The sequence below is a fragment of the Nonomuraea candida genome (genome assembly GCF_000725485.1).
GTDB lineage: Bacteria > Actinomycetota > Actinomycetes > Streptosporangiales > Streptosporangiaceae > Nonomuraea > Nonomuraea candida.
The window spans coordinates 1-56,995 of the sequence record NZ_JOAG01000012.1 but is presented as its reverse complement, the minus strand read 5'-3'; the positions used below and the strand labels follow the sequence as shown (position 1 = coordinate 56,995).

Below are 56,995 nucleotides of genomic sequence, written 5' to 3'. Positions count from 1 at the left end.
GGGCGGCGGGTGGGGCGTTCGCCGTGGTGCCGGTGCCCAGCGCGCGGCGGAGTGTGCGGGGCCGGGGGCACGATCACGTCGGCAGGCTGGCGGAGCTGGTGGCCGGGCGGCTGCGGGCGTCCGGGCTGGCGGGCGCGACGGTGTGGGCGGCGCTGGGTCAAGCCCGGCGGATCACCGACCAGGCGGGCCTGAGCTGCACAGAGAGGGGCTCCAACGTGGCGGGGTCGCTGAGGGTCGTGGCGGCCGCGAAAGGCCCTCCAGTGGCCTTTGCGCTGCTCGTGGACGACATCGTCACGACCGGCGCCACCCTCGCGGAGGCCGCCAGGGCGCTGCGCGCGGAGGGGGTGGCGGCGCCTCTGGCCGTGACGGCAGGCGCGACACGCCGAAGATCTTGAAATCCGTTTGGTGACGGTGAGTAAAGAAAGATCCAAATCGTGACTCTAACCTGGAGGTCACATGTCACTTCCTCTGCTACGGCGGGACCGCTGCTCAGCGGACGGGACCCCCGCCCTCATAAGGGTTGCCGATCGGTTAAACGGGGCATCGGAAGGCGCTTTCCGGCCTGCTGCACATCACGGACGGTGATCCTTTGGGCGACCCGCAAGCTGACATTCGTGCAGGATGCGGATAGCGTTCCTACATGGCACCCGTTCGGGTCCGTGGTTGCGCAGGGTCGGGGTCCCCGGCTCTGCTAGCCGATGCCAGCCGCAGGCAAAACGGTCCACGTAAGGCGACTCTTTGTCGACCGATCACGGTGCGGCTTAGGGGTAAGTCCTGCCTTCCCGGGGGTCCAGATGTCCCCCGTCAGGAGAGAAGGGCAGTAGTGGCAACAGAGCTGCGAAACCCTCAGCAGGCGGATGTGGGGTCGAAGACCAGGTCGGCCGGGCGGGTGCCTTCCGAGTTCCCGGTGACGCCGAGTCGGAAGAGGGTAACGGTGACAGAAGGGCAGCCAGAAGACCCCGTCCGACGTGCACTTTGTCGGGCGCTCTTGCTCAGTCGTTAGACCGAAGGGGGGCTGTTGCATGGACATCATCGTCAAGGGCCGGCACACAGGAGTGAGTGATCGGTTCCGCGACCACGTGACGACCAAGCTGGCCAGGATCGAACGTCTGGACAACAAACTCATCCGAGTCGATGTGGAGGTGTCGAAGGAACGCAATCCGCGCCTCGCAGGACAGCGGGAGCGCGTCGAGCTCACCATTCACTCGCGAGGGCCGGCCATCCGCGCCGAGGCCTCGGCCGACGACCGATTCGCAGCTCTCGACCTGGCCCTCGACAAGCTGGAAGGCCGCCTCAGGCGGCTGTCCGACCGGCGCAAGGTCCATCACGGCAACCACTGCCCGCCCTCGGTGGCGGAGATCACCGCAACCCTTCCCGACGCGGCCGACCTCGCGCCGCGCACGCAGCCGGCCGTCCCCGAACAGGCCGAACCCGACGAGGACGAGCTGCAGCAGAAGAGCGACCAGCTCTACGACGACATCGTCCCGATCGAGATGGACGGCGACGGGCCGCTCATCGTCCGGGAGAAGTTCCACCGAGCGGAACCCATGACCATCGACCAGGCCCTGCTCGAGATGGAGCTGGTCGGGCACGACTTCTACCTGTTCCGTGACAAGGAGAGCGGCCAGCCGTGCGTCGTCTACAACCGGCGCGGCTACAACTACGGCGTGCTACGGCTCGTAGAGCCCTGATCGCGCGCTAAAAGATCTTCTCGACCACCCCGAGAGCCGCCGGTACGTGCCATCATGGCGGTTCGACGGCTCTGGCCCCCCGACGAGGAGGAGACGTGAGCGAGCTCAGTCAGGCAGAGATGAGCGAGCGAAGCGAGGCAACGGCAGGCGCGAGGCGGATCGTCGCGAGGCGGATCAAGGAGGCCTTGTGACCGAGTCTGGCGAGGCCCGCGCTCAGGCGAGCGAGCCGATCCGCGTGCTGATCGTCGACGATCACGAGCTGATCAGGAGGAGCCTGGCGCTGGCGCTGGCTGCCGAGCCCGACATCGAGGTGGTCGGTGAGGCGAGCGACGGGCAGGAGGCGGTCGAACTGGCCGATCGCCTCATGCCCGACGTCGCGCTCATGGACGTGCGCATGCCCCGGCAGGACGGGATCGAGGCGACGAAGGGCATCAAGGCCTCCGTGCCCAGCACCCGCATCATCATGCTGACGGTGAGCGACGAGGAAGAGGACCTCTTCGAGGCCATCAAGGCGGGAGCCACCGGCTACCTGCTCAAGGACGTGCAGATCAATGACGTCCCCGCGGCGGTGCGCGGCGTGCACGAAGGCCAGTCGCTGATCAACCCGGCGATGGCGGCCAAGCTCATCAGCGAGTTCGCCAACATGAGCCGCAAGGAGGCCGAACGCCCGCCCCAGCTCCCCGTCCCCCGTCTGACCGACCGGGAGATGGAGGTCCTGCGGCTGGTCGCCAAGGGCATGAACAACCGGGAGATCGCCAAGCAGCTGTTCATCTCCGAGAACACCGTGAAGAACCACGTCCGCAACATCCTCGACAAGCTGCAGCTGCACTCGCGGATGGAGGCCGTGGTCTACGCCGTGCGGGAGCGCATGCTGGAGATCACCTGAGCCACCCGGCACCCCAGCCCCCGACGCGGCGCTCGGAGAGCCTCACGAGCCGGGAGCTCTGACGGTCCGAGCCCCGGAAGACCGGAGCGCGGACCCGTGATGCCCTGAGAGCCGCGGGCCCGAGTGCCCGGGCCCGTGGTGAAACCCTGAGAGCCCTGAGAGCCGCGGGCCCGAGAGGCGAGGTCCGTGAAGCTCTGAGAGCCGCGGGCCCGAGAGCCCGGGGCTCACGAGGCCCGGGAGCGCCTCATGCAGGGGCGGAGCGCGGGGCGTTCAGGATGGGGAGCAGCTCCGGTGGGTCGGCGCGGTCGACGCGTACGGAGTCGCAGCCCACCCATTCGGCCGCCGACCACAGCGCGTCGCTCAGCGCGTCGGCCCATTTGGCGGGGGAGAGCCCGGGCTCCAGGCTGAGCTGCCTGGCCACCAGCGTGGAGCCCTCGCGGGCCGGGTCGACGCGCCCGATCAGCCGCCCCCCGGCCAGCACCGGCATCGTGAAGTAGCCGTGCACGCGCTTGTGCTTGGGGACGTAGAGCTCCAGCGTGTACGTGAAGCCGAACACCCGCTCCGTGCGCCCCCGGTGCCAGATGAGCGAGTCGAACGGCGACACCAGCGTCGTGCGGTGGCGCCCGCGCGGCTCCGACTCCAGGGCCGCCGGGTCGGCCCACGCGTTGGCCTGGCCCTTCCTGCCCGCCCAGCCCGAGACGGTGACGGGCACCAGGCCCGCCGCGCCGCTGAGCAGGACCTCGTCGAGGATGGCGGCGTAGTGGCCCTTCAGGCGCAGGAAGTCGATGAGGTCGGTGCGGTTGGCCACGCCGAGGGAACGGCCCGCGATGGCCGCCAGGCGCACGACGCACTCCTCGTCGGACAGGTCGTCGGCCAGCAGGTCGGCGGGGACCACGCGCTCGGCCAGGTCGTAGACGCGGCGCCAGCCGACGCGGCGGCTGCAGACCAGCTCGCCGATGTCGAGCAGCCACTCCAGGCCGATCTTGGAATCGGACCAGTCCCACCAGGGGCCGCCGTTCTTGGCGCCGCCCACGTCGGACGTCGTCAGCGGGCCCGACTCGCGGACCTGGTCGAGCAGCTTCTCCACGCCGTCGGGCACCTCGTGCCAGCGGTAGCGCCGGTTGCGGAAGGCCCGGCGGCGGAACGAGTAGAGCGGCCAGTGCTCGATGGGCAGGATGCAGGCGGCGTGGCACCAGTATTCGAAGCTCTGGGCGGGGTCGTGCCAGTAGGCGCGCTCGATCTTGGCACGGCCCACCGCGCCCAGGCGGGCGTAGGCGACCAGCTCGTGGGAGCGGGCCAGCACCGAGATCGTGTCGAGCTGCACGGCGCCCAGCCTGCGCAGCATCGCGTGCACCCCGCCCTTGCGCGCGTCGGCGCCGATGAACCCCTGTGAACGCAGGATGACCCGGCGCGCCTCGTCGGCCGTCAGGTCGGTCGCACCGGTCATGCCCGAGACTCCATATGGCGATGCATGCGAGCAATCTAGTCGCGGGGACCGACAAAACGGGACGCGCGGGCGGACGCAGGGAAAGGGAGGCGATGAGGCGGAGTCGCGATGGCGGCCGGCCCCGGGGGTGCAAGGGGGCCGGGGTGGAATCGCGATGGGCGGCGGTCCCGAGGAAGCAAGGGAACCGGCGGTGGAATCGCGTCAGCGGCGGCCGCGGGGTGGAACGGGGTGGGGCTGGAATGGCGGGGGGGGGGGGGGCCCCGGGGGGGGGGGCCGCGGGGGGGGGGGGGGGGGCGGGGGGGGGAAAGGGGGGGGGGCTGGAGGGGCGGCGGCGGGCGGCCCGGGGGGGGGCCCCCCGCCGGTGAGGCCAGAGTCAGCGGTGATCTTCAGCGCGCATGCCGACACGCGGCGCGTCGATCACGACGTCCGTGAAGATGTCGAAGACGAGGGCGAGGACACCGCCGACGACGAAGACCCCGGCGCCGATCCAGACGAGCGTCCAGTTGGCAGCCGTCAGCCCGAAGCCGGCCACGATGGTTCCCACCAGCATCACCGTCACCGCGAGCCACGAAGAGGCCCGCCCGCCGTGGCTGCCGAGATTCTCCGTATGCTCTGACTTCTTCCCCTCAACCATGGCTAATCCTTCCTTTGCCGGTTATCGCGCTATCGGTGCGAGCCGGCTCTCAACCGGCATACCCTCTGCCTTGACCCATTCTCCCAGACAGGTTCTGCGCCCTCGTCGTCACGGTGGCTGTGTCTGGTTGCGGAACCGCCTACGATGGCAAGCGGGGAAGTTTGTCTCGGCCTCTCCTCCTGGCGGCGCCGCCGGGGAAGACCTGCGAGGAGCTTTACATAAAGTGGCAGCCATTCTCGACAAGATCCTACGTGCCGGCGAAGGCAAGATCCTGCGCAAGCTCAGGCGGATCGCAGACCAGGTCAACTCCATCGAGGACGACTTCACGAGCCTGTCCGACGCGGAGTTGCGTGCGCTGACGGAGGAGTTCAAGCAGCGCCATGCCGACGGCGAATCCCTCGACGATCTGCTTCCCGAGGCGTTCGCGACCGTGCGCGAGGCGGCCCGCCGCGTGCTCGGCCAGCGGCCCTACGACGTGCAGATCATGGGCGGCGCCAACCTTCATCTGGGCAACATCTCCGAGATGAAGACCGGTGAGGGCAAGACGCTGACCTGCACCCTGCCGTCCTACCTCAACGCGATCGCGGGCAAGGGCGTCCACGTCATCACGGTCAACGACTACCTGGCCAAGCGTGACGCCGAGACCATGGGGCGGGTGCACCGCTTCCTCGGCCTCGAGGTCGGCTGCATCGTGTCGGGCCAGCAGCCCGACGAGCGCCGCAAGCAGTACGAAGCCGACATCACCTACGGCACCAACAACGAGTTCGGCTTCGACTACCTGCGCGACAACATGGCGTGGTCGCTCGACGAGTGCGTGCAGCGCGGTCACTTCTTCGCCATCGTCGACGAGGTCGACTCGATCCTCATCGACGAGGCCCGCACGCCGCTGATCATCTCCGGCCCCGGCGAGCAGTCGGGCAAGTGGTACACCGAGTTCGCCAAGATCGTGCCCCGCCTGCGCAGGGGCGTCGAGGCGAAGAACCCGGGCGAGGAGAGCACCGGCGACTACATCGTCGACGAGAAGAAGCGCACGGTCGGCATCCTGGAGTCCGGCGTCGAGAAGGTCGAGGACTGGCTCGGCATCGACAACCTCTACAAGCCCGAGCACACCCACCTCGTCGGCTTCCTGAACAACGCGCTCAAGGCCAAGGAGCTGTTCAAGAAGGACAAGGACTACATCGTCGCCGACGGCGAGGTCCTGATCGTCGACGAGTTCACCGGCCGCATCCTGCACGGCCGCCGCTACAACGAGGGCATGCACCAGGCCATCGAGGCCAAAGAGGGCGTGAAGATCAAGGACGAGAACCAGACTCTCGCCACGGTCACCCTGCAGAACTACTTCCGCCTCTACAAGAAGCTGGCCGGCATGACCGGCACGGCGACCACCGAGGCCAACGAGTTCCACCAGACCTACAAGCTCGGCGTCGTCCCGATCCCGACCAACCGGCCGATGATCCGCAAGGACCAGCCCGACGTGGTCTACAAGACCGAGGACGCCAAGTTCGACGCGGTGGTCGAGGACATCAAGCAGCGCTACGAGGCCGGCCAGCCGGTGCTCGTCGGCACCACCTCGGTGGAGAAGTCGGAGCGGCTGTCCAAGGCGCTCAAGCGGCGCGGCGTGCCGCACGAGGTGCTCAACGCGAAGAACCACGCGCGTGAGGCGTCGATCATCGCCGAGGCCGGCCGCAAGGGCGCCGTCACCGTCGCCACCAACATGGCCGGTCGAGGCACCGACATCATGCTCGGCGGCAACTCCGAGTTCCGCGCCGACCTGGAGCTGCGCCAGCGCGGCCTCGACCCGGTCGAGACGCCGGAGGAATACGAGAAGGCCTACCCCGAGGCGCTGGAGAAGGCCAGGGCCGCGGTCAAGGCCGAGCACGACGAGGTCACCGAGCTGGGCGGCCTCTACGTCCTGGGCACCGAGCGGCACGAGTCGCGCCGCATCGACAATCAGCTGCGCGGTCGTTCCGGCCGTCAGGGCGACCCCGGCGAGTCGCGCTTCTACCTGTCGCTCGGCGACGACCTGATGCGCCTGTTCAACTCGGCCAGGGTCGAGATGATCATGACCAGGCTGCAGATCCCCGACGACCAGCCGATCGAGTCCGGCATCGTCTCCAAGGCCATCGCCTCCGCCCAGCACCAGGTCGAGCAGCAGAACTTCGAGATCCGCAAGGAAGTTCTGAAGTACGACGAGGTCATGGACCGCCAGCGCAAGGTCATCTACGCCGAGCGCCTGCGCGTCCTGGAGGGCGCCGACCTGCACGAGCAGGTGCGCGGCTTCATCGGCGAGGTGATCGACGGCTACGTCCAGGGCGCCACCTCCGAGGGCTTCGCCGAGGAGTGGGACCTCGAGAAGCTGTGGAAGGCGTTCGGGGAGCTCTACCCGATCTCCATCACGATCGACAACCTCGTCGAGGAGGCCGGCGGCCGCGAGGAACTGAGCGCCGAGCTGATCAGCGAGAAGGTCAAGGCCGACGCGCTGGCCGCCTACGACCGGCGCGAGGAGGAGTTCGGCGCGGAGACCATGCGCGACCTGGAGCGTCGCGTGATCCTCTCGGTGCTCGACCGCAAGTGGCGCGAGCACCTCTACGAGATGGACTACCTGCGCGAGGGCATCGGCATGCGGGCCTACGCGCAGAAGGACCCGAAGATCGAATACGCCCGCGAGGGCTTCGAGATGTTCACCGCGATGCTCGAGGGCATCAAGGAGGACTCCGTCGGCTTCCTGTTCAACCTCGAGGTGGAGGTGCAGGAAAATCCGATCGTCGCGGAAGAGGACGCCGCGATCGCGGAGACGCGCTCGATCATCGCGCGCGGCCTGCGCGGCCCCGAGCGTCCCGCCGAGCTCGAATACTCCGCTCCCGGTGAGCAGGGCGAGGTCGAGCACGTGAAGGTCCGCACCACCCAGGCGGAGCGGGCGGCATACGGCAACGTCGAGCGCAACGCGCCCTGCCCGTGTGGCTCGGGCAAGAAGTACAAGCGCTGCCACGGAGACCCGAAGAACGCCGCCTGATCGTTCCCACGCTCCCCGAGACCCCCACCTCCCGTTCCATGGAGGTGGGGGTCTTTCATGTGGTGTGCGGGTTCGTCAGGCCGTTTCGAAATCGGTGCACAACCATTGCACGCCGCGCCGTTCGACGCGTACGGCCAGGACGTGGTTGCGGTCGCCGCAGTGCACGAGGGCGCACATCTCTATGACGCCGTCCCGGGGCTCCTTTCCGTGCACGCTGCCGGCGAACGGGGCGCTGCCGGCCGGGAGCATGCGGCCCGCGCGCACCAGGTCGCGGTAGGCGTGGTCGGTGAGCCGGTCGGCCAGCGTCTCCGGCGGCCGGCGGCCGGCGAGCACCTCGGCCAGGGCCTGGGCCAGGCGCCGTAGGGTGCGTTCGTCCGGTGTCGTGCCCGGTGGACCCCACACCATGCGGTGCGGGTCCAGGGCCAGGGCGCCCTGGGTCCGCGGGGTCCGGGGCTCCTCGCCGGGACGCGGCTCGGGGGCGGGGGTCAGGCCGATGCGGGTCGCCGGGGACATGTGCTCCTCCGATTCTTGGCATGCGATAAAGAGTCGCTATAACGAGTTTTCGGCCCGGCCCAGGAATACAGAACGCGCCAACTTCCACGGTGGGCGGCAGAGTTTGTCCTTTTTCGCGGAAAAGGCTGTCGAAAGCTGGATTCCCTGGGGCGGGAGTGACGTGGTGTTCCGGCCGCGAATGGCGCGCGTCACGGAAACCCCAAACCCTGGGGGACGGCGGATTCGCCGGGTCCGCCGGGTCCTACGCGGGGGTGGGTTCGCGGCCGGGGGTGGGGAGGTCGAGGCGGCGGATCAGGATCGTGAAGAGGGCGTAGTACAGCAGCAGGTACGCCACGCCGAACCCCACGACCAGCCCCAGCCCGTGCGTGTTGGACTTGCCCGCGTTCAGCAGCAGGTCGATGGCCCCGCCGGAGAACGTGAAGCCCAGGCGGGCGCCGAGTTCGGCCATCAGGGCCATCGACAGGCCGGTCAGGAGGGCGTGCGCGACGAACAGGGCGGGCGCCACGAAGATGAAGGCGAACTCCAGGGGTTCCGTGATGCCCGTGACGAACGCGGTCAGACCGGCCGAGAGCATGATGCCGCCGACCGACCGGCGGCGGTCCGGCGGGGCCGCGCGCCACATGGCGATGGCGGCTCCGAGCAGGCCGAACATCATGACGGGGAAGAAGCCCGTCATGAACACGCCCGCGCCCTGCTCCCCGGCGAAATAGCAGTTCAGGTCGCCCGTGGCGTCGCGGGTCGCGCCGTTCACGCCCGCGTGGCACTCGGGCAGCGTGAACCAGACGATGGTGTTGAGGAAATGGTGCAGGCCGGCGGGGATGAGCAGGCGGTTGGCCACGCCGTAGATGCCCGTTCCGACCGTGCCGTGGGCCGTGAGCCAGTCGCCCGCCTGCGCCAGCCAGTCGCCGACCGGCCGCCAGAGGAGGCCGAAGAGCACGCCGAGGACCAGGCCGGCGACGGCGGTGAGGATGGGCACCGAGCGGCGCCCGCCGAAGAAGGCCAGCCAGGCGGGCGGTTTGAGGCGGTGGAAGCGCTGCCACAGGAGGGCGGCCGTGATGCCCATGAGGATGCCGCCCAGGACGCCGGTGGGGTTCTGGGCGCCCAGGTCGAGCGCGGGAGTGCCGTTCTGGAGGATCAGCGTGACCTTGGTGTGGACGGCGCCCTGCCCGGCCTCGAAGAACAGGGTCTTGGTCACGCGGTCGAAGACCAGGTAGCCGACCAGGGCCGCCAGCGCGGTGGAGCCGTCGGACCTGCGGGCGAAGCCGATCGCCACGCCGATCGCGAACAGCAGCGGCAGGTTGTCGAAGAGCGCGCCGCCGGCTGCGGCCATGATCTTGGCGGCCGGGAGGAGCCCGGGCAGGACGGCGCCGAGACCGTCCGCGCCGAGCAGGTCGTCCTGGCCGAAGCGGAACAGCAGGCCGGCGGCCGGGAGCACCGCGATGGGCAGCATGAGCGAGCGGCCGACGCGCTGCAGCACGGCGAACGCCGACGACACCCACGGCATCCCCCGCAGGGCTCCTGACGGCGAGGAGGGCGGTCCGGACGGTGTCTCAGCCGGCGGTCCGGACGGTGGCTGGGCGGGCGGTTCGGGCGGTGGTCCGGACGGTGGCTCGACCGGTGGCTCGGGCGGGGGCTCGGACGAGTGCTGCATGGTCGCGTCACCCCCGCACGCGTTCGTGTCGTTTCGCGGGGGATCGGGGGGTTACTACCCCGTGGCGGAGCTGCGGGAACGCGCCGGCGGCTGCTCGCGCGGCCGGAGCCCGTGGCCGCCGGGGGTCAGGCGGGGGTGCTTGGCGGGCGGTCGGGGGGTTCGCCTGAGTCGACGTCGGGTTCGGGCTCCCGGCCGGGGGTCATGATGTTCAGCCGGCGGATGAGGAACGTGAACACGACGTAATAGACCACGCCGTAGACCAGGCCCAGCGCCAGGATGCCGGGCAGGTTCTCGGTGTTCGACTTGCTGGCGTTCAGGAGCAGGTCGAGCAGGCCGGCGGAGAAGCCGAAGCCGAGCTGCCCGCCGATGAGCATGGTCAGGGCCATCGCCAGGCCCGTCAGGATCGCGTGCACCACCAGCAGCAGCGGCGCCACGAAGATGAAGGCGAACTCGATCGGCTCGGTGATCCCCGTGACGAACGACGCCAGCGCCGCCGACAGCATGATGCCGCCCACCGTGGCGCGCCGGTGCTCGGGGGCCGCGCGCCACATGGCCAGGGCGGCGGCCGGCAGGGCGAACATCATGACGGGGAAGAAGCCGGCCATGAACTGGCCCGACTCCGGGGCGCCGCCGAAGTAGCAGTTCCAGTCGCCGCCCAGCACCCGGCCGCCGACGTCGCACTGCGGCACCACGTACCAGACCACGGAGTTGACGAAGTGGTGCAGGCCGAGGGGGATCAGCAGGCGGTTGATCAGGCCGTAGACGCCGGTGCCGATCGGGCCGCTGGCGGCCAGGGCCTCGCCGGCGTGGCGGATCCACTCGCCGATCACCGGCCAGAGCCAGCCGAAGGCCACGCCGATGAGCAGCGCGACGATGGAGGTGATGATCGGCACGAAGCGCCGCCCGCCGAAGAACGCCAGCCAGGACGGCAGCTTGATGCGGTGGAAACGCTGCCAGAGCAGGGCGGCGACCAGGCCGATGACGATGCCGCCGAGGACCTTGGTGGGGTTCTGCAGGCCGTGGTCGATGATCTCCTTGATGCCCTGCTCCTCGACCACCTTGATGGAGACGGTGTCCCTGATGTCCGATTCGAAGAACATCGCCTTCGTCACGCGGTCGAAGACCAGGTAGCCGACCACGGCGGCGAGCGCGGTGGAGCCGTCGGACTTGCGGGCGAAGCCGATCGCGACGCCCACGGCGAACAGCAGCGGCAGGTTGTCGAACAGGGCCGCCCCGGCGGCGGCCAGCACGCCGGCCACCTCGTTCATCCAGGCCATCCCGGCGACGTCGGCCAGGCCGCCCGGCTCGGCGCCGTTCGAGCCGAGCATGTCGGGCTGGCCGAAGCGCTGCAGCAGGGCCGCCGCGGGCAGGGCGGCGATGGGCAGCATGAGGGAGCGCCCCAGCCGCTGCAGCATGGTCATCACGCGCGCGAACGGCGAAGGCCGGGCGGCGGTGGTCTCGTTCACCGGGCGTTCCTCCGAGGCGTGGGGGGTGCCGGGAGTCATAGGGGGTCCTCCGGGGACTGGGCCTCAGTCCGTGCGGGCGCCTACGACGCGGTGCCGGGAGTCATGGGGGTCCTCCGGGAAGCCGGGAAGCCGGCCGCCGAAGCAGGTGGGAGGCCGGTCGGCTGCTGAGATCCGGGGCGGAAGCCCGGCCCGCCGCGGCACGGGTGGGTGGGCCGGCTCTCCTCGTGGGGCTCAGCCGCGGCGGACGGGCATTTCGAGGCTGGTGCGCAGCTGGTAGCGGTCGGCGCGGTACGTGGACACGCCCAGCTCCGCGCAGACCCCGCCGGAGAACGACCTGCGCTGCAACAGCAGCACGGCCCCGCCGCGCGGCAGCTTCAGCAGGTCGGCGTCGCTCGGGTCGGCGAGCCCGCCGTCGATGGTCAGCTCGCCGGCGTCCATGACCAGGCCGTAGCGTCGCTCCAGCAGCTCGTACAGCGACCTGTCGGAGAGGTCGTGGTCGGCGAGGTCGGGGGCGAGCTTGACCGGGATGTGGGCCCGCTCGATCGACAGCGGCTCGCCGTCGGCCGTGCGCAGGCGCTCGATGAAGTGCACCTCCTCGCCCGGCTGGATGCCCAGTTCCTTGGCCAGGTGGGCGCTGGCGCGCACGATGCGGCGGTCGAGGTCGCGCGAGCCGGGGATCATGCCGCGCGCCCTCATGTCGTCGGTGAAGGACGTGAGCTGGAGCGCCAGCTCGATCTTCGGCCGGGCGACGAACGTCCCCTTGCCGGGCACGCGGTGCAGGCGGCCCTCGGACACGAGGTGGTCCACGGCCTGCCGCACGGTCATCCTGGACAGGCCGAAGCGCTGGCACAACTCCCGCTCGGAGGGGATGGCCGCGCCGATGCTGAGCTCGTCGCTGTCGATGAGGTCCAGCAGGATCTCGCGAAGCTGGAAGTACTTGGGCACCGGGCTGTCCGGATCGATGTGCGCCACGGATCCTCCCCTCGTCTCTATCTGGGTCATGGGCTATGGTTCGTACTGGTCTAGTCCGGACTAGACCACACGTCGCGAAAGACGGTCAAGTCTGAACCGCAATGAGTTGAGGGATGGGCCCGAGATGACCACCAAGATGCGCAGCGAGATCGCCGAGCAGCCGACCGCGCTGCGCGCCACACTGGACTCCCTGCTCCCCAAGATCGACGAGATCAAGGCCATCGGCGAGCAGACCAGGCAGCTGCTGTTCATCGCCCGCGGCACCTCCGACAACGCAGCAGTGTACGGGCGTTACCTGGTCGAATCGCACGCCGGCCGGCTCTCGGCGCTGGCGGCGCCGTCGATCGCGACGACGTACAAGCGCCGGCTCGACCTCGACGGCGTGCTGGCCGTGGCGATCTCGCAGTCGGGGCGGACCGAGGAGATCGTCGAGACGCTGGCCTGGGCGAAGGAGTGCGGGGCGAGGACCGTCGGCATCACGAACGGCGGCGAGGACAGCCCGCTGGCCCAGGAGGCCGACGTGGCGCTGTGCACGGTGGCGGGCGAGGAGAAGGCCGTCCCGGCGACGAAGACGTACACGACGCAGCTCGCGGCGCTGGCGGTGCTCGCGATCGGGCTGGGCGCGGACGTGGACGCCGACGAGCTGCGGCGGGTGCCCGAGGCGGTGGAGAAGCTGATCGCCGAGCCGGGCGACCTGGAGGCCGTGGTCGAGGGGCTGCTCGACAAGCCGGGCGTGGTCGTGTCGGGGCGGGGGCTGGCGTTCTCGACGGCGCTGGAGACCGCGCTGAAGCTCAAGGAGGCCTGCTACCTGCACGCCATGGGCCTGTCGTACGCCGACCTGCTGCACGGCCCGATCGCCGTGGTGGACGCCGACACGCCGGCGCTGCTGGTGGCCGCCGAGCACAGCCCGACGCTGCAGGGCACCGTGGCGCTGGCCGAGCGGGTGGTGGCGGCGGGCGCGGCGGCGTACACGATCGGGGGCGGCGAGGGGCTGGCGGGGGCGGGCACGGCCGCGCTGAACGGTCCCGACCTGCCCGAGTGGCTGGCCCCGATGGGCCTGATCGTGCCCGGCCAGCTCCTCACCGAGGCGCTGGCCCGCAGGCTCGGCATCGACCCCGACGCGCCGCGCGGCCTGAACAAGGTCACTCAGACAGACTGATCTAGCCTGGTCAGAGTGCTCATCCTAAGGAGGACCGGATGGCGGCGGACGTGAACGCGATCATCGCCGCGCTGGGCGGCGCCGACAACATCATCGAGATAGAGCCCTGCATCACCCGGCTGCGGACCGAGGTGCGCGACGCCTCGAAGGTCGACCAGCCGGCACTCAGAGCGGCCGGCGCGCATGGCGTGATGGCGGCGGGGAACGTGGTCCAAGTCGTCGTCGGACCGGAGGCCGACACGATCGCCAGCGACATCGAGGACATCATCGGCTAAGGGCGAGACCATGACGACTGTTCTCGCCCCGGTCGAGGGGGCGGCCGTGGGGTTGGACGCCGTACCCGATCCGGTGTTCTCCGCCGGCATGGTCGGGCCGGGAACGGCGATCGATCCGCTGAGGGGGCCGGGCAAGGCCGTGGCTCCCATAGCGGGGAAGATAATGAAATTGCATCCGCACGCCTACGTCATCGTGGGAGACGACGGCAAGGGCGTGCTGGTGCATCTGGGGATCGACACGGTCCAGCTCAAGGGGGAGGGGTTCCAGCTTCTGGCGGCGGAGGGAGACAGGGTCAGCGCCGGTCAGCCGGTGGTGGCCTGGGACCCGGCCGTCATCGAGGCGGGCGGGCGCTCGCCGGTCTGCCCGGTCGTCGCGCTCGACGCGCTCCCGGCCGAGGTGACCGGGGTGACCGAGGGGACGGTGCACGTGGGGGACGAGCTCTTCCGGTGGGAATAGCGGCCGCCCGGCGCTGTTCGGTCGCAGTCGCGAGAGTATCGGTCGGACCCGTCACAATGAAGTGGGTCGCCCGATTTGAGCGCGATCGGCCGACGTTGACATCCGAGGTCCGGCTGGTCTGGACCGGCACAGAAGGAGGAGTGACGACATGGGTGAGCGTAAGGTCACCGTGGCGGCGGAAGTGGGGCTGCACGCCCGGCCGGCGGCGACGTTCGTTCAGCGGGCCAAGCTGGCGCCGATGGACATCTCGGTGCAGAAGCCTCACGGCGGCGGCCCGGTCAACGGCAAGAGCATCCTGGCCATCATGGCGCTCGACGTCCGTCAGGGCGAGACCGTGGTGATCTCCGCGGAGGGTGAGGGCTCCGAAGAGGTGCTCGACGAGCTGGCGAAGATCGCCAGTACCCCATGAACCTCCGGGGGGTGGGGGTCAGCCCGGGCATCGGGCACGGCCCCTCTTATGTGCTGACCGTCTCCGTGCCCGAACCCCCCGAGGGCGCCACCTACACCGGTGAGGCGGAGCAGGAGAAAGAGCGCGCGATGGCCGCGCTCACGCAGGTCGCGGGCGAGCTGGAGGCCCGCGGCAACCAGGCGGGCGGCGAGGCCGAGGAGATCCTCAAGGCCCAGGCGCTGATGGCCGAGGACCCCGGTCTGGTCGTGAAGGTGAGATCCCTGATCGACCGCGGCCTGGCCGCCCCCCGGGCGGTCTTCGAGGCTTTCACGAAATATCGGGACGTGCTGGCCGGGTCCGGCGGATACCTCGGTGAGCGGGCGGCCGAGCTGGGCGACATCAGGGACCGCGTGATCGCGCTGCTCAACGGGCAGGCCATGCCGGGGCTGCCGGTCGCGCCGGCGGAGCCGTACGTGCTGGTCGCCAGAGACCTCGCCCCCGCCGACACCGCGCTGCTGTCCAGGGACGACGTGGTCGCGTTCGTCACCGAGGAGGGCGGGCCGACCAGCCACACCGCGATCATGGCCAGGTCGATGGGGCTGCCCGCCGTCGTGGCCTGTCCCGGCGCGACCCGCATCCCGCGCGGCGTGCAGGTCATGGTGGACGGCACCTCCGGCGAGGTGCGCGTGGAGCCCGCCGAGTCGGACGTGGCCGACGCGGTCGGCGCCGCCACCGCCCGGCAGGCCGCCCTCGCGTCATGGTCCGGACCCGGCGTGACCGCCGACGGCCACGCGGTGCCGCTGCTGGCCAACGTGGGCGGCCCGGCCGAGCTGGACGCCGCCGTGGCGGCGGGGGCCGAGGGCGTCGGGCTCTACCGGACCGAGTTCCTCTTCCTCGACCGGGCCGAGCCGCCCTCCGCAGAGGAGCAGGAGCGGGCCTACCGGGCGGCGGTGGAGGCGTTCCCCGGCGGCCCGGTGGTGGTGCGCACGCTCGACGGCGGCGCGGACAAGCCGCTGGCGTTCCTGCCCGCGTCCCCCGAGGCGAACCCGGCGCTGGGGGAGCGGGGGCTGCGCAGGTTCGCCCGCTACCCCGAGGTGATGGACGTGCAGCTCGACGCGCTGGCGGCCGTCGGCGGGGTGCGCGTGATGGCGCCGATGGTGGCCACGGCCGAGGAGGCCGCGTGGTTCGCCAGGGAGTGCGGCGACAAGGGGCTGACGGACGTCGGCGTGATGATCGAGATCCCGTCCGCCGCGCTGCGCGCCCACGACCTGCTCGACCTGGTCGACTTCGTCTCGATCGGCACCAACGACCTGAGCCAGTACACCTTCGCCGCCGACCGCCAGCTCGGCGCGATGAGCGCGCTGCACGATCCCTGGCAGCCGGCCCTGCTCGACCTGGTCGCCACCACCGCGCGGGCCGCGGCGCGGGCCGGCAAGCCGTGCGGGATCTGCGGCGAGGCCGCCGCCGACCCCGGCCTGGCCTGCGTGCTGACCGGGCTCGGGGCCACCTCGTTGTCGATGGCGCCCTCCGCGCTGGCGGCCGTGCGCGCCGGGCTGGCCGCGCACACGCTGGAGCAGTGCCGGGACGCGGCGGAGGCGGCGCGCACGGGATCTTCGTCGGCCGACGCGCGCGCCCTGGCCCGCGCCCACCTGCCCGGACTCGACAGGCTGGGGTTGTAGTTCCGCCCGGTTTCGGTAAGCGCCTGCCCGAGCCGGGTCGTCACATGGATACCTTTGATGTCATGCGTGGACGGATCGGTACGGCAGGGCTTCTGGTGATCGCGCTCGCCGCGTGCGGCGGTGGCGGCGGCTCGGTGGGCGCGGAGCCGACCGGAGGCAAGGCCGCCCCGCCCGCGCGGACGTCGCTCCCGTCGCCGCGGACGGTCAGCACGACGCCCCAGCAGAGCCCGGTGCAGCGCGTGCTGGCGCGGCTGAGCACCGAGGAGAAGGTCGGCCAGCTCTTCATGCCCGTCCTGTACGGCACCACGGCCGACACCGTCTCCGGCGAGAACCAGGCCAGATACTCCGCCAGGACCCCGGCCAAGGTGATCGCCAAATACCACCTGGGCGGCGTGATCCTCTTCCCGCAGAACGTCAAGAGCGTCAGCCAGGTCGTCGGCCTCACCAACGGCCTGCAGCGGGCCTCCGGGAAGGTGCCGCTGCTGATCAGCACCGACCAGGAGAACGGCCTGGTGTCCAGGATGTCCGCCCTCATGACGGACTTCCCCGGCGCCGGCGAGATCGGGGCGACCGGCGACACCGGCCTGTCCCGCGAGGTGGCCAGGGCGACCGGCGAGGAGCTGCGCGCGCTCGGCGTCAACCTCGACTTCGCCCCCGTCGCCGACGTCAACGTCAACCCGCGCAACCCCGTCATCGGCCGCCGGGCCTTCGGCGACGACCCGAAGCGGGTCGCGAAGATGGTGGCCGCGGCGGTCAAGGGCTTCGGCGATGCGAAGATCGCCGCCACCGCCAAGCACTTCCCCGGCCACGGCGACACCAACGTCGACAGCCACACCGGGCTGCCGGTGATCAAGCACACGAAGGCGGAGTGGGAGCGCATCGACGCGCCGCCGTTCAGGGCCGCGATCGACGCGGGGGTGGACGCGGTGATGAGCGCCCACATCGTCTTCCCCAAGCTCGACCCCTCCGGCGACCCGGCCACGCTGTCCAAGCCGATCCTGACCGGCCTGCTGCGCGACAAGCTCGGCTTCAAGGGCGTGATCTCGACCGACGCGCTCAACATGGGCGGGGTGCGCAAGAAGTACGACGACGGCGAGATCGCGGTGCGGGCCGTGCTGGCCGGCGCCGACATCCTGCTCATGCCCAACAACCTGCCCAGGGCCTACCGGGCGGTGCTGGCGGCGGTGAAGTCGGGCCGGATCTCCGCCGAGCGCCTCGACCAGTCGGTCACCCGGCTGCTGACGCTCAAGCACAACCGGGGGCTGCTGACCGAGGCGCCCGTGGCCTCGGCGCGGCGGGCGGCCGACGTGCTGCGCTCGCCCGAGCACCGCAGGCTGGCCGCCCGCGCGGGGGACTAGTGCGAGCCCTCCAGCCCGCTGGCGATGAACATCGCGGCGAGCATGGCGAACAGGAACGCCTGGAGGAACTGGATGAACATCTCGAACGCGGTGATCACGATGGTCATCGCCACGCCGAGCACGCCCAGGCCCACGCCGAGCGGGGTGAGCCGCTCGAACAGGAACCAGAAGCCGACCGAGCTGAAGAAGGCCACCAGCATGTGGCCGGCGAACATGTTCGCGAACAGCCGGATGAAGTGGGTGAACAGCGAGTTGACGAACACCTCGGCGAGGATCAGCGGGGCGTAGACGGCGTACGCCCAGCCGGGCATGCCCTCCAGGTGCACGATGCCGCGCAGGTAGCCGCGCACACCGTGGTGCCGGACGCCGAGGTAGACCTTGATGACGTAGACGGAGACGGCCAGCACCACCGGGAAGGCGATGTGCGCGGCCACGGGGAACTGGACGAACGGGATGACGCCCATCAGGTTCCAGACGAGCACGGTGAGGAAGATCGTCAGGAGCAGGCCCATCCAGCGGTCCGCGTGCCTGCCGAGGCTGGGGCGGGCGATCTGGTCGCGTACGAAGTCGTAGGCGTACTCGCCGAGGTTCTGCCAGCCCCTCGGCACGATCTTCGGTCTGGCGAACGCGGCCCAGCACAGGGCGATGACGATGACCGCGCTGAGCAGGGCGATGAGGACCGGTTTGGTGAACCACGCCGGCCCGCCGGGGATGATGGGGGCGAACTGGAAGAGCTCGGAGCCCGGAGGGGTCCACTCTTCAGGGGAGGTGATCAGGATCGTCGTCGGCACGGCGGTCCCTTCTGGGTAGCGACTTTCGCTGGAAAGACACCTTAACCCGGCATTTCGGACACTCCTTTTGTGGGGTTTTGTTAGTAAATAAAGAGATGAGTCGCGCTAAAACCGTTTCTGAGACGCTCTACCCTAGGACGATGGTTATGGGGGTTCTCATTGACTGGGGCGGGGTGCTGACGACCAGCCTCTCCGACTCCATCGCACGGTGGATCGCGGCCGACCGGATCGAGCCGGCCCAGTACTACGCCGTCATGCGCGAGCTGATCGACCACGCCTACCGGGAGGGCGACGGCGAGAACCTCGTCCACGCCCTCGAACGCGGCGAGATCGACGGCGCCGCCTTCGAGCGCGACCTCGCCGCCCGGCTGGTGACCCTGGACGGGGTGCCGCCGGTCGCCGAAGGGCTGCTGGACCGCATGTTCGCGGGGTTCGAGCGGGTGGACGCCATGTACGACATGCTGCGCGACGTACGCGACGGCGGCGTGAAGACCTGCCTGCTGTCCAACTCCTGGTCCAACACCTACCCCCGGGACGGCTGGGACGAGATCTTCGACGCGGTCGTGATCTCCGGCGAGGTCGGCATGCGCAAGCCCGAGCCGCGCATCTTCCACCACGCGCTCGACCGGATCGGCCTGGCCGGCGAGGAGTGCGTCTTCATCGACGACATCGAGGCCAACATCGTGGCCGCCCGCGCGCTCGGCATCACCGGCATCCACCACCGCGACCCGGCGACGACGATCGGCGAGCTGGAGACCATGCTCCGCCGCACCCTGCGCAAGTAGCGCGGCGAGCGGCCCGCCCCCGCGCGGGCGGGCCGCAGCCGTGCTCTTGACCAGGCGCTATGGTGAGGCTGATCTCCCGCAGCGGAGCCCTCGCACGTTCTTGGAAAGGTTCGTCATGCGCGTCTATCTGCCGTGCACCCTCCCGGCCCTGGCCGCGGCGGTCGAGGCCGGAGAGCTGGGCCCGGCCCCGCTGACCGGCTACGCGGTGACCCCGGCGCTGATCGAGTGGTACGCCTCGGGCGACACCGAGGAGCTCGAATACGTCGCGCTCACCGAGGCGGCCCGCGCCTCGCTGCGCATGCTGGCAGCCGACCGCGCCGACGGCCTGTCGCCCGCGCCCCGCCGGGTGGTCGTCGCGGCCGAGGTGCCCGAGCGCTCCGCCACGGCCCGCGCCGAGCTGGAGGAGCGCGGCCGGGTGCATCTCTCCGCGCCGATCCCGATGGCCAAGGTGGCGGCGGTGCACATCGACGACGAGGAGGCGGTGCCCGACGTCGAGGCCGCCATCGCCGCGCTGCCCGCCTCCGACGCGGGCGACGACGACGCGCGCTTCACCGTTGACGGGGCCGAGGCCCACGAGCTCATGTGGTACGCCACCCAGGAGATCCCTGACCTGCTGCGTCCGTGACACCGGGCGGGCGGCCGGCGGCCGCCCGATGGTGGCGCCGGTTGCCCGGAATGTCATGCTTGCCGGTTAGGCTAGGCATGATGACGAAGCACATTGTCTGGGACTGGAACGGCACCCTTTTTCACGACTCCGAGGCAGTGGTCGGAGCCACGAACGAGATCTTCAAGCCGTACGCGCTGCCCGAGCTGACGCTCGACGGCTTCCGCGCCGTCTACACCCGCCCCGTCTGGCTCGCCTACGAGCGCCTGCTCCGCCGCCGGCTCGCCGAGGGCGAGTGGCAGGCGCTCGACGACGGCTTCCACCGGCACTACTACCGGCTCTGCGACGTGTGCGAGCTGGCCGCGGGCGCCGAGGTCGTGCTGAAGAGCTGGCCGGGCACGCAGTCGCTCTGCTCCATGGCGCCGCACGACCACCTGGTGCCGAAGGTCGACTCGTTCGGCATCAGCGGGCACTTCACCAGGATCGACGGCCTGGTCGGCGCCCTCGGCGGGGAGAAGGCCGCGCACATGGCCGCGCACATCAAGGCCATCGGCGTCGACCCGAGCGAGATCCTCGTGATCGGCGACAGCGTGGACGACGGGCTCGCGGCGCGGCACGTGGGGGCCAGGGCGGTGCTCTACACCGGCGGGATGACCACCAGGGAGCAGCTCAAGGAGACCGGCCTGCCGGTGGTCGACCGGCTCGCCGACGCGCTCGACTACGCCTGAACGCGCTCTGCCGTGCTTGAATGGCCCGGCCGAGAGCCCTGATCCGGGGCGACGGGCGTACCCTTCGCAGGGGATCTCTCAGGAGGCAGCCATCAACCGCCTGGTGTTGTGGAACGTCGATCTCACGCTGGTCGACGTGGCCATCGTGACCAGAGACGCCTACGCCGAGGCGTTCCGCCGGGTGACCGGGCGTCCGCTGGTCAAGCTCGTGCCCCCGCTGGGCCGGCCCGACTCCGAGATCGTCTTCGAGACGCTCGCCGTCAACGGCGTCGTCGCCGAGGACGACCACCTGCCCCGGTTCCTGTCGGCGCTGGCCACGGCCTTCGCCGACCGGCGGGGGCGGCTGGCGAAGGAGGGGCGGATGATGCCCGGGGCCAAGGACGCGCTGCGCTCGGTGTCGCGGCTCGACGGCGTGGTGCAGACGGTGCTGACCGGGACGATCAAGAGCAACGCGGTGCACAAGCTGAAGGCGTTCGGGCTCGACAAGCACGTCGACTTCGAGCTCGGGGGGTACGGCGAGGAGGTCTACCCCAAGGCGACCCTCTTGCAGGTCGCGCAGTCGCGGGCCAGGCAGCGGCTGGGCACGCCGTTCACCGCGGCCAACACCGTCGTGATCGGGGACTCGACGCGCGACGTGCAGGCGGCGAAGATCGGCGGGGCCGCGATGATCGGGGTCGCCTCGGGGCGGTCGGTGGCCTCCGAGCTGCGGGAGGCCGGGGCCGACATCGTGCTGCCCGACCTGTCCGACGCCGCCGAGGTGGTGGCGGCGGTGGCCGCGCTGACCGCCCCGGCGGACCGCGCGGCCGGATAGCTCTCCGACGACCCCCAGGGGGCAGGTGAGGGCGCGCGGGAAGAGGGCGAGTTCAGGGGTGCGCGGGAGGCGGGCGGGTTCAGGCGAGGGCGCGCAGGAAGCGGGCGGCGATGGGGGCCGCCACGGCCGAGCCGGCGCCGGCGCCCTCCACGATGACCGAGAACGCCACGTCGCCCTTGTACCCGATGAACCACGAGTGCGCGGGCGGCTCCTTGCCCGAGCCGTACTCCGCCGTGCCGGTCTTGCCCGCCGAGCCCGGCGGGAAGCTGGCGCCGTGCGCGGTGCCGTCGGTGACGACGGCGGGCATGAGGCTGCGCAGCGCCTTGACCACCCCTTCCTCCAGCGGGCGCGGCCGGTCCGGCCGCGCGCCGGGGATCGGCTCGCCGGTGACCAGCTTGGGCGGGATCCACGAGCCGGAGGCGATGGCGGCGGCGACGGAGGCCATGTTCAGCGGGCTCGCCAGCACCCTGCCCTGCCCGATCGAGGCCGAGGCCAGGTCGGTGTCGTCCCTGGGGGCGGGGAACTCGGCGCGCACGGCCGGCACGCCCGGCGTGATCGGGGTGCCGAAGCCGAAGCTCTCGGCCACCTCGCCGAGCCGCCCGCCGTTCAGCTCGGCCACGCTCAGCTCCCCGAACGTGGTGTTGCAGGAGTGCGCGAAGGCGTTCCTGAAGGAGAGCGTGCCGTAGTCCTTGAAGCCCGCGTTGTGGAACGGGAAGCCGCCGATGTTCTTCTCGGCCGGGCAGGTGACCTGCTGGTCCGGCTCGACGCCGCCGGCGACCAGCGCGGAGGCCGTCACGACCTTGAACGTCGAGCCCGGCGGGTACTTGCCGAGCAGCGCCCGGTTGAACCCGCCCGGCGCGTTGACCACGGCCAGGATCTCCGCGGTCGAGGCCCGCAGGGCCACCAGCGAGGCCGGCTTGTCCACGCCCTTGAGCGCCGCGGCCCCCGCCGCGTGCACCTTCAGGTCGAGGGTGGTCCGGATCGGCTTGGTGGTGGCCGGGGCCACGACCGTCTTGACCCGCTCGTCGCCCTGGAAGAGGTCGATCCTGGTACGGCCGGCCGCCGCGAAGCGGCCGGGGAAGGTCTGCCGCATGCCCTCGATGAGCTGCTGCACCGACCCGGGGGCGCCCGGGTGGTTGACCTCGGTGCCGTCGGCGGCCAGGACCCGGGCCGGCTCCCGCTGCTCGGTGACCAGCCGCAGGGACCGGCCCTGCTTCAGCAGGGGGTGGAGGGTGGCGGCCGTCCAGGCCACCTTCCACGTGCCGTCGCGCTCGACGAGCCGGAGCCGGCCGTCGTAGTCGAAGCTCCGCGCCCCGCTCACCCCGGCCGTGAAGGTGACGACCTCGGCGTCGGTGGCGTCGGTGACGGTCCGCGCCGATTCCTTCCGGCGGAAGGCCGCCCCGGTGGCCTTGACGCCGGAGAGGAAGCCGCGGTGCCGGCTCTCGAAGTCGGCGGGCGGGTCGGCGACCAGCGCCCGCATGGCCGCGTAGTTCTGGGCCGACCAGGCGGCCAGGTAGCGGTCGGCGGTCTCCTCGGGCGAGCCCTCCGTCCGCAGCGCCCAGATGACGCCGCCCGCCGCGACGGCCGGGACCAGCACGGCCGCCACCGCCCACGGCCAGCGTCTGCGGCGGCGTCTGCCATAGATTCTCCCCGTTTGTGGTGCCATGACGGGAAGAACACCAGAGCCGCAGACCCGGTGTCCAATACTGATATCGCGCCTACTGGCATATAGATTTGGATATAGTTGCTGATCGTGGACCTTGTCCGGCATCTCCGCTACTTCGTCGTAGTGGCGGAGGAACTGCACTTCGGCAATGCGGCGATCCGGCTCGGCATGGCCCAGCCGCCGCTCAGCCAGCGCATCAAACGGCTGGAGGAGGAGCTCGGGGTGCGGTTGTTCGACCGGTCCGCCCGCCAGGTCCGGCTGACCGAGGAGGGGCGGCTGCTGCTCGGCGAGGCCCGCGAGATCGTGAGCAGGGTGGAGCGGCTGCACGAGCTGGCCCGGCAGGGCCGGGGCACGGTGCTGCGCGTGGGCGTGCCGCCCGACCTGGGGCCCACGGTGCTGGCCGCCCTGGTCGCGGCCTTCCGCGAGAGCAGCCCGGAGGTGCGGCTGGCGCCCGCCGAGATCTGGACCGCCGACCAGGTGACCGCGCTGGCCGAGGGCGCGATCGACGTCGGTCTCGTCCGCCACCCGGTCACCGCGCCCGGCCTGCGCTTCGGGCAGGTGCTGGTGCAGACGCAGGGCGTGCTGCTGGCGGAGGGCGACCCGCTGACGGGCGTGGGCGAGGTGCACCTGGCCGACCTGGCGGGCCGCGAGCTGCTGATGCCGCCCAAGGAGGGCGAGCCGGGCTGGCACGCCGAGGTGCTGGCCGAGTGCCGCGGTCACAACTTCGTGCCCGCGCAGGTGCACGAGGGCGCCGGGCTCGGGATGGTGCTGGCCGGCGCGGCGGTGGCGTTCGGGCCGAGGGTGGAGCTGCCGGGGCTGGCGTGGCGGCCGCTGCTAGGCTCGCCGATCGCGAGCCGGGTCTCCACAGCCTGGCGCGCGGTGACGGCCGCCGGCGCCGACTTCTCGGCGGTGGCCGTACGGACGTTGAAGGAGAGCGCCGGGATGAGCGACGAGGTCGCCGCCCCCGTGCGGCGGGTCAGCCGCAGGCCGGGGATGCTGGCATGAGCGCGCCCGCCTTCGAGAGCCTGTTCCGCGCGGCCGGGGTCACCGGCTGGCTGTACGCCACCGACATCGACACCGGGCACGAGGTCGGGCGCGGCGCCGACGAGCCGCTGCCCACGGCCTCGATGTACAAGGTGGCGCTGCTGATCGCGCTCTGCCGCCAGGCCGAGGCCGGGGTGCTCGACCTCGCCGCCAGGGTCACCGTGACGGCCGCCGACCGGGTGACGGGGCCGACGGGGCTCTCCGCGATGCTCGACGACGTGACGATCTCGCTGCGCGACCTGGCCTACCTGATGATCGCGGTGAGCGACAACACCTCGGCCGACAAGCTCCTGGCCCTGGTCGGGTTCGACGCGGTCAACGGCATGCTGGCGGAGTTCGGGCTCAAGGACACCCGCGTCGTGCAGGGCGCGGGGGAGATGAACGCGAGCATGGGCAGGGACGCCGGCCACGCCTGGCCGTTCGTGGATCCCGACGACATCGCCCGGCTGAGCGCGCTCGACCCCGCGCGCGCCAACTGCAGCACGCCCAGGGAGATGGCCCGGCTGTTCGCGATGATCTGGCGGGACGAGGCGGCCTCCCCCGAGTCGTGCGCGTGGATGCGCACCGTGCTCAACATGCAGGTGTGGCCGCACCGGCTGGCCTCCGGCTTCCCGTACGACGACGTGGCCGTCAGCGGCAAGACCGGCACGCTGCCGACCCTGCGCTGCGAGTCGGGCGTGGTGGAGTACCCCGACGGCGCCCGCTACGCGGTGTCGGTGTTCACCCGGTCGTTCAGCACCGCGCTCATCCAGCCGCGCGCCGACGCCGTGATCGGCACCGCCGCGCGTATGGCGGTGGACCACCTACGGAGGTAGCAAGTTATGGGGAAGGCCGGGTAGTACTTCCCTCTCAACGGGCGACAGGATGGGGCACATGGTTGCTGAGGGCGAGCTTCTCTGGGAGCCGAGCGAAGAGATCGTCGAGTCCGCCAGGCTGACCCACTACCTGAAGGGGCTGGGCAGGCCGGTCGACTACGAGGACGCGTGGCGGTGGTCGGTGGACCGGCCCGCGGAGTTCTGGACCTCCATCTGGGACTACTTCGAGGTGATCGGCGACCGGGGCGACGGCCCCGTGCTCTCGGGCACGATGCCCGGCGCCACCTGGTTCGCCGGCAGCACGCTCAACTACGCCGAGAACGCGTTGCGCCGCACCGAGGGCACGGCCGTGGTGTTCGTCTCCGAGGACGGGGGCCGGCAGGAGCTGAGCCGGGCCGAGCTGCGCGCCGAGGTGGCCAGGGTGCGGGCCGGGCTGGTCCGGCTCGGCGTGGGGCGCGGCGACCGGGTGGCCGCCTACCTGCCCAACATCCCGCAGGCCCTGATCGCCTTCCTGGCCACCGCCTCGCTCGGGGCGATCTGGTCGGCCGGCTCGCCCGACTTCGGGGTGCCGAGCATCGTCGACCGGTTCAAGCAGATCGAGCCCAAGGTGCTCATCGCCGTGGACGGCTACCTCTACAACGGCAAGACCTACGACCGCAGCGCCGCGGTCAACGAGATCGCCGCCGCGCTGCCCTCGCTGCGGGCCACGGTGTGGATCCCGTACCTGTCGGCGGCCGGGGAGGGGCGCGCGCCGCAGCAGGCCGAGCCGGCCCCCGGGCACACCCGGCAGGTGCCGCACGGCGAGGTGATCGGCTGGGAGGGGCTGCGCTCCGAGGAGGGGCCGCTGGAGTTCGAGCGGGTGCCGTTCGACCATCCGCTGTGGATCCTCTACTCCAGCGGCACGACCGGGCTGCCCAAGCCGATCGTGCACGGGCACGGCGGCGTCGTGCTCGAACACCTCAAGTCGCTCTCCTTCCACCACAACCTGGGCGAGGGCGATGTGTTCTTCTGGTACACCACCACCGGCTGGATGATGTGGAACTACCTCATCGGCGCCCTGCTGGTGGGGGCCACGCCCGTGCTGTACGACGGCTCGGCCACCTACCCGTCGCCGGCCGCGCTGTGGCGGATCGCGGACTCCGAGGGGGTGAGCTACTTCGGGGTCGGGGCGCCGTACATCATGGCCTCGCTGAAGGCGGGCATCCACCCCGAGGGCCTGGAGCGGCTGCGCGGGGTCGGCTCGACCGGGTCGCCGCTGCCGCCGGAGGGGTTCGCCTGGGTGGCCGCCGAGCTGCCCGGGGTGCCCGTCGGGTCGTTCTCCGGGGGCACCGACGTGTGCACCGGGTTCGTCGGGGCGACCGTGCTGCACCCGATCAGGGCGGGGATCATCCCGTGCCGGTCGCTGGGGGCGAAGGTCGAGGCGTACGACCCGCTGGGCGAGCCGGTCGTCGGCGAGGTGGGCGAGCTGGTGCTGACCCAGCCGATGCCGTCGATGCCGGTCATGTTCTGGAACGACCCCGGCGGCGAGCGGTACGCCGAGAGCTACTTCGACGTCTACCCCGGCGTGTGGCGGCACGGCGACTGGATCAAGATCAACGAGGACGGGAGCTGCGTGATCTACGGCCGCTCCGACTCGACGCTCAACCGGGGCGGCGTGCGGATGGGCACCAGCGAGTTCTACCGGGTGGTCGAGCGGTTCGAGGCCGTCACCGACAGCCTGGTGATCGACACGGGACAGCTCGGGCAGGAGGGGCGGCTGCTGCTGTACGTGACGCTCGCCGAGGGCGCCGAGCTGGACGAGGCGCTGGAGCGTGAGCTGTGCGACGCGCTGCGCAAGGAGCTGTCACCGCGGCACGTGCCGGACGAGATCCGCGTCGTCCCCGGCGTCCCGCGCACGTTGTCGGGCAAGAAGCTCGAGGTCCCCGTACGCAAGATCCTCCTCGGCACCCCCGTCGAGCAGGCGGCCAACCCCGACGCCATGGCCAACCCCGAGGTGCTCCGCCACTTCACCGACAGGCCGTGACCGCGCGGTGAGCGCCGCCGGGCCCGGCGGCGCTCCTGGCGGTCGCGCCGATCCGGCTGCTACCGGTTTTTGGGTGATTGGCCGCTATAAAAGTGCATTTAGCGTGATCCGCTTATTAGCCCGGCCTTTGCTTGACAAAACCCATGAATTCGCGGCGGTCGGGGTAGGCGTTGATTTATGAGGATAAAGCTTCAAAGAATGGCCGCTCTGGGTGTCACGATGGCCGTCACCTGCGGCGTGCCGGCCGTCGCCGGGGCGGACACCGGCAGGGACACTGTGGCGGGCGCCAGGCCGGGCGGCAGACCGGACAGCAGGCCGGACAGCAGGCCGGACAGCAGGCCGGACAGCAGGCCGGGCGCCGGAGCGGGCACTGTGACCGGCGCCGGGGCGAGCATGCGGCGGACGGCGGCGGACGCGCGGGCGCACGTGCTGCGGCCGGGTGACCGGGGGGAGGCCGTCAGGGCGTTGCAGCGGCGGCTGCACGCCGGGCGTTACTACTTCGGCCGAATCAACGGCGTCTACGACGAGCAGACCAAGTTCGCCGTGTGGGCGCTGCAGAAGAACCGGCGGATGATGCCGAAGGGGGCGGTCGGGCCCGAGGTGTGGCGGGCGTTCGAGCGGCAGCACCGCAGGCGGCCGTTGGTGCCGCACGGCGCGGCCGACCGGGTGGAGATCAACCTGCGCGACCAGCTCCTGACCGTCTACCGCGACCGCAAGCCGGCGCTGATCTCGCACATCTCCTCGGGGGCCGAAGTGCGCTACTGCGAGGGCGGGCGCTGCGGCAACGCCATCACGCCCGTCGGCGACTTCCGCGTCTCCCGGCGCGCGCCGGGCTGGACGACGGGACGGCTCGGGTCGATGTTCAACTCGCTGTACTTCGTCGGCGGCATCGCCATGCACGGCTCGACCCAGGTGCCGCTGCGCCCGGCCTCGCACGGCTGCGTCCGCGTGCCGCTGGCGACGTCCAAGCGCCTGTACGAGCTGGTGCGGCTCGGCGAGCCCGTGCACGTGCGCGGCAAGACCGTCTGACGGTGAAGGACGTGGTCGCGGAAACGGCCGGCCGCGCCGCCGGGCCATTCCCGCAACCACTTTCGGCTCATTGTCAGAATTGACCGGAAACACGTCTTGAATGGTTTTTGTCGCCGTCAGTCCATTTCACGGCCCTCCGACCCGGGAGATGCGCGGAATGCCGCCGGCCACGCGCGTGAGCCGCGGCACGCTCTCCCCGGCCTTCCTGAGCATCCCCTCCTTGACCAGCCGCAGCGGCGAGCCGACCGGCTGCGGGCCGTCCCCGGTCGTCCGCGCCAGCCGCAGGGCCAGCGCCGGGCACATGTCCACCGCCCGCCGCGCGTCCTTGGCCATGAAACCGGGGATCTTCCGGAACGACGGGAACCCGTAGTCGTCCAGGTCCACGAACTCCGGCAGCAGGTGCGCGCAGAGCCCGTGCCCCTGGCAGCGGGACCAGTCGACCTCCAGCCGGTACTCCGGCTCGGCCTCGCGCTCCGGCATCGGCAGCACCCCGCGCACCGGCCGGCCGCAGCCGCCGTGCTCCAGGTGCTGCGCGATCTCGATCTCGAACGCGTCCAGCGCCGACAGCACGAACCTGGCCGTGCCGTCCGGGTGGAAGCACGCCCCGCGCCGCTCGACGCCGCGCACGCCGCGCCGTACGGCGTCCACCGAGCCGGTGCCCTCGACCAGCGCGTACATGGCCTTGGCGAGGTCGGGCAGGCCGAGCCGGCACGGCCCGCACTGGCCCGCCGACTCGGCGGCGAGGTAGGCGGTGACCCGCGCGGCCTCGCCCAGCGCGCACGTGGACTCGCCGAGCGGGACGATGATGCCCGCCCCGAGCGTGGCGCCGGCCTGCTTCATGCCCTCACGCGAGAGCACGGCCGTCTCGATGACGTCGGCCGGCAACCACGCGCCGTGGTAGCCGCCGATGAGGACGCCGTCGCCGATCTCCGCCTCGCACAATCCGAGCACGTCCGACAGGTACGTCCCCGCCGGCGCCTCGATCACGGCGCCGTTGGCCGCGCCGCCGCTGACGGTCAGCAGGATCGTGCCGGGCTCCTTGGCCGTGCCGACCTCGGCGTACTTCTCCGGCCCGTACTCGGCCAGCAGCGCGAACTGCGCGTAGGTCTCGGTGTTGGACAGCAGGGTGGGCAGCCCGTCCACGCCGCTGGCCGCGGCCCGCTTCTTCCTGCCCGGCGGGATGCCCTCCTCCCCGTTGACCGCGCGTACCAGCGCGCCGCCCTCACCCGAGATGAACCGCTCCTCGATCCCGACCACCCTGATCGGGACGCGGCTCTCGGCGCCGCCCGAGACGTTGGCCGCCCGGCGCTCGGCCACGGCGGCGGCCACGGACGCCTCGGCGACCTCGCCGCCGGCCGTGGCGACGACCACCTCGCGGGCGCCCAGCGCCTCGGCGGCCAGCACCGCGCCGTCCAGCACCAGGTGCGGGTTGCGGGTCAGCAGCATGGCGTCCTTGGAGCTGGCCGGCTCGCCCTCGGCGCCGTTGACGAGCACGACGCTGTCTCCCGGCCCGGCCGCGTCGGCCACCGCCCGCAGCTTGCGGGCGAACGGGAAGGCCGCGCCGCCCCGGCCGCGCATGTCCACCTCGTTGGCGTACGAGATGAGCTCGCCCAGCTCCCGCGGCTCCACCACGCCGTGCAGGGTGCGGTGGGCGGGCAGGTCGAGGCGGCGGCAGTGGTCCAGCCCGGCGGTCAGCCGGGCCGGGCCCATGCGTAACACCCGTGGCACTCGAGCCGGAATCACGATCTCTCCTGGGGACGTGCGAGCGGACGTTCGGACCAGCGGGCCACCGACCTCATCCCGCCTCCCGATACCTGCGCCGCGCCTCGGCCAGGCTCACGGGCGCGTCGGCCCGCGCCGTGCCTGGCCGCGCCGCCGCACCGGCCCGTGCCCCGCCTGCCCGCGCGGTCGCGCCGACCCGCTCCGTGCCGGTCCGCGTCGCACCTGCCCGTGCGGCGCCGACCCGCTCGCCGGTCCGCTCTCCGGGCCGCTCCGCGCCTGCCGCGCCGGAGCGGGCCGTCGCGGCGGCGGCGGGAGCCTTCTGCGGGCGTTCCGACGGCACGCCCAGGGCGGCGGGCGCCGTCGCGGCGGGCCCTTCGACCAGCTCGGCCAGGAGCGGCGGCCGGCGCAGTGTCGCCAGCACGCGCACGACCAGCGCGCCGCCGACCGCCGCCATGCAGGCCACGTAGGACCAGGCCACCCAGCCCGCCGGCGGCCGGCCGGCGGTGAGCCCGTGCATGATGCCCACGGGCCAGGCCACGTACGCGGCCGAATGCAGGATCCGCCACATTCCCGGCCTGGTCCGCACCGCGAACCGCCCTCTGAGCATGCCCGTCGCCACGGCCACGACCATCAGGTCGAAGGCCAGGGTGCCGAGCCCCACGTAGACGCCGGCGACCGGCACGACCGCCGCCCCCAGCGGGACGTGGCCCAGGCTGATCATGAGCGTGATGTGCGTGATCAGGTACGCCAGCCCGATGAGCGCGGTCGCCCGGTGCGCGAGCTGGGCCCTGACCCGGTTGGCCGGGGACAGGAAGACGCGTTCCGTGGTGAGCAGGCCGAGCGCGACGGTCGCGGTCAGCAGCACCAGGGCGAACACGCCCGCGTAGAACTCGAGGAAGCCGACCCCTTGGCCGAGCAGCGCGATCCCGCGTTCCGTCCTGGTCAGCGCGAAGGCCGTCAGCACGAGTGCCGCGATGGAGGCGCTGGCCCCCAGCCGGACGTTCCTGGTGTCCAGCAGGGTGGGGGCGTGCCTGGGGTGTCGTCTGTGGAGCATGTAGTTCCCTCCAAGGTCGGGTGAGGGTGCGACTCGGAAGGCTGGGCGCCCCTGAGGGCCCTTCAGATCAGCACCGGCGCCCCCGGTTGATGCATGAGACGACGAACTGCATCAGCCGGTCGGGCATCACGTTCGCGAAGTCCCCGTGGTCGGTGATGGGGTTGTGCTTCTGTTCCGGGAAGGCGTCCACCGCGTACGAGGGGCCTTGCGGCACGTTGTACGCGAGAGTCATGCGCAACTGCGGAATCGGCCGGGTGCCCTGCGGACAGGCGCCGTTCTGGTCAGGGAAGACCACGTGCGTGCGGTGGTTGGCGCTGTCGGTGTTCTGACCGTCCCAGCAGCTGGGGAAGTCCAGAATACGAAGGACCTGACTGCCGCGCGGGCAAAGCGTGTATTTATCGGGACTTATGCGATTTTGGAATCCCGAGCAGCTCCAGCCGGCCTTGGCGTTGGCCCCGCCGTTCGTGGCCGCCTTGGCGTCACCGGTGATGATCCTGATGAACCTGGGCATCGCGACGACCCTGGCGGTGGCGTTCCCGCGGAACTGCAGGATCACGGCGCGGGGCCGCAGCACCGTGCCGACGTTGCCGTCCGGGTCGTCGGCGTTCGCGTCCGACCTGCGGTCCCTGAGCACCGGCCAGAAATAGGTGGACTTGTCGCCCAGCCGGCAGGTCGTGCCCGCCGCGGCCAGGCTCTCGTCGGTGGAGAAGGCGTCCGTCGACAGGTTGCCCACGTAGTCGTGCAGGTGGTGGGCGCCGTTGCTGACCCCCGGAGCGACGATGAAGTTGTCGGGGTTGTTGTGGCCGTTGCGGTTGGTGCCGCACTGGGAGACGAACGTGCCCCGCGAGCCGCCCCGGCCGGCGCGGACGTTGTTGTTCACCGGCGCGACCTGGCGGATGTCCACGAAGTCCTCGGGGAACGGGCCCAGGTCGGCGCACTCCTCACCGGCGCCGCCCGTCGCGGTGGGGGAGGCGGTGGGGGAAGCGGTGCCGGTGGGCGAGGGCTGCTCGTTCCCGTCGTCGCCGGGGTCCTGCGACTGGCTGGGGCTCGGGCTGGGAGACCTGGTGAACTGGCCGTTCCCGCCGCCGCGGCGGCGTGACTGGACCGTCGGGCTCTCCTCCGGCTGCGCCTCGGGGGCATCGGCCTCGGGGGCGCCGTCCTCGGGCGCCTCGGGCGGCAGCGCCGGGTCCCGCAGCGCGACGCCGCCGCCCTGGGGAGCCTGCTGATCGACCTCGAAGCCCTGCTGATCGGAGTCCTGCCGACCGGAGTCCTGCTGGTCGGAGTCCTGCTGGTCGGAGCCCTGCCCGTCGCCGGTCTGCCGGTCCGGCGGCTGCTGCTGATCCTGTCCCTGGCCCTGATCCCGTCCCTGGTCCTGCTGCTGTCCCTGGTCCTGGTTCTGGTCCTGGCCTTGGTTCTGGTCCTGGCCTTGGTCCTGGTTCTGGTCCTGGTCCGGCTGCCCCTGGCGCTGCGGCCGGTTCGTCTGGGGCGCCTGCGTGGCCTCGGCGGGATCGCAGTGGTCGGCCAGGACGGGGCTCGCGCCCACGCCGATGACGGCCGCGGACACCAGGCCGCCTGCCGCCACGGCCAACGCCGACACGGCCGCGGCCATGCGTCTGGATCTCCTCATGATGTGTGTCTCCTCTTTTCAACCGCCATTGCGACGGGTGGAGCGGGTGGAGGCGTCGGGGCTTCGGGCAACTGGTCGTGGTCGACCAGGCCGGTGGACTCCAGATAGCCCATGTGGCGCATCACGTAGTTGATGCCTTCGGAGGCGAACTTCCTGATCTCGGAGTTGCGCGTCCCGGACCGTACGCCCGCCACGACGGTGAAGACCTTGCCGTGCGCGGCGCGCAACAGGTTGGCGAAGTCCTTGTCGAAGGCCGGACCGCTCTCCGCCGCGAGCTGCGCCATCCAGCGCTGCTGGTCGGGATTGGGCTCGTCGGGCAGGGCCACGCCGAGCTTCTTGGCGGTCTGGCGGGTGATCAGGTCGAGGTCCATGTGCTCTTCCATGATCAATTTGCCGACTTCCTTCACCCGCTGGGACTGGGCGCGGGTCTGCGCGTACTCGCCGACGGGCATCTCCCACAGGCCCGCCTGACGTACTTTGACCAGGAGGTCGCGGTCGGCGGCCGTGAGCGGCCCCGACGACGTCTGTGTCCACTGGGCGGCCGCGGGATCGATCGCCGGCGGCATGACCAGCACGATTGTCGCGGCGGCGGCCAAGACGAAACCGCCGAGCATGAACATCTCGCCGCGCAAAAGCCTGTGCATGGTCGGAGGTACGCGGCCGTCTCGGTTCAGGTTCACGTATGGCCGGAGATAGTTAGAAATGACTGGAGTTATCGGAGTGGCTACCGCCTGGATAACGAAGGTGTAAAGATGTGCCCCGTGCTAGGTCACCTCGACGGCAGGTTCGAGAGTGCGGATGCCGAGGCGGAGCACCGCATCGCGGTGCTTTACCAGGAGTTCGGCGGCCCTCTGCTGCGCCACGTACGCAAATCCACAGGTAACGACCTTCAGTGGGCTGAAGACGTCGTGCAGGAGACGATCGTCAGGGCCTGGCGAAACTCGGCAAGACTGCAATGGGAACCAAGCCTGATATGGGCGTGGCTGCTGACAGTGGCCCGTCGCATAGTCATTGATGGTCGTCGGCGGAAGAGCGTTCGGCCGCAGGAGGTCGAGCCGCCGGAAGTCGACATGATGTCGGTGCCCGATGGGTCGGAGCGGGCGTTGTCGGCGATGGTCGTCGCCGACGCCCTTCGATCCCTGTCACAGGAACACCGAGAAGTCATTGAGCAGACTTACCTTCGAGACCGTACGATAAGTGAAGCGGCGGAGATTCTGGGGATCCCGCCGGGCACGGTGAAGTCCCGGCTCTACTACGGCATCCGGGCTCTCCGCGAACAGCTGCGGGACAAGGGGGTAGCCGGCTGATGCACGACGGGGTGGCCGCCTATGTCCTCGGCGTCCTCGATGAAGAGGAGCACGAGGCCTTCGAGCGCCACCTCGACGCATGCGAGAGGTGTCAGGCCGAGCTGATCGAGCTGGCCGAGCTGCCCGAGCAGCTCGACGAGCTCAGGAACGCCCCGTCCTCGACCTCCGGTGACGATCCCCCCATGTCGATGTCACGTTGACGTCTGTGCCCTTTTCGGGTGGTATCGATATGGCAGGCGTCGCGCCCGGCCACATGAGGCCGGGCGGTCAGGGGGAGGTGTTCGGTGGGCGTCGACGATGATGCGCCCGGCCCTCCGCGTCGGCAGTTCGGTGAGGAAGGCGGGCTGCTGTCCTACGGCGGCTATCTCCGCCTGCCCGAGCTGCTCGCCCAGCAGCGGCCGCAGTCGCAGGCCCCCGACGAGCTGCTCTTCATCACCATCCACCAGGTCTACGAGCTGTGGTTCAAGCTGCTGCTCCATGAGCTGGAGGGCGCCCGCGAGGCCATGTTCGGCGGTGAGCTGTGGCTGGCCAGACACCTGTTCCGGCGGGTGCACGCGGTCGAGCGGGTGCTGGTGGAGCAGGTCGAGGTCCTGGAGACGATGACGCCCCAGGACTTCCTGGAGTTCCGCGCCAAGCTGGCGCCCGCCAGCGGGTTCCAGTCGGTGCAGTTCAGGGAGCTGGAGGTGCTGTCGGGGCTGAAGGACGAGCGTTACCTCGGCAGCTTCAGGCACGCCGGCGAGGAGGAGCTCGCCAGGCTCCGCCGCAGGCTGGCCGAGCCCACGCTGTGGGATGCTTATCTGACCGCCCTCTCCCGGCGTGGCCTCCCGGTCTCCGATGACGAGATCATGGCTTCGCTGCTGGCCGTGGCGAGAAACCGCGGGTCCTACGACGACCTGTGGCAACTGGCCGAAGACCTGCTGACGCACGACGAGACCGCCGCGTTGTGGCGGATGCGTCACGTGCAGATGGTCGAACGCCAGATCGGCACCAAGTCGGGCACAGGAGGCTCGACGGGCGCCCCCTACCTGCGCGGTAGGACCCGCCTGCACTACTTCCCGCTGCTGTGGGAACTTAGGGCCTGGTTGTGAACACGGGCCCCCACCGAAGAACACCGCTATGAACGCGTATGGCAAACCCTCACAAAGGAGTGAGAGCAAGATGCCGCTCGACGAGGCCAAGGACGAGCTGCTCCAGCGGGCGGCCGAGAGTTGCGCCGTCAGCAGCGAGCACGTGAGCACCGAGGAGGCGCTGTCCTTCCTGCGGCTCTACTATCGCTACGTCGCACCCGAGGACCTGCTCGACCGCAACCCCGTTGACGTGTACGGCCCGGCGATGTCGCAGAGGCAGCTCGCCGAGGTCCGCCCCCAGGGCAGGGCGGTGGTCCGGGCCTACACCCCGACCCTCGACGAGAACGGCTGGGACCCCGGCCACTCCGTGGTCGAGGTGGTCACCGACGACATGCCCTTCCTGGTCGACTCGGTCACCATGGAGCTCGACCGGCACGACCTGGGCATCCACCTGGTGGTCCACCCGCAGATGCGGGTGCGCCGCGACATGACGGGCCGGATGCTCGGCCGCGGCCAGGAGGACGTCACCGGCCAGATGCTGGTCGAGTCGTGGATCCACATCGAGATCGACCGCCAGTCCGACCCCGCCGTGCTCAAGTCCGTCGAGGCCGACCTGCAGCGGGTGCTCACCGACGTGCGCCACTCGGTCGAGGACTTCAGGAAGATGCGCGCGCTGGCCGTGCAGACCGCCGAAGACCTGGGGATGAACCCGCCGCCGCTGGAGCCGGCCGAGGTCGAGGACAGCATCGACCTGCTGCGCTGGCTCGCCGACGGGCACTTCACCTTCCTCGGCTACCGCGAGTACCGCCTGGAGGACAGCGACGAGGGCGCGCGGCTGCGCGCGCTGCCGGGCGCGGCGCTGGGCATCCTGCGCGACGACAAGGTCGGCTCGGAGAGCTTCGCGGCGCTGCCCGCCGAGATGCGGGCCAAGGCGCGCGAGAAGCAGCTCATGATCATCACCAAGGCCAACTCCAGGGCCACCGTGCACCGGGCCACCTATCTCGACTACATCGGGGTCAAACTGTTCTCGCCCGAGGGCGAGGTGATCGGGGAGCGGCGCTTCCTGGGCCTGTTCACCCACGTGGCCTACAACGAGTCGATCTCCCGCATCCCCGTGCTGCGGCGCAAGCTGGCCGGGGTGCTCGACGCGGCCGGCCTGGCGCCCGACAGCCACGACGGCAAGGACCTGATCGAGATCCTGGAGACGTTCCCGCGTGACGAGCTGTTCCAGACCTCGGTCGACCAGCTCCTGCCGATCGCGATGGGCGTGCTGCGGCTGCGCGAACGCAAGCAGGTCAAGCTGTTCCTGCGGCGCGACGACTACGGCCGCTACATCTCCTGCCTGATCTACCTGCCGCGCGACCGCTACACCACCAAGGTGCGGCTGAAGATGCAGGAGGTGCTGCTCAAGGCGCTGGGCGGCAGGTCGCTCGACTACAGCGCGATGATCGGCGAGTCGGTGCTGGCCCGCCTGCACGTCGTCGTGCGCGGCGAGCGGGGCAGGCCGCTGCCGCCGCCGAGCGTCGACGTGGAGGAGCTGGAGGCGCGCCTGGCCGCGATCACCCGCTCCTGGGAGGACGACCTGGCCACCGCGCTGACGGAGATGACCTCCGAGGCGGAGGCCCCCGCGCTCACCAGGCGTTACGCCTCCGCCTTCCCCGAGGGCTACAAGGCCGACTTCCCGCCGAAGGTGGCGGTGGTCGACCTGCGGCGGCTGGAGCAGCTCGTCGAGGCGGGCGACGACGAAGAGGTCGGGATCAACCTCTACGAGCCGTACGACGCCGCCGAGGGGGAGCGGCGGCTGAAGATCTACAAGGTCGGCTCGCCCATCTCGTTGTCGCAGGCGCTGCCGCTGATCCAGCGGCTCGGCGTGGAGGTCGTGGACGAGCGGCCCTACGAGATCGACCGGGACAACGACCCCGGCACCAAGAACGCCTGGATCTACGACTTCGGCCTGCGCTACACCCCCTCGGAAGAGGTGGACAGAAACGACTTCAAGCGGCTCTTCCAGGACGGCCTCACCGCGCTGTGGAAGGGGCGGGTGCAGGACGACGACTTCAACGCGCTGATCCTGCGGGGCGGGCTGACCTGGGAGCAGGTCGAGGTGCTGCGGGTCTACGCCAAATACCTGCGGCAGGCGGGCAGCACGTTCTCGCAGCCGTACATGGAGCGGGTGCTGCGCGACAACGTGCGGGTGGCGCGGCTGCTGGTGCGGCTGTTCGAGGCCAAGCTCGACCCGCGGCGGGGCGAGGACGTGCGGGTCGACCTCGTGGAGGCGCTCAACGAGGAGATCCTGCGGTCGCTGGACGAGGTGGCCTCGCTGGACGAGGACCGCATCCTGCGGGCGTACCTGGAGATGATCCACGCGACCTTGCGCACGAATTACTTCCAGACGGTGGACGGGGTTCGCAAGCCGTACATCTCTCTCAAGTTCGACCCCGAGGCCATCAGCGTGCTGCCGCTGCCGCGGCCGAAGTTCGAGATCTTCGTCTACTCGCCCCGGGTCGAGGGCGTGCACCTGCGCTTCGGGAAGGTGGCGCGGGGCGGGCTGCGGTGGTCGGACCGGATGGAGGACTTCCGTACGGAGATTCTCGGCCTGGTGAAGGCACAGATGGTGAAGAACACCGTTATCGTGCCGACTGGGTCCAAGGGTGGATTCGTCGTCAAGCGTCCGCCCAAGTCCGGGTCGCGGGAGGACCTGCTCGCCGAGGGCGTGGCCTGCTACCGGATGTTCATCTCCGGCCTGCTCGACGTCACCGACAACCTCGTGGACGGCAAGGTCGTGCCCCCGCCCGATGTGGTGCGGCACGACGGCGACGACCCCTACCTCGTGGTCGCCGCCGACAAGGGCACCGCGACCTTCTCCGACATCGCCAACAGCGTGGCCAAGGAATACGGCTTCTGGCTCGGCGACGCCTTCGCCTCCGGCGGCTCGATCGGCTACGACCACAAGGCCATGGGCATCACCGCCCGCGGCGCGTGGGAGTCGGTGAAATACCACTTCCGCACCATCGGCGTGGACGTGCAGAGCACCGACTTCACCGTGGCCGGCATCGGCGACATGTCCGGCGACGTGTTCGGCAACGGCATGCTGCTGTCGCAGCACATCCGGCTGCTGGCCGCCTTCGACCACCGGCACATCTTCGTGGACCCCTCGCCCGACGCGGCCCGCTCGTACGCCGAGCGGCGCCGCCTGTTCGAGCTGCCGCGCAGCTCGTGGGAGGACTACGACGCCTCGCTGATCTCGCCCGGCGGCGGCGTCTTCCCGCGCACCGCCAAGTCCATCCAGATCACGCCCCAGATGCGCGAGGCGCTCGGCATCCCGTCCGGCGTGGCGTCCATGGCGCCCAACGACCTGATCAGCGCCATCCTGCGGGCCCCCGTCGACCTGCTCTGGAACGGCGGCATCGGCACCTACGTCAAGGCCGGCGCCGAGTCCCACGCCGACGTCGGCGACAAGGCCAACGACGCGCTGCGGGTCAACGCCTCCGAGCTGCGCTGCAAGGTCATCGGCGAGGGCGGCAACCTGGGCTTCACGCAGCTGGCCCGGATCGAGTTCGCGCTCAACGGCGGGCTGGTCAACACCGACTTCATCGACAACTCCGCCGGCGTGGACACCTCCGACCACGAGGTGAACATCAAGATCCTGCTCGACCAGGTCGTCCGCGACGGCGAGCTGACCGACAAGCAGCGCAACCAGGTCTTCACCTCGATGACCGACGAGGTGGCCGCCCTCGTGCTGCGCGACAACTACGCGCAGAACGTCGTCCTGGCCGCCTCCCGCAAGCAGGCCGTCGAGATGCTCCACATCCACGCCCGCTACCTGCGCAAGCTGGAGCGGGACGGGCTGGTCAACCGGGAGCTGGAGTTCCTGCCCTCGGACAAGACGCTGGCCGAGCGGCGCCAGGCCAGGCTGGGGCTGACCGCGCCGGAGTTCTCCGTGCTGCTGGCCTACACCAAGCTGGTGGCCGACGCCGAGTTGCTCGGCTCCGACCTGCCCGACGACCCCTACCTGGCCTCCTGGCTGGTCTCCTACTTCCCGTCGGAGCTGCGGGGGCGCTTCCGCACGTACATGGACGAGCACCCGCTGCGCCGCGAGATCATCACCACCTGCGTGGTGAACGACCTGGTCAACTCGGCGGGCACCACGTTCATGTACCGCTTCGGGGAGGAGACCGGAGCCTCCACGCCCGACATCGTGCGGGCCTACCTGGTCGCGCGGGAGGTCTTCGACCTGCCCAGCTTCTACCGGGCCGTGGAGTCGCTGGACAACAAGGTCAGCACCGACGTGCAGATCGCCATGCTGCTGGAGGCCCGCAAGCTGGCCGAGCGCGGCACCCGGTGGCTGCTGGTCAACCGCCGGCCGCCGCTCGACCTGGCCGGCTCCGTCGGCTTCTTCGTCAAGGGGGTCAACGGGCTCGCCGCGCACCTCCCCAAGCTGCTCACGGGGCCCGACCTGGCCGCCTACGAGGAGCGCCGCGACTCCTTCGTGGCCCGCGGGGTGCCGATGGACCTGGCGGAGCGGGTGGCGACCATGGTGCCGGCGTACTCGACGCTGGACCTGGTGGAGATCTCGTCCCTGACGCAGCGGCCGGTCAACGAGGTGGCGGAGGTCTACTTCGACCTGGCCGACCGGCTGCAACTGGCCCGGCTGCGCGAGCGCATCATCGCGCTGCCCAGGGACAACCGGTGGAACTCGATGGCCCGCTCGGCCCTACGCGACGACCTGTACGCCGCGCACGCCTCGCTGACGCGCGACGTGCTGGCCCACAGCAAGCCGGGGCTGCCGCCGGAGGAGCGCCTGGCCCGCTGGACCGAGGGCAACTCGGCGGCGGTCGCCCGCGCCCGCCAGACGCTGTCGGAGATCTGGGAGAGCGACAACTTCGACCTCGCCACGCTCTCCGTCGCGCTGCGCGCCATCCGCACGCTGGTGGCCGCCAGCAACCTGCCCCACACGGAGGCGTGAGCCCTCCTCAGGCGACGCGACGGCTGGCCGGTCCCGCACCGGCCGGCCGCCGCTCCCCGGCGCCCCCTGACGTGCTGTCGCGCCGTGCCGGCCACGCCGTGCCGGCCACGCCGTGCCGGGGTGTCGGGCTGGAGTGCCGGGCTGATTCGTGCGCGCGGGCCGGGGCTACGTGCCGGAGGCGCGGGTGAGCGCGCCGTCATGGGCGATCACGGGGGCGGCGGCCGGGGCCGTGAGCGGAGGGACGGCCGTGGCGTACTGGTGCGTCTCGACCAGCCTGAGCGAGCGCCGCAGCACCTCCGAGTCGATCGCCCACCGGGCCTGGTCGGGCACGGAGATGTAGTCGTCTTCCGCCGTCTTGGTCGTGGTGGTCGTCGTGCGGGACAGTGAGTACTGGATCAGCGCCCCGCCGTTCGCGGTGCGCAGGGCGTAGACGGGGAAGTTGTCGGCGCTGAAGATCGAGTCGTAGCTGAACCCGTCGGCCTTGGCCTTGTCGCGCGAGTCGGCGATCTGGTCGGCCACCTCGGTGGTGTGGGGGCCCGCCGCCAGCAGGTCGGCCGTGACCCCCGACTTGCCCGTCTCGGCCACGCTGGCGTGGACGGGGCCCATGAACTGGGGGCTGATCGTGACGCTCTTGTCGTCGGGCGCGACCACGGTGGCGTAGCCGCCGGAGTCGAGCGCGATCTCCGGCAGCTCCTGGCCCGGCAGGAGCTCGGCCGCCGAGCTGAGCCGCCAGTGGTCGGACCGGGCGAACGTGAGCAGCGTCGGCCGCTCGTCGCGCGTCACCAGGACGCTGAACCAGGGGGCGGGCTCACCCTGCGGGAACCTGGGCACGTAGAGCGTCGGCGCGCCCCAGCGGTGGCGGGGCGGCGCGAAGGAGGTGGACAGGTAGGCGGACTGGGTCAGCGGCCACTGCCCGCCCGTCGTGAGGTCCTGCGCCTGCAACAGGCGCCCTTCGTACGGGCTCTCCGCCCGCAGCCCGGCGTCGGTGAGGATGAAGTCGCTGAACTCCTGGGCCGCCTCTTCCCTCGTCACCTCGGGCTCGGCCGGGGAGGGCGAAGGGGCGCCCGTGACGGCCGCGGCCGACCTGGTGGGCGCCGGCGGCGCGTCGCCGGAGCAGGCGGTCACCGCGGTGAGCACACCGGCGGCGAGCGCCAGCACCTTCCGCCGACCGTATGCACGCACCTCGCCATGTTATTCGGGCCCGCGAGGGTCGCGTACCCTAGGGAGACGTGGCAGGCATCGATCCGGCAGAAGAGATCAACGAGCTTCGGGGCACGCTCCGCAGCATCCAGGACGTGCTCGACCTCGACGCGCTGCGCAAGCAGATCGAGGAGCTGGAGCAGCAGGTTGCCGCCCCAGACCTGTGGGACGACCCCGAGCAGGCCCAGAAGGTCACCAGCAAGCTCTCCCATCTCCAGGGCGAGCTCAAGCGGGTCGAGGGCGTGGCGGGCCGTCTCGACGACCTGACGGTCCTCTACGAGCTGGCGGCCGAGGAAGACGACGACGACACGCGCGTCGAGGCCGACAAGGAGCTGGAGTCCCTCAAGTCCGACATCGGCGCGCTGGAGGTGCGCACGCTGCTGTCGGGCGAATACGACGCCCGCGAGGCGCTGGTCACCATCAACTCCCAGGCCGGCGGCGTCGACGCGGCCGACTGGGCGGAGATGCTGCTGCGCATGTATCTGCGGTGGGCCGAGCGCAAGGGCTACGCCACGGAGGTCTACGACACCTCCTACGCGGAGGAGGCCGGCATCAAGTCGGCCACGTTCACCATCAAGGCCCCCTACGCCTACGGCACGCTGCGGGGCGAGCACGGCACCCACCGGCTGGTCCGCATCAGCCCGTTCGACAACCAGGGGCGGCGGCAGACCTCGTTCGCCGGGGTGGACATCGTGCCGGTGGTCGAGCAGACCGACCACATCGACATCAACGAAGACGAGATCCGCGTCGACGTCTACCGCTCCAGCGGTCCGGGCGGCCAGGGCGTCAACACCACCGACTCGGCCGTGCGCATCACGCACCTGCCGACCGGCATCGTGGTCTCCTGCCAGAACGAGCGCTCCCAGCTGCAGAACCGCGCGACCGCGATGAACGTGCTGCAGGCCAAGCTGCTGGAGCGCAAGCGGCAGGAGGAGGCGGAGAAGATGTCGGAGCTGCGGGGCGCGTCCACCACGTCGTGGGGCACGCAGATCCGCAACTACGTGCTGCACCCCTACCAGATCGTCAAGGACCTGCGCACGGGCACCGAGGCGGGCAACCCGTCAGCGGTGCTGGACGGCGACCTCGACGGCTTCATCGAGTCGGAGATCCGCTGGATGCGCCGCCAGGAGTCCGGCGCGGCCGGGAGCGCCTGACGGCTCGGGGCCTCATGTCGCCCGGTCACGGCTCGGGGCCTCATGTCGCCCGGTCGCGGCTCGGGGTCGCGGCCCGGCGACCGCCCGACGCTCCGGGCCGGCGTGCTCAGAGGCCGCTCAGGTGCTTGACCGCCAGGGTCAGGAAGAGCAGGGCGACGAGGAGAAGGGCGATGAGCGCGGGTGACAGCCCGGCGAAGCCGTGGTTGTGCATCCGCTCCCGGTTGGCGCGGCAGAGGGAGCAGCGTCCCTCGATCACGGGGTGGGCGCACTGCGCGCATACGAGGTGTTCGCAACTCATGACAGCCCCAAGTCTAGCCGCACAATCGTTTTGTTTCCGTTATGGACGTTCCATGCCAGTCTTCCCCCTAGACTGTCGTCTGGCCAATCGGAACGTCGATCATTGGTAAAACCGGCGCCCCCGATCGGCCGGCGGCGGGAAGTGGGCATGTGCCACCCTCGCTTCCGTCCTGACCCCTAGACTGGCATGCCGTGATGCTCTCGTGATCCATTTCGATAATGTCACCAAGGTCTACGCGAACCAGAACCGGCCCGCCCTCGACCACGTATCCGTTGACGTGGACAAGGGTGAGTTCGTGTTCCTCGTCGGTCCTTCGGGATCAGGCAAGTCCACGTTCCTGCGTCTGATCCTGAAGGAGGAGCGGCCCAACTCCGGCGCGATCCACGTCGCCGGGAAAGACCTGGCCCGCCTCTCCAACTTCAAGGTGCCTCACCTGCGCCGCCGCATCGGCTGCGTCTTCCAGGACTTCAGGCTCCTGCCGAACAAGAACGTCTACGAGAACGTGGCGTTCGCGCTCGAGGTCATCGGCAAGCCGCGGCGGTTCATCCGCAAGGTGGTGCCCGAGGTCGTCGAGCTGGTCGGCCTGGAGGGCAAGGCCCACCGCATGCCCGACGAGCTGTCCGGCGGCGAGCAGCAACGCGTCGCCATGGCCCGCGCGTTCGTCAACAGGCCGATGATCCTGCTGGCCGACGAGCCCACGGGCAACATCGACCCCGCGACGAGCATCGGCATCATGAAGGTGCTCGACCGCATCAACAGGACTGGCACCACGGTCGTCATGGCCACGCACGACGCGGCCATCGTCGACTCCATGCGCAAGCGTGTCGTGGAGCTGGAGGACGGCAAGATCGTCCGTGACCAGTCGCGTGGCGTGTACGGCCAGGCGTACTGACAGGGAGCTGCAGACAAGACATGCGGGCGAATTTCATCTTCTCCGAGGTCTGGATCGGCCTCCGTCGCAACCTGACCATGACGATCGCGGTGATCATCACCGTGGCGGTCGGCATGGCGATGCTGGGCGTCGGCCTGATGATCAACAGCCAGGTCGGGCTGATGAAGGGCTACTGGGACGACAAGGTCGAGATCTCGGTCTTCCTGTGCAAAAAGGGAACGGCCATGCCGGCCTGCAACGGCAAGGCGATCACGCCCGCGCAGCGGACGGCGCTCGAAGCGCACATCAAGGGCACCCCGGGTGTCAAGCAGGTGTGGTTCGAGGACGAGGCGACCGCGTACGAGAACTTCAAGGACTCGTACTCGACCAACAAGGCCCTCGTCGACGCCACCAGGGTGGAGGACCTGCCGCAGTCGTTCCGGGTCAGCCTCCAGGATCCCGGCAACTACCAGTCGGTCATCCAGGCCGTGACCGGCCGGCCGGGCGTGGCGCAGGTGCTTGACCAAAGACAGCTCATCGCCCCGTTCTTCAGCCTGCTCGACACGCTCGCGTTCGCCGCGCTCACGGTGGCGATCGTCCTGGTGCTGGCGGCGGCGCTGCTGATCGGCAACACGGTGCGGCTCTCGGCGTTCAACCGGCGCAGGGAGACGGGCATCATGCGGCTGGTCGGCGCGTCCAACCTCTACATCCAGCTGCCGTTCATCATGGAGGGCGTCATCGCCGGCCTGGTGGGCGGGGTGTTCGCCGCGGTCATTCTGATCATGGCGAAGGTGTTCCTCTTTGACGAGGTCGTGCGCTTCTTCGGCGACGTCACCGCCGTCCTCAGCTGGAACGACCTGGCCCAGACCATCACGTTCACCATGATCATCGGTGTCGTGATCTGCATCCTGGCCTCGTTCGTGACCCTGCGCCGCTACCTCAGGGTCTAGACGTGCGGTTGGGGCGCGGGCCCTCCGGTCGCCGGTAAAGTCGAAGCATGCCACGTGAGACCGGGCGGAAGGTCATCGCCCAGAACAAACGTGCTCGGCACGACTACCACGTCGAGGACACTTTCGAGGCGGGTCTCGTGCTGCAGGGCACCGAGGTGAAGTCGCTACGCGAGGGCCGCGCCTCGCTCGTCGACGGCTACGCCAGCATCGACGGAGACGAAGCGTGGCTGCTCAACGTCCACATCCCCGAATACTCGCAGGGCACGTGGACCAACCACGCGGCGCGCCGCAAGCGCAAGCTGCTGCTGCACCGCAAGGAGATCGACAAGCTCGCCGCCAAGACGAAGGAGGGCGGGCTCACGATCGTGCCGCTGACGCTCTACTTCAAGGACGGCCGGGCCAAGGTCGAGATCGCCGTGGCCCGCGGCAAGAAAGACTGGGACAAGCGGCAGGCGCTGGCGGAGCAGCAGGCCAAGCGGGAGATGGCCCGGGCGCTGCGGCACCGCAACCGATGAGAGTGTGACACCGCAACCGATGAGACGCGCCCGCCGCACCCTGGCCGCGACCGTCACCCTGGCGGTCGCGTGCACCACCCTGACCGGCTGCTTCGAGGAGCCCTCGCCGCACGACGCGGTGCGCGACTTCCTCGTGGGCTGGCAGTCCGAGGACTACGAGCTGGCCGCCGGCCGCACCGACGGCGACCCGGCGACGGTGCGCAAGGCGCTGGCCGACGCCAAGCTGGAGCTTGACGCGGCCTCCTTCCGCTTCAAGATCACCAGCGTCAGCGTGACCGGCGGCGAGTCCAAGGCCGACTTCCACGCCGAGGTGGACCTGGGGGAGAACAACCCCCTGTGGGAATACGAAGGCTCGCTGCCCCTGCACCTCGTCGACGGCTCGTGGAAGGTGCGCTGGTCGTTGTCGGTGCTGCACCCGCAGCTCAAGGAGGGCCAGCGGTTCGCCGTCGCGACCAATCCCATTCCGCGCCAGCCGGTGGTCGACCGGGCCAACGACCCGCTGCAGAGCAACACCGAGCTCTACGTCGCGGGCGTCCATCCCAACCAGCTCGGCGACCAGGCGGAAGAGGTCGTCGCGAAGCTGTCCGAGGTCACCGGCTACGCCCAGGACCGGCTGCTCAGCCGGGTCAGGTCGTCGCCGCCCGACGAGTTCGTGCAGCTGGTGACGTTCGGGCGCTCGCGCTACCAGTCGATGCAGGCCAGGCTGGAGGCCATCCAGGGCATCGAGATCAAGTCGCAGCCGCAGCTGGTCAACCCCGACCCGCCCCGCCAGATCGTCGGCAGCGTCAGCGCGCTCACGCCCGAGACCGAGCAGAAGCTCGGCGGCCCGCAGCGGGCCGGCGACTCCGTGGGCAGGAGCGGGCTGCAGCAGGCCTACCAGGACTACCTGACCGGGTCCACCGAGACCGAGGTGATCACCCTCGACCTCAAGACCGGCCGCCAGGTCGCCCAGCTCAAGCAGTGGCCGGGCCGGCGGAACGTCTCGGTGAAGACCACGATCGACCGGGGCGCGCAGACGGCCGCCGAGCAGGCCGTGGCCGCCACGCAGACCAGCGCGCTGGTGGCGGTGCACCGTGACACCGGTGAGATCCTCGCCGTCGGCACCAAGGACATGCACCAGGAGCGCGACGCGCTGGCCGGCAAGTTCCCGGCCGGGACGGCGTTCTCGATCATCGCCGCCGACGCGCTGCTGAAGAAGGGCGTCAGCCCCAAGCAGCGGCTGGCCTGCCCGCAGGAGCGCACGGTGGGCGGCGCCAAGTTCGTGCACGCCGCCCAGCCCGCGGGGGTCACCACGTCGGCCACCTTCCAGCAGCACTTCGCCCGGGGCTGCGTGACCGCGCTGGCCTCGCTGGCCCGCCGCGTCACGGGCGACGACCTGACCAGGAGCGCGCAGGCGTTCGGCGTGGGGCAGCCGTGGCGGTTGCCGCTGAAGTCGTTCAGCGGGTCGCGGCCCAAGCTGTCCAGCGACGCCGACAAGGCCAAGGCCATCGCCGGCCAGAACGTCGAGATGAGCCCGCTCGGCATGGCCCTGGTGGCCGCCGCCGTCGCCTCCGGCACCTGGCGCCCGCCCGTGCTGGTCACCGAGCCCCGCTCGCCCGACGCCTCCGCCGAGAAGACCCCCGCCAGCCAGCCCTCCCCGGTGCCGGTCGACCCGAAGGTGCGCGCCGCGCTGACCACCATGATGCGGGCCGGCGCGGCCGGCACCCCCGCCCAGGCCGGCAAGGGCAGGGTCTACGGCATCACCGCGGCGGCGGGCGACCAGCAGCGCTGGTTCGTCGGCTGGCAGGGCGACGTGGCCATCGCCGTGCTGACGAAGAACCACGACCCGGCGGCCGTGGCAGGCGAGTTCTTCTCGGGCCTCGGCAACCCGTCGTGAAATTGTCGCGACCCTGAGCAACCATTCGCGGGCCCCGTTGCGTCTTACTGAGTGACTGGGCCCGCTCGGGGGGTTGCGGTTCCAGTCGCCGTGATGAGATCAGGACTTCATCTCGGGGGAAGTCCTGCCGTCCGGACCGGCTCGACCCTGCCGGTCGGCCCCCGGGAGCGCGAGCTGCTGTGCCGCGCTCCCGGGGGTTTCGCCGTGCCCGGACGGCCTCTCGCCGTGTGCGGGGCCTTCGAGGCGCAGGGGCGGCCTCTCGTCGTGCTGGGCGGCGGTTTCGCCGTGGCGGGCGGCGGTTTCCCCGTGCCGGCCGGGGGTTCCGCCACGGGGAATTAAGTTGGCGTTGAGGGTGTTGTGCCATGTACATTCATGTTGCGCGGCCCCTCCGGGGGACGTGTTGACAACTGCACAGGGGGTGACTGGCTTCGACTTCGACTTTGCAAGCCAGGTGAAGCGGGCCGAGGACTGCGGACATAACCTCGTTAATCCTGTGACCGCAAACAACAAGTGCCAATTCCAAGAGCACTGTGGCTGCCAGGTCTGACCTGGCGCTCGCTGCCTAAGCAGCGAAACCACTGTCAGCCCGGGAGTGCCTTCGGCCCGGTGTCTGGCATCGCTAGAAGGCTCAACCGATCGACCCGGCCACGGGGGAGATCGGGAAATCAAACAGTGGCTGAGCCCGTCGGCGACTCGCCTGCGTGATCGCCGGGGCCGAGAAAAGCACAGCAGGCTGCGCCCGGAGAAGCCCTGACTTGGGGTTGAAGGACGCGGGTTCGATTCCCGCCACCTCCACCACTTCAGACCGCCTCTTACCTGCGGAAGACCGCAGGTAGGGGCGGTTTTGTGCGTTATGGGGACCCATAGGCACGTCATGGGCCCACCGCGACCCCAACCGTGAGCCTCCCACCGCGAGCCCACCGCGAGCCCACGGGCCTGCCGCCGCGATCGGCTCGGGCGGCCCGCTCGTGCCGCCGGGGGCCGGTTCGGGCGGCCGGCTTGGGCCGCTGGGCGGCCGGCGAATGTCCGGTAGATGTCCGCCTTGCGTCCTGGTGCCGGGTCGCGCGCCTGCCTGACCATGAGGCGTGTAAGCCGAACCGGAAGGCACACAGGAGGCGTGATGCGAAGGTTGGCGAAGGTCCTGGCCGTGGCGGCGGGCGGCGCGATGGCCCTCGCCGGGGTCACCACCCCGGCGCGGGCGGAAGTGTGGGCTTGCAGCAGCTTCGTGAACACGACGACGAACGTGGCGGGGGCGGTGTGCAACGGCGGCTTCGGCACCTACCGGGTGGCCGCCAAGTGCAACTCGGCTCACTACCCCTACACGCGAACGGTCGTCGGCCCGTGGCGGACCAAGGCCTCCGGGCAGGCGGGGTCATACTCCCTCGTTTCCGGCGATCCCCAGGGCTGCCACGTCGTGCATGCCTGGTGGCAGGTCAGATAAGCCATTTTCAGGACCGTCTCCCGAGCGCGGACACCGCGGACGGGGGGCGGTCTTCGCGTTCCCGGGGCTTCCGCAGGAGACCGGGGTGGGCGGTGGCGGGGGGAGTACCGGTAGCGTGATCTTGTGCGTTGGGTCTGGGTGCTGCTTGCTCTCGCGCTGAGCGGGTGCTCGCTCCCGCTGCCGCGCCTGCCCTGGGGCCTGGAGGGGTCGCAGGGGGAGGGTGCGCGGCGCAGCGTGGTGCGGATCTCGGCACACGCGCCGGCCTGCGGCAAGGACGCCGAGGGCACGGGCTTCGTGTACGCCCCCGGCCGGGTGATGACGGTGGCCCGCGTGGTGGCCGGGGCCATCCCGGTGTCCCTGACCGTCACCGCAGGGGACGGCCGCCAGTACGCCGGTGACGTCGTCGCCTTCGACCCCGTCACCGACGTCGCGCTGCTGCACGTTCCCGGCCTGCCCGCGCCCGCGCTGCGGATCGCGCGGGCGCCGCTCGGCGCGGCCGGCCTGGTCGGCTATCCGGCGGGCGGGGGCGCCGCGGTGGCGCGGGAGGTCGAGGTGGAGCGGCGGTTGGAGGCCGCGGGGCCGGACGTCTTCCGCGAGCGCGAGACCGTCCGCACGGTGCTGGCCCTCTCCGGGGACGTGGGAGCGGAGGCGAGCGGCTGGCCGGTGGTGGCGGAAGAGGGCGTCGCCGCCGGGATGGTGTTCGGGGTGGACGAGGGGCGGGAGCGGGTGGCGTACGCGCTGGCGGCCGAGGAGCTGCTGTCCGTGGTGAAGAAGGCGGGCGACGGCACGGAACACGTCTCCACCCGCAAGTGCGCCGGGCCGCGCTGACCGCTCTTCCGGCGTGAGCCGGAAGAGCGCCGGTCGGAGCACGCCGCCGGTCGGAGCACGCCGCCGGTCGGAGCACGCCGCCGGCGGGAGGCTTGGGGCGGGCGGAGGCTTGGGGCGGCGGCGGGGGGGGCGTGGGGCGGGGCGGTGGCGGCCGGTGCCGGTCCCGCCGGTGGGTCACTCCTTGTCGAGGCGGACCGCCTGGGAGACGTAGTCGCGCAGGGCCTCCTCGTGGGTCCGCAGGTCCTCGGGCTTCTTGAGCTTGACGTGCCGGGTCTTCTTGCCGCTGCCGGTGAGCAGCCCGTGCGCGTCCGCGAACTCGGCGCCGCGCTCGAAGGCGAAGGTGATGTGGGTCTTGCTGACGCTGATGACGGCGAGGATCTTGTTCCCCCGCCAGGCGGGCGAGCCGTACGTGAGCACCTCCGCCGCCTCGGGCGCGCTGTCGGCCATGAGCGTGCGTAAGCCGGTCACGATCTCCTGGAACGGAGCCGGGACCCTGGTCTGGATGAACGCGTCAACGTCCGGGTTGCCCATCTCAAAGCCTCTCCACGGCGACATGTGGAGGCGACGATAACGGCTGTGATGAGAAGGGACCAGAGTTCCGATTGCGCTTACTGTGAGCGACCACTCCTTTACCTATGCTTAGGTGTCTTTTGACAGTTTTCGTGTCAGAGGCGGGATGAAGCGTGTCAAGGTACGACTGGCGCCACCCGGTGTTCGCGCCGCTGGTGGGGCTCTTGGTGTCCGGGTCGCTGCTGGTGACGGGGGCGGTGGCGGCACTGCTCGAAGTCGTGGGCGCGACCACGGCCCCGGCGGCGGCCGAAATGGTGGTCGCGCTGATCGTCGCGGTGTTCGTGACGACCGTGCTCAGGATCGTCAGGGCGGTGCCCGAGATCAGGCGGGAGAGCGCCGCCACGGAGCGGGCCGCGGCGAACGTCGGTTCGGTCAAGCCGGGCGACGACACGCTGGTCGGGCGGCGGCTGCGGCTGTTCAAGGAGGCGGCCGAGGCGGGCGGCGACGCGGAGGCCGTGCTCGGCGCGCGCTCCGCGCTGGACGAGGGCGAGCTGGCCAACAGGCACCACGTCGACCACGCGCTCATCTGGGCGCTGCCGGTCTTCGGGTTCATCGGCACCGCGCTGACCATGGCGGCGATGGTCGGCTCGTTCGGCGACGCTCTGGACGGCCAGGGGAACCCCAGCGTGCTGATCGCCGCGCTGAAGCAGCACGTGCTGCCCGAGCTGGCCTCGGCGTTCGGGGTGACCATGGTGGCGCTGTTCCTGAGCGTGCTCGCGTTCGGCGCGATGACCCTGGTCGAACGGGCGGAGCGGGCCGGGGTGGCGGCGGCCGACGAGGTGTTCCTGGTCTACCTCGCCCGGCTGCCGCAGGACCGGCGGGCGCCGGCCCCGGCCGCGCAGGCGGCCCCCGAGCTGCAGGGGCTCACGCACGAGCTGGCCCAGTCCCGGGGCAGGACCGAGGAGCTGATCAAGGGTCTCGACGCGCTGCGCACGGCCGTGGAGCGGCTGAGCGCCGCCGAGAGCCGGCCGCAGAGGTACACCCTGGTGAGGGAGCAGTGAGGCGGCGGTCCGCCAGGCCGTTCGCGCCGCCGCTCGACCTGCGCTTCATCGACCTGTTCATGGCCATCGTGCTGGCGCTGTCGTTCGTCGCGATCATGCTGACCGTGGTGGCGCGCATGCTGCCCACCGAGGACGCCGCGCCGTCCCCGCGGGCGCAGCGCTCGGTGGCGCAGCTCGAAAGGCAGCTCGAAGCCGCCGTGCGGGCGCGGCGGGAGGCCGAGGCGGAGCTGCGCGCCACGCGGGAGCAGATCTCCGAGCAGACGGCCTTCGCGCTGCCCTGGTGGCTGATCGGCTTCTGCGCGCTGCTGGGCGTGCTGGCGGTGTTCATGAACTGGCGGGTCCGGCTGTGGAACAAGGGGAGCCTGCCGCCGCTGTGGAGCTGGGCGCTGGTCACGGTGGTGGTGGCCGTGGTCACCGTGATCGTCAGGTCGCTGAGCGACGGTCAGGGCTACCTGCTGCTGGCCGAGATCCCCTGGTGGGCGGCCGACGTGTTGTGCCTGGGGCTGCTGCTGGTCGCGTACGTGCTGATCTCCGACATCCGGGACCGGCACCTCACGCTGGGCAGGATCCGGGCACGGGAGCGGTAGGCCGGAATGGGGTGGTGTTCAGCCGGACGTCACTCCTGTCACACTTTTCACGAATACCGTGAACACGCAGCCGAATGTCCCCCTTGTAAGGAGATGCGATGTTGCGTCGCGCCCTCGGCGTGCTGGCCGCGGCCGGAGCCCTGCTGCTGACCGCGCTCCCCGCCTCGGGGGCCGTCCAGCCCCTGCCCCGCGCCCACGCCCACAACGACTACGAGCACGAGCGGCCGCTGCTGGACGCCCTCGACCACGGCTTCACCAGCGTCGAGGCCGACATCTACCTGGTGGACGGCGAGCTGCGCGTCGGGCACGACCCCGAGGACCTGCGCCCCGGCCGTACGCTGCAGTCGCTCTACCTCGACCCGCTGGCCCGCCGCGTACGCCACGGCAGCGTCTTCCCCGGCAACCGCCACCAGGCGCTCCAGCTCCTGGTGGACATCAAGAACGACGGCGCCGCCACCTACACCGAGCTGGACAAGGTGCTGCGGACCTACCGCAAGATGCTCACCACCTACCACAAGGGCAGGGTCAGGCCCGGCGCGGTGACCGTGGTGATCAGCGGCGACCGGCCGCGCGAGCTGATGGCGGCCCAGGAGCGGCGCTACGCCTTCTACGACGGCCGCCTGTCCGACCTGGGCCAGGGCGACCCCGGCCTGATCCCGCTGATCAGCGACAACTGGACGAACCACTTCACCTGGCGGGGCGAGGGCGAGATGCCGGCCGCCGAGCGGGACAAGCTCCGTCAGATCGTCGCCACCGCGCACCGCGACGGGCAGCGGGTGCGCTTCTGGGCCACGCCCGACGCGGCCGGACCGGCCAGGGACGCGCTGTGGCGGGAGCTGGTCGCGGCCGACGTCGACCACCTCAACACCGACGACCTGGCGGGCCTGGAGAGCTTCCTGCGCGCCCATGACGACAGGCGCGAGGCGGCCTGAGCCGGCGGATTCCGATGCGCGGGGTCAGCCGGCGCCGCCGGCGTACTCCGATGCGCGTGGTCAGTGGGCGCAGCCGGCGTACTCGTCGAGGCGGCGCAGCATCGCGGCGAGCATGAGCGGGAACATCGCCACGTGCGAGACCAGCATCAGCCCGTCACTGTCGATGGCCCCCAGCCACAGCAGGGGGAAGAGCGGCACGGCGGGCGCGAACATGACCGCGCACATCTCCAGCGTCGGCGCCCAGCCGTGCCCCCGGAAGCGCATCCAGGCGGCCATGCCGATCGACATGTTGACGGCCATCGAGAGGTACCACAGCTCCGGCTGCCCGGTGTGGGAGACGTCGAGGCCGACGGCGGACTGGAGCAGGCCGAGCGCGAACATGCCGGCGAACATCGCGACGATCATCTCGATGTAGTGCAGCGTGAACCGGCCCCAGCGGCGGCCGGGCTTCGTGGTGGGTGTCGTCGTCATGCTCCCGACTGTGCGGGACGGGGGTCCGGCCGGCCAGGGAAGGCGGCCGGGGAGGTCCGGAAACTTGGGCTGCCGGTCCGTCGGACCTACAGTCGGGGGCATGGACCGACGACGGGTCGTGGTGGTGGCGTACGAGGCGGCCGAGCTCCTCGACATCGCCTGCGTCACCTCCACCCTGGAGAGCGCCAACTGGCACGGCGCGCTGCCGTACTACGAGTACCGCGTGGCCACGCCCGGCGGCCATCCCGTCACCACCGGCACCGCGCTGACCCTGCACGGCCAGCTCGCCCTGGAGCGGGTCACCGGGCCGCTCGACACGCTCATCGTGTCGGGCGGGATCGGCAACGAGGACGCCGCCGCCAACCCGCTGGTCGTCGGCCACGTGCGCCGGCTGGCCAGGGAGAGCAGGCGGGTGGCGTCCGTGTGCACGGGGGCGTACATCCTGGCCGCCGCGGGGCTGCTCGACGGGCGGCGCGCCACCACGCACTGGAACCAGGCGCACGTCCTGGCCGCCCGCTTCCCCCGCGTCACCGTTGACGCCGACCCGATCTTCATCAGGGACGGCGACGTCGCCACCTCCGCCGGCGTCACCGCCGCCCTCGACCTCACGCTGGCCTTCGTGGAGGAGGACAACGGCGTCGAGCTGGCCAGGACCGTGGCCCGCAACCTGGTCACCTACCTGCAGCGGCCCGGCAACCAGGCGCAGATGAGCATGTTCGTCGCCGCGCCCGCCCCCTCCGACGACCTGGTCAGGCGGACCGTCGAGCACATCGCCGCGAACCTGCGCGGCGACCTCGGCACGGCCGCCCTGGCGGCGCGGGCGGGGGTCAGCGAGCGGCACCTGACCCGGCTGTTCCTCCGGCACCTGGGCCAGGCGCCCGGCCGCTACGTCAGGAAGGTCCGCACCGAGGCCGCCGCCCAGCTGCTGGCCGCCACGTCGCTGCCGCTCCCGGCGGTGGCCGCGCGCTGCGGGTTCGGCACGGCCGAGACGTTACGGCAGGCCTTCATCGACCGGTACGGCATCCCGCCCTCCCGCTACCGCCTGACACAGGCGGCCGGTTGATCCTGGTATCTGGCTAATGTGTCTGCGATGAACGGTGACCGGGTCATAGGCGGCTACACCCTGCGGCGCCTGCTCGGCCGGGGCGGCATGGGCGAGGTGCACCTGGCCGCCACGCCCACGGGCGGGCTGGCCGCGGTCAAGCTCATCCATCCCGAGCTGGCCAGGGACCCGGCGTTCCGGCGGCGCTTCGAGCGCGAGGTGGCGGCGGCGCGGCGGGTGGCCAGGTTCTGCACCGCGCCGGTGCTGGACGCCGGGATCGACGGGGACGTCGCCTACCTGGTCACCGAATACGTCAAGGGGCCCGACCTGGCGCGGGCCGTGCACGAGCAGGGCCCGCTGTCGGGCGGGAACCTGGAGGCGCTGGCCGTGGGCATCGCGACCGCGCTGAGCGCCATCCACGGGGCCGGGGTGATCCACCGGGACCTGAAGCCCGCCAACGTGCTGCTGTCGCCGCTCGGGCCCCGGGTGATCGACTTCGGGATCGCGCAGCTCGTCGGCGGTGACAGCGTGGCCGGTCAGTCCCTCCTCGGCACGCCCGCGTTCATGGCGCCCGAGCAGGTGCGCGGGGAGCCGCTGACGCCCGCCGCCGACGTGTTCGCCTGGGGCGGGGTGATCGCGTTCGCCGGGACGGGGCGGCTGCCGTTCGGGGGCGGGCCGGCCGGGCAGGTGCTGCACCGCATTATGGGGGAGCCGCCGCTGCTGGACGGGCTGGACGACGGGGTGCGGGGAGTGGTGGAACGGGCTCTGGCCAAGGACGCCCGGCTGCGGCCGACGGCTCAGGAGCTGCTGGGGGAGCTGGTGGGCGGCACCCGCCTGGCCACGGCCACCGAGGTGGTGGAACGCACCTGGACGGGGACCGCCACAGCGGATGTGCGCGGGGCGGATGTGCGCGGGGCGGATGTGCGCGGGGCGGACGTGCGCGGGGCGGACGTGCGCGAGGGCGTGGGGGATGGGCGGCCGGTGGAGGCGCGCCCGTCCGGGCGGCGGCGGTGGTGGCCGTGGGCGGTGGCGGGCGGCGCCGTGCTGGTGCTCGCCGCCGTGGGCGCCGTGACCCTGCCGGGGGCGCTGGACCGGCAGAGCCTGCCGTACGAGGCCGGGTTCGCCGACTCCTGGGACGTCGGCGCGTCGGACGGCGGCGCCGCCCGCGCGGACGGCTCCGGCTACCGGCTCACCGTCCGGCCGGGCTGGCGGTTGTGGAAGTCGGCACCCGTCAGCGAGCCGGAGAGCGGCGTGATCGTCAGCGCGCGGGCCACGCTGGAGGAGGGCGCGGGGGAGTACGGCGTGTGGTGCCACGGCTCGGCCGGCTCCGGCGACCGGTACGAGTTCACGGTGAGCGGCACGGGCAAGGCGTCGATCGTCAAGCGCCGTACCGGCGCCGAGGGCGAGATCCTGCACGGGCCCGCCGGCGCGCCGCGCCAGGCCGTCAACCGGGTCGTGGCGGAGTGCGTCCGGAGCGGGGACCGGGTGACCCTGCGGATGTGGCTGAACGAGGTCCTGGTCGCCGAGGTGTCCGACGCGGAGGACCCGTACGCGCCCCGGGAGGCCGGCGTGCACGCCGCGTCGAGCGCCACCGAGCAGGCCCGCGTCCGCTTCCAGTCCTTCACGCTCAGACCGGTGATCGAGTCGTGAGGCCGGAGGATGCGCGCGCCCGTCGCCGCCGGGCCGCGAGGGCGGAGGGCGTTCCCGCCGGGTGTCACCGGGGCGCGAGGGCGGAGGGCGTTCCCGCCGGATGTCAGCGGGCCGTGCGGTCGGGGGGCGGGTGAGCGTGCGTTTCGGCGTGCTCGGGCCGCTGCGCGTCGAGGGCGGCCGGACCCCGGGACCGGCCAAGCATCGCACGCTGCTGGCGGCGCTGCTGCTGGCGGCCGGGGAGCAGGTGCCGGTCGGGCGGCTGATGTCCGTGGTGTGGGACGACCGGCCCCCGGCCACGGCCGAGTCGGTGCTGCGCGTGTACGTCAGCGCGCTGCGCAAGGTCGTGGACGGCATCCGTACCGTGCCGGGCGGTTACCTGCTGGACGTGGCGCGGGACGACGTGGACTGCCACCGGTTCGAGCGGCTGGTCGCCGAGGCGCGGCGGGCGCGGGCGGCCGGGGAGGTGGCGCGGGCGGCGGACGGGTTCAGGGCGGCGCAGGCCCTGTGGCGGGGCCGGGCGCTGGCCGACGTGGAGTCGTCGGTGCTGCGCCGCACGCACGGCGTGCCGCTGGAGGAGCTGCGGCTGACCGCGCTGGAGGAGCGGGTGGAGCTCGACCTGCGGCTGGGCAGGGGCGCGGAGATGGTGGGCGAGCTGCGCGCGCTGGTGGCCGCGCACCCGCTGCGGGAACGCGCCTGGGTACGCCTCATCGAGGCCCTGCACCAGGCCGGACGGCGGTCGGAGGCGCTGGGGGCCTACCAGGACGCGCGGCGGACGCTGGTGGAGGAGCTGGGGCTGGAGCCGGGGGCCGAGCTGACGGCGGCCCACCGGCGCGTCCTGCACGACGACGGCACGCCGCTCCAGCGCACCGACGGCATCCGTCCCGGAGGTGGGCAGGTGGTCAGCGAGTTGCCGCCGGACATTTCCGACTTCGTGGGACGCCGGGCGGTGCTCGGGTGGATCGCCGGGCTGGTGCCGGAGCACGCCTCGGCACCCGTGCACCTGGTCCTGCACGGCCCGCCCGGCTGCGGGAAGTCGGCCGTCGCCGTGCACGCCGCCACCACGATCGAGCTGTCCGGCGACCGGCTCTACGCCCCGCTGGGCGCCCGGCCGCCCGGCGCGGTCCTGGAGGACCTGCTGCGCTCGCTCGGCTGCCCCGACGGCGCGGTGCCGTCCGCCCTGGCCGACCGGGTGCGGCTCTACCGCAGCATGACGGCCCGCAGACGGCTGCTCGTCGTGCTGGACGACGCCGCCGACGAGGCCCAGGTACGCCCCCTGCTGCCGACCGGTCCCGGCAGCCTCACCCTCGTGACCAGCCGGTCGCCGCTGGCCGGGCTGGAGGCGGCGCGGGCGTACGAGCTGGGGCTGCTCGACCGGGACGAGGCGGTGGCCATGCTCGCCGAGGTCGCCGGGCACGACCGGGTGCGCGCGGAGCCCGGGGCCGCCCTGCGCATCGTCGCGCTCTGCGGGCACCTGCCCCTGGCCCTGCGCATCGCCGGGTCGCGGCTGGCCAGGAAGCCGGGCTGGACGCTCGACCACCTGGCGGGGCGGCTCGGCGACGAGCGACGCAGGCTCGACGAGCTGAGCGCCGGCGACCTGGCCGTCAGGGGCAGCCTCGCCCTGGGCTATCGCGGCCTGCCGGACCCGGAGCGGCGGCTGCTGCGCCGGCTCGGGGCCCTGTCGGCGCCCGACTTCGCGCCGTGGGCGCTCGGCGCGGACCTGGAGCCGCTGGCGGAGGCGGGGCTGCTGCAGTCGCGCGGCCTGGACGAGGCGGGCCAGGAGCGGTACGGCTGGCACGACCTGACCAGGCTGTACGCCGCCGAACGCCTGGCCGAGGAGGACGGCGGGCCGGCCGGCGTGCTGGCGGCCATGGCGGGGGAGATCCTGGAGCGGACCCGGCAGGCCCGGGCCTCCCTCCTCCCCGCCGAGCCCGGCACCGGCCGCACCGAGATCCACCCACCCACCCCGGCCCCGCCCCACGAC

The 56,995-nt window shown here is 71.3% G+C and carries 51 protein-coding genes and 1 other RNA gene (1 of these 52 cut by a window edge); 36 read left to right on the top strand and 16 right to left on the bottom strand.

Going from position 1 to position 56,995, the window contains the following annotated elements; genetic code table 11:
• The 3 genes from IO39_RS12245 to IO39_RS12235 all read left to right on the top strand — a co-directional run.
• A protein-coding gene (locus IO39_RS12245; RefSeq protein WP_063765263.1) for a ComF family protein crosses the window boundary here: on the top strand, positions 1–395 show its 3' portion. The gene continues 370 nt to the left of window position 1, outside the view; only the last 395 of its 765 coding nucleotides appear in the window; the start codon falls outside the window, past its left edge; the stop codon is at positions 393–395.
• Positions 396–1,022: 627 nt separating this feature from the next.
• A complete protein-coding gene (gene hpf / locus IO39_RS12240) occupies positions 1,023–1,691 on the top strand; it encodes a ribosome hibernation-promoting factor, HPF/YfiA family (RefSeq protein WP_043620605.1) in 669 nt (222 codons plus the stop codon).
• Positions 1,692–1,878: 187 nt separating this feature from the next.
• Positions 1,879–2,577 carry a response regulator gene (locus IO39_RS12235; protein ID WP_043620599.1) on the top strand — a complete coding sequence of 233 codons (699 nt, stop codon included), beginning with the start codon at positions 1,879–1,881 and terminating at the stop codon, positions 2,575–2,577.
• Positions 2,578–2,821: 244 nt separating this feature from the next.
• Here the strand turns inward: IO39_RS12235 and IO39_RS12230 are convergent, their stop codons facing one another.
• The gene (locus IO39_RS12230) at positions 2,822–4,024 is read right to left on the bottom strand and encodes a winged helix-turn-helix domain-containing protein (protein ID WP_043620596.1); all 1,203 of its coding nucleotides are present in this window, start codon (positions 4,022–4,024) and stop codon (positions 2,822–2,824) included.
• 373 nt (positions 4,025–4,397) lie between these two features.
• Positions 4,398–4,658 (bottom strand): HGxxPAAW family protein, encoded by a 261-nt coding sequence (locus IO39_RS12225; protein WP_043620593.1) that lies wholly within the window; start codon positions 4,656–4,658, stop codon positions 4,398–4,400.
• 223 nt (positions 4,659–4,881) lie between these two features.
• On the opposite strand from IO39_RS12225, the gene secA reads away from it, so the two are divergent.
• Positions 4,882–7,671 (top strand): preprotein translocase subunit SecA, encoded by a 2,790-nt coding sequence (gene secA, locus IO39_RS12220; protein ID WP_043620590.1) that lies wholly within the window; start codon positions 4,882–4,884, stop codon positions 7,669–7,671.
• A gap of 75 nt (positions 7,672–7,746) precedes the next feature.
• Here the strand turns inward: secA and IO39_RS12215 are convergent, their stop codons facing one another.
• The 4 genes from IO39_RS12215 to IO39_RS12200 form a co-directional block, all read right to left on the bottom strand.
• Entirely contained in the window at positions 7,747–8,184 is a 438-nt protein-coding gene (locus IO39_RS12215) for an Rv3235 family protein (protein ID WP_043620587.1), read from the bottom strand.
• 241 nt (positions 8,185–8,425) lie between these two features.
• On the bottom strand, positions 8,426–9,688 hold the full coding sequence (locus IO39_RS12210) for a PTS transporter subunit EIIC (RefSeq protein WP_043620584.1): 1,263 nt from the start codon (positions 9,686–9,688) through the stop codon (positions 8,426–8,428).
• A 272-nt stretch (positions 9,689–9,960) separates the two neighbouring features.
• The gene (locus IO39_RS12205; protein ID WP_043621277.1) at positions 9,961–11,301 is read right to left on the bottom strand and encodes a PTS transporter subunit EIIC; all 1,341 of its coding nucleotides are present in this window, start codon (positions 11,299–11,301) and stop codon (positions 9,961–9,963) included.
• A 231-nt stretch (positions 11,302–11,532) separates the two neighbouring features.
• Positions 11,533–12,273, bottom strand: a complete 741-nt coding sequence (locus IO39_RS12200) for a GntR family transcriptional regulator (protein WP_043620582.1) — start codon at positions 12,271–12,273, stop codon at positions 11,533–11,535.
• A gap of 124 nt (positions 12,274–12,397) precedes the next feature.
• Here IO39_RS12200 and IO39_RS12195 point away from each other — a divergent pair, with 124 nt between their 5' ends.
• The 6 genes from IO39_RS12195 to nagZ all read left to right on the top strand — a co-directional run bounded on the left by IO39_RS12195 (position 12,398) and on the right by nagZ (position 17,589).
• Positions 12,398–13,432, top strand: coding sequence for an SIS domain-containing protein (locus IO39_RS12195; RefSeq protein WP_043620579.1), 1,035 nt, complete (start codon positions 12,398–12,400; stop codon positions 13,430–13,432).
• Between the two features lie 38 nt (positions 13,433–13,470).
• Positions 13,471–13,707 carry a PTS sugar transporter subunit IIB gene (locus tag IO39_RS12190; protein WP_043620576.1) on the top strand — a complete coding sequence of 79 codons (237 nt, stop codon included), beginning with the start codon at positions 13,471–13,473 and terminating at the stop codon, positions 13,705–13,707.
• 10 nt (positions 13,708–13,717) lie between these two features.
• Positions 13,718–14,164 carry a PTS sugar transporter subunit IIA gene (locus tag IO39_RS12185; RefSeq protein ID WP_043620573.1) on the top strand — a complete coding sequence of 149 codons (447 nt, stop codon included), beginning with the start codon at positions 13,718–13,720 and terminating at the stop codon, positions 14,162–14,164.
• A gap of 148 nt (positions 14,165–14,312) precedes the next feature.
• Positions 14,313–14,573, top strand: a complete 261-nt coding sequence (locus tag IO39_RS12180) for an HPr family phosphocarrier protein (protein ID WP_043620570.1) — start codon at positions 14,313–14,315, stop codon at positions 14,571–14,573.
• Positions 14,570–16,231 carry a phosphoenolpyruvate--protein phosphotransferase gene (gene ptsP / locus IO39_RS12175; RefSeq protein WP_043620567.1) on the top strand — a complete coding sequence of 554 codons (1,662 nt, stop codon included), beginning with the start codon at positions 14,570–14,572 and terminating at the stop codon, positions 16,229–16,231. Before IO39_RS12180 ends, ptsP begins: the two co-directional genes overlap by 4 nt.
• Positions 16,232–16,293: 62 nt before the next feature.
• Positions 16,294–17,589: a beta-N-acetylhexosaminidase gene (gene nagZ, locus IO39_RS12170; protein ID WP_043620566.1), complete on the top strand. Its 1,296-nt coding sequence runs from the start codon at positions 16,294–16,296 to the stop codon at positions 17,587–17,589.
• Here the strand turns inward: nagZ and atpB are convergent.
• Entirely contained in the window at positions 17,586–18,380 is a 795-nt protein-coding gene (gene atpB, locus IO39_RS12165; protein ID WP_043620564.1) for a F0F1 ATP synthase subunit A, read from the bottom strand. The genes nagZ and atpB overlap by 4 nt on opposite strands.
• A 140-nt stretch (positions 18,381–18,520) precedes the next feature.
• On the opposite strand from atpB, the gene IO39_RS12160 reads away from it, so the two are divergent.
• The 4 genes from IO39_RS12160 to IO39_RS12145 all read left to right on the top strand — a co-directional run bounded on the left by IO39_RS12160 (position 18,521) and on the right by IO39_RS12145 (position 21,308).
• Positions 18,521–19,165 carry an HAD family hydrolase gene (locus IO39_RS12160; RefSeq protein ID WP_157548234.1) on the top strand — a complete coding sequence of 215 codons (645 nt, stop codon included), beginning with the start codon at positions 18,521–18,523 and terminating at the stop codon, positions 19,163–19,165.
• Between the two features lie 115 nt (positions 19,166–19,280).
• Entirely contained in the window at positions 19,281–19,790 is a 510-nt protein-coding gene (locus tag IO39_RS12155; RefSeq protein WP_043621274.1) for a DUF6912 family protein, read from the top strand.
• A gap of 80 nt (positions 19,791–19,870) precedes the next feature.
• Positions 19,871–20,497, top strand: a complete 627-nt coding sequence (locus tag IO39_RS12150) for an HAD family hydrolase (protein WP_043621271.1) — start codon at positions 19,871–19,873, stop codon at positions 20,495–20,497.
• A gap of 103 nt (positions 20,498–20,600) precedes the next feature.
• Complete coding sequence (locus IO39_RS12145; protein WP_084772728.1) at positions 20,601–21,308, top strand: HAD family hydrolase; 708 nt, start codon at positions 20,601–20,603, stop codon at positions 21,306–21,308.
• 79 nt (positions 21,309–21,387) lie between these two features.
• Here the strand turns inward: IO39_RS12145 and IO39_RS12140 are convergent, their stop codons facing one another.
• The gene (locus IO39_RS12140) at positions 21,388–22,974 is read right to left on the bottom strand and encodes a penicillin-binding transpeptidase domain-containing protein (protein WP_063765258.1); all 1,587 of its coding nucleotides are present in this window, start codon (positions 22,972–22,974) and stop codon (positions 21,388–21,390) included.
• 87 nt (positions 22,975–23,061) lie between these two features.
• On the opposite strand from IO39_RS12140, the gene IO39_RS12135 reads away from it, so the two are divergent.
• From IO39_RS12135 to IO39_RS12120, 4 genes are all read left to right on the top strand, one after another.
• Positions 23,062–23,979 (top strand): LysR family transcriptional regulator, encoded by a 918-nt coding sequence (locus IO39_RS12135; RefSeq protein WP_043621264.1) that lies wholly within the window; start codon positions 23,062–23,064, stop codon positions 23,977–23,979.
• On the top strand, positions 23,976–24,833 hold the full coding sequence (locus IO39_RS12130; RefSeq protein WP_043620558.1) for a serine hydrolase: 858 nt from the start codon (positions 23,976–23,978) through the stop codon (positions 24,831–24,833). The genes IO39_RS12135 and IO39_RS12130 overlap by 4 nt, the downstream gene beginning before the upstream one ends.
• 58 nt (positions 24,834–24,891) lie before the next feature.
• Positions 24,892–26,856 carry an acetoacetate--CoA ligase gene (locus IO39_RS12125; protein ID WP_043620556.1) on the top strand — a complete coding sequence of 655 codons (1,965 nt, stop codon included), beginning with the start codon at positions 24,892–24,894 and terminating at the stop codon, positions 26,854–26,856.
• A 198-nt stretch (positions 26,857–27,054) separates the two neighbouring features.
• Positions 27,055–27,885 (top strand): L,D-transpeptidase family protein, encoded by an 831-nt coding sequence (locus tag IO39_RS12120; protein WP_043620554.1) that lies wholly within the window; start codon positions 27,055–27,057, stop codon positions 27,883–27,885.
• Between the two features lie 126 nt (positions 27,886–28,011).
• Here the strand turns inward: IO39_RS12120 and IO39_RS12115 are convergent, their stop codons facing one another.
• The 4 genes from IO39_RS12115 to IO39_RS12100 form a co-directional block, all read right to left on the bottom strand.
• Complete coding sequence (locus IO39_RS12115) at positions 28,012–29,628, bottom strand: NADH-ubiquinone oxidoreductase-F iron-sulfur binding region domain-containing protein (protein ID WP_342671412.1); 1,617 nt, start codon at positions 29,626–29,628, stop codon at positions 28,012–28,014.
• Between the two features lie 52 nt (positions 29,629–29,680).
• Entirely contained in the window at positions 29,681–30,661 is a 981-nt protein-coding gene (locus tag IO39_RS50540; RefSeq protein WP_052422793.1) for a ferric reductase-like transmembrane domain-containing protein, read from the bottom strand.
• Between the two features lie 67 nt (positions 30,662–30,728).
• Positions 30,729–32,288 (bottom strand): DUF1996 domain-containing protein, encoded by a 1,560-nt coding sequence (locus IO39_RS50535; protein WP_245641929.1) that lies wholly within the window; start codon positions 32,286–32,288, stop codon positions 30,729–30,731.
• Positions 32,285–32,920: a DUF4142 domain-containing protein gene (locus tag IO39_RS12100; protein ID WP_169789055.1), complete on the bottom strand. Its 636-nt coding sequence runs from the start codon at positions 32,918–32,920 to the stop codon at positions 32,285–32,287. Before IO39_RS12100 ends, IO39_RS50535 begins: the two co-directional genes overlap by 4 nt.
• A gap of 129 nt (positions 32,921–33,049) precedes the next feature.
• On the opposite strand from IO39_RS12100, the gene IO39_RS12095 reads away from it, so the two are divergent.
• From IO39_RS12095 to IO39_RS12080, 4 genes are all read left to right on the top strand, one after another.
• Positions 33,050–33,595 (top strand): sigma-70 family RNA polymerase sigma factor, encoded by a 546-nt coding sequence (locus IO39_RS12095; protein ID WP_084772774.1) that lies wholly within the window; start codon positions 33,050–33,052, stop codon positions 33,593–33,595.
• Positions 33,595–33,795, top strand: coding sequence for a zf-HC2 domain-containing protein (locus tag IO39_RS12090; RefSeq protein WP_043620552.1), 201 nt, complete (start codon positions 33,595–33,597; stop codon positions 33,793–33,795). Before IO39_RS12095 ends, IO39_RS12090 begins: the two co-directional genes overlap by 1 nt.
• An 84-nt stretch (positions 33,796–33,879) precedes the next feature.
• Complete coding sequence (locus IO39_RS12085) at positions 33,880–34,683, top strand: tryptophan 2,3-dioxygenase (RefSeq protein WP_043620550.1); 804 nt, start codon at positions 33,880–33,882, stop codon at positions 34,681–34,683.
• Positions 34,684–34,753: 70 nt separating this feature from the next.
• Positions 34,754–39,628 carry an NAD-glutamate dehydrogenase gene (locus IO39_RS12080; protein WP_043620548.1) on the top strand — a complete coding sequence of 1,625 codons (4,875 nt, stop codon included), beginning with the start codon at positions 34,754–34,756 and terminating at the stop codon, positions 39,626–39,628.
• Between the two features lie 165 nt (positions 39,629–39,793).
• Here the strand turns inward: IO39_RS12080 and IO39_RS12075 are convergent, their stop codons facing one another.
• Positions 39,794–40,810: a DUF8094 domain-containing protein gene (locus IO39_RS12075; RefSeq protein ID WP_157548230.1), complete on the bottom strand. Its 1,017-nt coding sequence runs from the start codon at positions 40,808–40,810 to the stop codon at positions 39,794–39,796.
• Positions 40,811–40,857: 47 nt separating this feature from the next.
• Between IO39_RS12075 and prfB the strand changes: the two genes are divergently transcribed.
• Positions 40,858–41,982, top strand: coding sequence for a peptide chain release factor 2 (gene prfB, locus IO39_RS12070; protein WP_043620544.1), 1,125 nt, complete (start codon positions 40,858–40,860; stop codon positions 41,980–41,982).
• 106 nt (positions 41,983–42,088) lie between these two features.
• On the opposite strand, the gene IO39_RS12065 is transcribed toward prfB, so the two are convergent.
• Entirely contained in the window at positions 42,089–42,280 is a 192-nt protein-coding gene (locus IO39_RS12065; RefSeq protein ID WP_043620541.1) for a hypothetical protein, read from the bottom strand.
• Positions 42,281–42,482: 202 nt separating this feature from the next.
• On the opposite strand from IO39_RS12065, the gene ftsE reads away from it, so the two are divergent.
• The 7 genes from ftsE to IO39_RS58855 all read left to right on the top strand — a co-directional run bounded on the left by ftsE (position 42,483) and on the right by IO39_RS58855 (position 48,761).
• Positions 42,483–43,172: a cell division ATP-binding protein FtsE gene (gene ftsE, locus IO39_RS12060; RefSeq protein WP_043620538.1), complete on the top strand. Its 690-nt coding sequence runs from the start codon at positions 42,483–42,485 to the stop codon at positions 43,170–43,172.
• A 20-nt stretch (positions 43,173–43,192) separates the two neighbouring features.
• On the top strand, positions 43,193–44,101 hold the full coding sequence (gene ftsX / locus IO39_RS12055; RefSeq protein ID WP_043620535.1) for a permease-like cell division protein FtsX: 909 nt from the start codon (positions 43,193–43,195) through the stop codon (positions 44,099–44,101).
• Between the two features lie 47 nt (positions 44,102–44,148).
• The gene (gene smpB / locus IO39_RS12050; protein WP_043620532.1) at positions 44,149–44,616 is read left to right on the top strand and encodes an SsrA-binding protein SmpB; all 468 of its coding nucleotides are present in this window, start codon (positions 44,149–44,151) and stop codon (positions 44,614–44,616) included.
• 19 nt (positions 44,617–44,635) lie between these two features.
• The gene (locus tag IO39_RS12045; protein WP_043620529.1) at positions 44,636–46,492 is read left to right on the top strand and encodes a penicillin-binding transpeptidase domain-containing protein; all 1,857 of its coding nucleotides are present in this window, start codon (positions 44,636–44,638) and stop codon (positions 46,490–46,492) included.
• A 414-nt stretch (positions 46,493–46,906) separates the two neighbouring features.
• Positions 46,907–47,290, top strand: a transfer-messenger RNA (tmRNA) gene (gene ssrA, locus IO39_RS51855).
• 322 nt (positions 47,291–47,612) lie between these two features.
• Positions 47,613–47,933 carry a hypothetical protein gene (locus tag IO39_RS12040; RefSeq protein ID WP_157548228.1) on the top strand — a complete coding sequence of 107 codons (321 nt, stop codon included), beginning with the start codon at positions 47,613–47,615 and terminating at the stop codon, positions 47,931–47,933.
• A gap of 123 nt (positions 47,934–48,056) precedes the next feature.
• Positions 48,057–48,761 (top strand): trypsin-like peptidase domain-containing protein, encoded by a 705-nt coding sequence (locus tag IO39_RS58855; RefSeq protein WP_157548226.1) that lies wholly within the window; start codon positions 48,057–48,059, stop codon positions 48,759–48,761.
• Positions 48,762–48,935: 174 nt separating this feature from the next.
• Here IO39_RS58855 and IO39_RS50530 read toward each other — a convergent pair whose 3' ends face one another.
• Positions 48,936–49,292, bottom strand: coding sequence for a DUF1801 domain-containing protein (locus tag IO39_RS50530; RefSeq protein ID WP_052422790.1), 357 nt, complete (start codon positions 49,290–49,292; stop codon positions 48,936–48,938).
• Between the two features lie 152 nt (positions 49,293–49,444).
• On the opposite strand from IO39_RS50530, the gene IO39_RS12025 reads away from it, so the two are divergent.
• From IO39_RS12025 to IO39_RS12015, 3 genes are all read left to right on the top strand, one after another.
• Positions 49,445–50,332, top strand: coding sequence for a hypothetical protein (locus IO39_RS12025; protein WP_157548224.1), 888 nt, complete (start codon positions 49,445–49,447; stop codon positions 50,330–50,332).
• Positions 50,329–50,919 (top strand): hypothetical protein, encoded by a 591-nt coding sequence (locus IO39_RS12020; protein ID WP_043620521.1) that lies wholly within the window; start codon positions 50,329–50,331, stop codon positions 50,917–50,919. Before IO39_RS12025 ends, IO39_RS12020 begins: the two co-directional genes overlap by 4 nt.
• A 98-nt stretch (positions 50,920–51,017) precedes the next feature.
• Positions 51,018–51,851, top strand: coding sequence for a phosphatidylinositol-specific phospholipase C/glycerophosphodiester phosphodiesterase family protein (locus tag IO39_RS12015; protein ID WP_043620518.1), 834 nt, complete (start codon positions 51,018–51,020; stop codon positions 51,849–51,851).
• Between the two features lie 60 nt (positions 51,852–51,911).
• Here the strand turns inward: IO39_RS12015 and IO39_RS12010 are convergent, their stop codons facing one another.
• Positions 51,912–52,322, bottom strand: a complete 411-nt coding sequence (locus tag IO39_RS12010) for a hypothetical protein (protein WP_043620515.1) — start codon at positions 52,320–52,322, stop codon at positions 51,912–51,914.
• A gap of 100 nt (positions 52,323–52,422) precedes the next feature.
• Between IO39_RS12010 and IO39_RS12005 the strand changes: the two genes are divergently transcribed.
• The 3 genes from IO39_RS12005 to IO39_RS11995 form a co-directional block, all read left to right on the top strand.
• Positions 52,423–53,385 carry a GlxA family transcriptional regulator gene (locus tag IO39_RS12005; RefSeq protein ID WP_084772726.1) on the top strand — a complete coding sequence of 321 codons (963 nt, stop codon included), beginning with the start codon at positions 52,423–52,425 and terminating at the stop codon, positions 53,383–53,385.
• Between the two features lie 27 nt (positions 53,386–53,412).
• Positions 53,413–55,014, top strand: a complete 1,602-nt coding sequence (locus tag IO39_RS57620) for a serine/threonine-protein kinase (RefSeq protein ID WP_052422789.1) — start codon at positions 53,413–53,415, stop codon at positions 55,012–55,014.
• Between the two features lie 130 nt (positions 55,015–55,144).
• Positions 55,145–56,995, top strand: a 1,851-nt coding sequence (locus IO39_RS11995) for an AfsR/SARP family transcriptional regulator (protein ID WP_211266995.1), incomplete at its 3' end; no start/stop codon positions are given.

Bases quoted from the DNA above. Each gene is read 5' to 3' on its own strand.
- hpf (WP_043620605.1), top strand. From the start codon at position 1,023: ATGGACATCATCGTCAAGGGCCGGCACACAGGAGTGAGTGATCGGTTC.
- IO39_RS12230 (WP_043620596.1), bottom strand. From the start codon at position 4,024: ATGACCGGTGCGACCGACCTGACGGCCGACGAGGCGCGCCGGGTCATC.
- IO39_RS12225 (WP_043620593.1), bottom strand. From the start codon at position 4,658: ATGGTTGAGGGGAAGAAGTCAGAGCATACGGAGAATCTCGGCAGCCAC.
- IO39_RS12215 (WP_043620587.1), bottom strand. From the start codon at position 8,184: ATGTCCCCGGCGACCCGCATCGGCCTGACCCCCGCCCCCGAGCCGCGT.
- IO39_RS12210 (WP_043620584.1), bottom strand. From the start codon at position 9,688: ATGCCGTGGGTGTCGTCGGCGTTCGCCGTGCTGCAGCGCGTCGGCCGC.
- IO39_RS12195 (WP_043620579.1), top strand. From the start codon at position 12,398: ATGACCACCAAGATGCGCAGCGAGATCGCCGAGCAGCCGACCGCGCTG.
- IO39_RS12190 (WP_043620576.1), top strand. From the start codon at position 13,471: ATGGCGGCGGACGTGAACGCGATCATCGCCGCGCTGGGCGGCGCCGAC.
- IO39_RS12185 (WP_043620573.1), top strand. From the start codon at position 13,718: ATGACGACTGTTCTCGCCCCGGTCGAGGGGGCGGCCGTGGGGTTGGAC.
- IO39_RS12180 (WP_043620570.1), top strand. From the start codon at position 14,313: ATGGGTGAGCGTAAGGTCACCGTGGCGGCGGAAGTGGGGCTGCACGCC.
- ptsP (WP_043620567.1), top strand. From the start codon at position 14,570: ATGAACCTCCGGGGGGTGGGGGTCAGCCCGGGCATCGGGCACGGCCCC.
- nagZ (WP_043620566.1), top strand. From the start codon at position 16,294: ATGCGTGGACGGATCGGTACGGCAGGGCTTCTGGTGATCGCGCTCGCC.
- IO39_RS12160 (WP_157548234.1), top strand. From the start codon at position 18,521: ATGGTTATGGGGGTTCTCATTGACTGGGGCGGGGTGCTGACGACCAGC.
- IO39_RS12155 (WP_043621274.1), top strand. From the start codon at position 19,281: ATGCGCGTCTATCTGCCGTGCACCCTCCCGGCCCTGGCCGCGGCGGTC.
- IO39_RS12150 (WP_043621271.1), top strand. From the start codon at position 19,871: ATGACGAAGCACATTGTCTGGGACTGGAACGGCACCCTTTTTCACGAC.
- IO39_RS12140 (WP_063765258.1), bottom strand. From the start codon at position 22,974: ATGGCACCACAAACGGGGAGAATCTATGGCAGACGCCGCCGCAGACGC.
- IO39_RS12130 (WP_043620558.1), top strand. From the start codon at position 23,976: ATGAGCGCGCCCGCCTTCGAGAGCCTGTTCCGCGCGGCCGGGGTCACC.
- IO39_RS12125 (WP_043620556.1), top strand. From the start codon at position 24,892: ATGGTTGCTGAGGGCGAGCTTCTCTGGGAGCCGAGCGAAGAGATCGTC.
- IO39_RS12120 (WP_043620554.1), top strand. From the start codon at position 27,055: ATGGCCGCTCTGGGTGTCACGATGGCCGTCACCTGCGGCGTGCCGGCC.
- IO39_RS50540 (WP_052422793.1), bottom strand. From the start codon at position 30,661: ATGCTCCACAGACGACACCCCAGGCACGCCCCCACCCTGCTGGACACC.
- IO39_RS50535 (WP_245641929.1), bottom strand. From the start codon at position 32,288: ATGAGGAGATCCAGACGCATGGCCGCGGCCGTGTCGGCGTTGGCCGTG.
- IO39_RS12090 (WP_043620552.1), top strand. From the start codon at position 33,595: ATGCACGACGGGGTGGCCGCCTATGTCCTCGGCGTCCTCGATGAAGAG.
- IO39_RS12080 (WP_043620548.1), top strand. From the start codon at position 34,754: ATGCCGCTCGACGAGGCCAAGGACGAGCTGCTCCAGCGGGCGGCCGAG.
- IO39_RS12065 (WP_043620541.1), bottom strand. From the start codon at position 42,280: ATGAGTTGCGAACACCTCGTATGCGCGCAGTGCGCCCACCCCGTGATC.
- ftsX (WP_043620535.1), top strand. From the start codon at position 43,193: ATGCGGGCGAATTTCATCTTCTCCGAGGTCTGGATCGGCCTCCGTCGC.
- smpB (WP_043620532.1), top strand. From the start codon at position 44,149: ATGCCACGTGAGACCGGGCGGAAGGTCATCGCCCAGAACAAACGTGCT.
- IO39_RS12045 (WP_043620529.1), top strand. From the start codon at position 44,636: ATGAGACGCGCCCGCCGCACCCTGGCCGCGACCGTCACCCTGGCGGTC.
- IO39_RS12040 (WP_157548228.1), top strand. From the start codon at position 47,613: ATGCGAAGGTTGGCGAAGGTCCTGGCCGTGGCGGCGGGCGGCGCGATG.
- IO39_RS50530 (WP_052422790.1), bottom strand. From the start codon at position 49,292: ATGGGCAACCCGGACGTTGACGCGTTCATCCAGACCAGGGTCCCGGCT.
- IO39_RS12015 (WP_043620518.1), top strand. From the start codon at position 51,018: ATGTTGCGTCGCGCCCTCGGCGTGCTGGCCGCGGCCGGAGCCCTGCTG.
- IO39_RS12010 (WP_043620515.1), bottom strand. From the start codon at position 52,322: ATGACGACGACACCCACCACGAAGCCCGGCCGCCGCTGGGGCCGGTTC.
- IO39_RS12005 (WP_084772726.1), top strand. From the start codon at position 52,423: ATGGACCGACGACGGGTCGTGGTGGTGGCGTACGAGGCGGCCGAGCTC.
- IO39_RS57620 (WP_052422789.1), top strand. From the start codon at position 53,413: ATGAACGGTGACCGGGTCATAGGCGGCTACACCCTGCGGCGCCTGCTC.